The sequence below is a fragment of the Streptomyces sp. NPDC006655 genome, assembly GCF_040703965.1.
GTDB lineage: Bacteria > Actinomycetota > Actinomycetes > Streptomycetales > Streptomycetaceae > Streptomyces.
The window spans coordinates 1-57,671 of the sequence record NZ_JBEYJU010000046.1; the positions used below are offsets into that span (position 1 = coordinate 1).

Sequence of the window (57,671 nt, forward strand, 5' to 3'; positions counted from 1 at the left end):
CAACTTCGCCCGAGCACGGTTCACTTCATGTGCGTCCACACCCTCACCATGCCCCCAAACAGCACCGCGAGACAGACCTAACGGAGCACTACTAGACCTCGTTACACCTCCCCACTCCGTTGAACTCCGGACCGAGTGGGGCGACGAGCAGCCCTGCCCGTTTTCAAGAATCGGGCCTGCCAGGATCGTGTGGCGGAGCGCGAAGTATGTGCTCTCGTGTTCCCAGCGCTCGTGGTAGAGGTTGATCAGCGCCCTGGCTGAGTGTCGGCGGGCGTCGGTCAAGGTGGTGACCAGCCGGTAGGAGCCAGTGAAGACGGTGCCGTCGCTGCAGGTCATCGTGATCTCGGCGTCGATGATCCGGAGGTTGACGGTCCCACCGCTGACGAGGAAGGACAGCCGCGCCTCCATCAGCGCCCGGAGCACGCGGTCCCCGATCGGGGGCACCGTGCCCCCCGCGATCAGTTCCTCCAGCGTGAACGCGCGCGGCCGTACGACCCGCAGCGACAGACAGGTGCAGCCGACCGCGACCGGGGGCAGTACCGAGTGCAGCCGGGTGCCGTCGGGGAACGTGACGCCCGCCTCCCCAGTAACACACTCAGAGAGCCTCTACCAGGACGTTCTTACCAGGGACCCCACTACCCAGTAGCCGCCCACAGGGCCGACGCGGCGGCCAGGGAAGGCGCCCGAAAAACACCCGCCCGAAGAGCGGTCCTCCCCGTTCATTCAGTGTCCTGCGGATGCTCCTCACTTCACCTCCACCCGCACCTTCCACGGCGTGACGCGCGACGCCGTGCGCGCACGCGTCAGCCACGACGGGAGGCACAGCAGCGACATCAAGAACCGCGTCGGGAATGTTCACGTCTCCGTTGGTGAATGTCATGTCCCAGCAGCCGATGGGGGCTCAGCGACCATGTGCGGAACGACGATGTGCCTTTCAGGAACTGGGTGAGGCGCCGGTGACGACGAGCCGTGGGCTTCAACCGGGCCAGTCGATGATGTGGACGTTCAGTTCGTTCTTCCAACTGGACGGCGAACCCGTCGGAGCGTTCGCGGCGCAGGCCGGCCCTGGTCGTCAGCATGTGCTGGGCAGCACGGACCGCGTCGGCGACGACCCGCGTCTGCTCGTCGACTTCAATGAGGGGCAGCCCCTGCTGTCGGCACATGGACAGCCGGTGGGAGAGCGTAATGGGAACACCGTGCTGCTGTGGGAAGCGGAGTACCGCATCCGCCGTGCTCGATTCCGCAGAAAGCTGCACTTCTCCGTAACATCCGAAGAACGAACCATCCTTGATGTCAGGGAGACGTCCCGGCCCGACCGCACCGTCCACACATACGTCACCCGCAGCGATCCCGCGCTCGACCCGGTTGCCGTGCTCGGCCTCATCCTGCTGGAGGCACGGCCCGACAAGATGTCGGTCCTCAACGAGCTGCTCGAGAGGCGACCGACGTAACGGCTTGTGCGGAGTCGGCCTCCAGGCCGGGGAAACCGGTGCGAGCCCGCGCGGCGCAGGGTGCGGGTCGTCGCGCAGCGCAGTCTCGACGCGATTGGAACTGCGCCGCCCTTGGGAGTCGCACCGCAAGTTCGACCACTTTCTGGCTTTCACCGCGCTGGCAGCTGCATCTGTTACCGCAGACTCCCCAAATGAAGTGGCCTGTTAACCGTTACAACACCCGACGCCGTCACTCCCGCCTCGGACAACGCAGCCCAATCACTTACGAGACAGCGTCCGAAACAACATTATGCAGCCGCTGCCCATCCCCTGCCCTGATCATCTGATCCCGGACGCCACCGACCGGTTCGATGCTGCCTAACGGGCGGCCAAGGGGCAGCATGCGGTGTTCGTGGGCATTTAACGCGAGGGCGAGCGGTGGACGGTGAAGGCGGATGCGCTGACCGCCGGCCCGGGTCACGTCGTCGAAGATTCCGTGAACGTGGCCATGCGGGCGGCAATCGTCCGCCTGGTCCGCGAGCGGGAGGCCGGCTCGGACGCCTTTGCGGGGCCGGTGTACTTCATGCTGCACGGGGTGCCGAGCGAGGGGCGGGCCCGCGAGCTGGCCGCAGCCTTCCATGCCGCTTTGTATGGGGGTCTGGGGCCGCTGCGCCGTGCGGTGCCCGATGCTGACGTTGATCACGACGGTGACGCCGCCGGTTGACGCCTCGGTGACCTGATCCGCCCCGAGAACGTTGAGCCGAGCAGGAGACGTGCACCGTCGTCCGAAGGCGTCCTGGGGGTGGTGCGAGGTCGTCACCTGGCCTGGGCGCTTGGCATACGGCGTGGTGTCCAGGGCGGCCTCAGACGAGTCCGCGCTCGGCGAGGCTGCGGCCGGTTTCCTCGATCGTGTCGGGGATCGAGTGGAGCGGGCGGCCCAGGAGCGCCTCGGCGGGACCGTGGTCGAAGCGCTGCGCCGAGCCGATGAGCCACCGGTTGTCGCGCAGCTGAGGTTCGAACACGCTCGCGGCCCAGGTGAGCCATGTCGGCATCGCCCGCGCGGGGATCTTCCCGCTCGCCTCGGGAAGCCTCTCGCGGAGCACCGCGGCGACGTCGATGAGCGAGGACGGGTCGGTCGCGACGATCGTGCGGTTCGCGCCCGCCGTTTCGGAGGTCATGGCCTCGATGTGCGCGTCGGCGACGTCTCGCACGTGGACCCACGGGAGTCGCAGGTCGGGGACCATCGGCAGCGCGCCGGCCATGATCTGCCGGATCGCCGAGACCGAGGTTCCCGGGTCGTCGCAGAGGAGGGGCCCGATGACCGCGCCCGGGTTGATGACGGCGAGCCGGTCGCGCACGCCGCGTCGGTCGGCGATGTCCCACGCCGCGCGCTCGGCCCGGACCTTCGAAACCACGTAGGCGCCGAGGCCGCGGCGGTCGAGTGGGGTCCAGTCGGCTGCCGTGAAGACGTGATCCCTGCGCGCCGGGGCGTACTGCACCGCCGCGAGGGACGAGGTGACGACCACGCGCTCCACGCCTGCGTCGAGCGCCGCGTCGATGGCCCGCGTCGTGCCCTGTACGGCGGGGCGGATCAAGTCCTGCGGGTCCTTCGGCTTCGTCGTGACGAAGGGGGAAGCGACGTGCAGGACGAAACGGCAGCCCGCGGTCGCGGCCGCCCATCCCTCGTCCGACAGCAGATCGAGCTGCCGGATCTCCAGCAACGTGTCGTCAGCGCCTGCCTCTGCCATCGCGGTGCGCACCTCGGCGGCGCGGGCCGGAGACCGTACCGACCCGCGGACCGCGTATCCGCGCCGCAGAAGCTCTGCCGCTGTGTGACCGCCGATGAACCCCGAGACACCCGTGACAAGGACCGTGTCCGTCATGTCTACCCCACTGATCGCCTTATCTTGACAGTGAGCAGTTTACGAGAGGTCTGCTCACTGTCAAGATGGGGACTCGATGAGCACCGAAGAACCGAAAGAACCGAGAGCCGGCGATCGCTACCACCACGGCAACCTGCGCGCGGCGCTGCTCGACAGTGCGCTCGAAGTGCTGTCCGAGAGCGGTGTCGCCGGGTTCAGCATGCGCGAGGCCGCGCGGCGGGCGGGAGTGTCTCAGTCCGCTCCAAAGCACCACTTCGGCGACGCGCGCGGGCTGCTCGGCGCGCTCGCCACGCGCGCCTATGGCCAGCTGTGCGACCGGCTGGAGGCGGTGGAGGTCGTCGGGCGCGATGTACGGGAGCGGGTCGCGGCGCTTTCGGCCGAATATGTTGCGTTCGCCCGGGACAACCGCGCGCTGTTCGACCTCATGTGGCGCATGACCCAGTTCGACTTCAACGATCCGGACCTGGTCGAGCGGAAGCGCCGGGCGCTCCGCGCCCTGGACCGTGGCCTGCGCGGCCAGGACGCGCAGCTGCCGGACAGCGCGGACCCCGCGCTGGTGCCGAGCTACGCGGTGTGGTCACTCGTGCACGGCTATACCAGCCTCGCACTGGAGGGCGCGATCGACGAAGACACCCCAGACCCGTTGGCGAGCGATTTGCTCCCCGCGATGCTGCGGCTCCTCGATGTGTCCCCGACCGACCGGGACCAGTAGACCGTCGCAGCTAAGCCTTGATCCACCGGACAACTACCGGTCGGATACCTGGAAATGAAGGCGCGGCTGCCCTCCGAACTGGGATCATGGGACTTCCGGCGGTTCCAGATTCACAGAGTGAGAGAAACCCGTGGGATGCGACTCGCCATGCCGCTTCGGCGGTGTCACCCGTGTTCGATGACCGGAACCTGGACGCGTGTGCCCGGCTGGTGCCCTGCGCAGCCAGTTGGAAAGGGCTCCTTCTGTGAAGGCGCACGGCACCACCCGCGACGACAAGGCGTTCGCTACCTGGGCCGCACAGCAGGTCCCTGCACCGCCGTCGGCCGCGCAGCGCACCGCCGAACTCCGTGCGGACCAGCAGCTCGCGAAGACCCGCACGGCAGCGGGGAAGAAGGCCGCGACCTGGCTGGAGCTCTACGGCAAGAAGGACATCTGGAAGCTCTATCTGCACGATCAGCGTGAACTGGTCCCCGCCTCACAGGGCACGGCCGAGAAGGCCGAGCTCAAGGCGGCGCTGAAGATGGCCAAGACGATCAGCGACCAGCTGGCCACCAAGGACAAACAGCCGGCCCCGTTCTTCCTCGACCCGAGCCTGCGCCCCGACAAGCACATCAAGCCCGGCGCCAAGGGCCCCTACTCCTACCCCTCCCGGCACGCCGCCCGTTCCGCCGCAGCTGTCACCTTCCTCAGCGTCCTCTCCCCGCACAGCGCCGGGGAGTACGAGTGGATGCAGGACGAAGTCCTCTACTCCCGTCTCTACATGGCCGGCCACGTCACCAGCGACCTCACCGCCGGCACCCTGCTCGGCGACCTGATCGGCGACTACGAACTCGCCGTCAGCGGACACTGACCTCCCTGAAGCCCTGGCGATCTGCCCGTCCCGCGACTCACGTGGGGCGGGCAGAGCCTGTGAGGATGGCACCTGCCCGACGCCTGCGCACGCGCCACCGCCTGGGTGCGCGGGGGGATGTACGGGGATGTCATGGGGCACACCTCGGGCCCAACTCGCGCAGTCGATACCCGGCCGGGGTATGGCCGTGGCGGTGTCCGCGGTGCTGTTCGGGCTCTTCTTCATGCACCGTGGCTGCAAGCCGGATAGACGCGGAACGGTAGGTGGGTGCTGTCCTGCGGCGGGGTCTGACTCCTGAGATTTCCGCTGGTCCCCGACACCGGCCTACCAGCTGCTGCAGACCACCACCGGCGGTGCCTCCGACCAGCTCTGCCAGACCAAGGGAGTGACCGACCTCGGCTTCGTCTGCACTGCGACGGTATGACCCCGTGGTTCCTCCCGGCGCTGGCCTCGCCGGCGGTGCTCGCCCGACGGGACCCTCGCTCATCACGCTTAGTTACAGCAACTACTCAACGCTACTGTTCCTTTGTCGTAGCTACCCGACCGCAGGGTCGGTAAGCCGGCCCAAGGACTCTCCGCCAATGCCGGTCACGGGTGGCCGAGAACTCGACTCGCTGTCAGCCCGTCCAAGCCAGGTTGAGTGCCAGCTCCGACAAAGTCGTCCGGCGGCGATCGAGTCATGCCGTTGTACCGACATCAGTGGGACGGTTGGACACTGCCGTTCCGGGCGGGGGTCTGACTCATGAGATCTATGACCGAAGTGTCCAGTTACGGACCTGTCGACTGCCGTTGCGGGATGCTGCCTGCCACCGAGCCACAGGGCGTGTCCCCATAGGGGCCTTGCCGAGTCAGGCGCCATCACGGTTCAGACCGCCCGAGCAGGCCGGTGCCATCCATCCAGCAGTACGTCACCACGTGAGAGGCGAACCATCATGACGAGCCGACAGCACAGCACCTCCTCGAGTACGGATCCTCCCGTTCGGCGCGAGGTCGTCCTGGGCGTGGACACGCACGGTGAGGTGCATGTCGCCGCTGTGGTCTCCCCGCTCGGGAAGATCTTGGGGACCGAGTCCTTTCCGGCGACGGCGGCCGGCTACCGGCAGCTGCTCGTGTGGGCCCGCAAGCGGGGGACGGTATGTCGGGCTGGCGTGGAGGGCACCGGCACCTTCGGCGCGGGGCTGTCCCGCTACCTGCTGGCGCAGCAGGTGCAGGTCTTCGAAGTGAACCGGCCGGACCGCTCGGCCCGCCGGCTGCTCGGGAAGTCGGACCCGCTCGACGCTCAGGCCGCCGCTCGAGTTGTACTCAGCGGTCGCGCCCGGGCCCGGGCCAAGTCCGGCGACGGTCCGGTGCACAGTGCCCGGTTGTTCAAGCTGGCCAAGGACTCCGCGGTCAAGGCCCGTACCCAGGCGATCAACCAGCTCAAGGCTGTCCTGGTCATCGCCGATCCCGCCCTGCGGGAACGGTTGTCGAGCTTGGGCAATGCCGAGCTGTTCCGCATCTGCGCGCGTCTCGGCCCACTCGATGGTGGGGGAGACGAGGACGCGGCGGCCCAGGCCACCCATATGACGTTGCGCATGCTCGCCGAGCGCATCGAGCAGCTCACCGGACAGATCAATGAGCTGAACCAACGCCTGACCCGGCTCGTCGAACACCACGCCCCACAGCTGCTCGAACCGGTGGGCATCGGCCCGGACAGCGCCGTCACTCTCCTGATCACCATGGGAGACAACCCCGAGCGACTGAACACCGAGGCGTCCTTTGCTGCCCTTTGCGGAGTCAGTCCCGTCGAATACTCCTCGGGCCGGCGGAGCACGCGTCGGCTCAACCATGGCGGCGACCGCCAGGCGAACGCGGCTCTGCATCGCATCGTCTTCACCCGCCTGCGCCATGACCCGCGCACACAGGCGTACTACGAACGCCGCACCCAGGAAGGCAAGACCCGACGCGAGATCATCCGATGCCTCAAGCGGTCCCGCGTGGTCTTCAACCTGGTCAGACCGGTCTCCCTTGCCCCCGCGTCATAGGGGCGTCCGTGACAGAAGATGTGCAGCGGAGCCCGCGTACGGTGACGGTATGGGGGGAGCGTCTTGACATCGGTATCTGGGCGAATGACGGACCGGCTGGACGCTGCGCTTGGGCAACCTGACGGTGCGTAGGGTGATCAGAAGTCGCAGCCCAGCAGGGCGAGAGGGCGACGTTCGAGCTGCGCGAAACGAACCTTTTCGGGCAGCCAGGCCGCAACATCACCTTGCCGTTCGAGCAGGAGAACGAGTTCCCGGAGTTCCCCCAGGACGATCACTCGCTGGTTCAGTGCGCGTTCGCTTTCTTCGATGGCCGGCCCGGTGAAGCCAGATGCAGAGATGAACAGGGCGCGGACTTCCGAGCGCCCGTACACCCGCACCAGGTGGCGGCTCATCGCGTTGATCTCGACAGGCTCACCCCACCACTTGATCTCCACGAGGTATGCGGATCCGTCGACTTCGAGGGCGTCGTCGATCTGTTCAACGGGATGCCCCTCCTCGCTACGGAGCGTAAAGGATTTCTGATCAAGATGCCTTCGGTCTCGAACAGGTCGTTGAGCACGCCTTCCAGGGCGGTGCCTCGCTTTCTCAGGTCGTCCTCGTCGAACAGGTCGTTGAGTCGGTCTCGGAGTGCTTGAAAACCTTGCCTTCCGTCGAGCAAGCCGCTCAAGCTCGCTTGTGCGTGCTTTGATACGAGCGGCCCGCTCTTCATCATGTGCTTGGCTCATCCGCGTGAATGAGTCCTTGACGTTCACGAGTTGTCGCACGTTTGCCTGCAGGCCCTGGGCCGGGAGACGGTCGTCCGGCCACGGTGTGGAGAAGTCTCGAATTCGATCGTTCGTTTGATGATTTCCCTGCGAACACCCAAGCCTGCGTCGCCCTGTTCATTGATCTGGCTCAGGACGACACGAACGATCTTGCACTTGCCGACTGCTGACTTGTCCGGTCAGGACGGATTGGTGCTCGTGCTGACGGCTCCGTTGTACTCGGGCTCACCGCCTTCGAGTACGCGGATGAGCGAGGCGGTGACGACGCGGGCGGCGTGGCCGATCAGCAGCTGAATCTTCATCCACCCAGTTCATCGAGTAGGACAGGGAATTCCGATCTTGCGTAGTCCTCGGCTCCCGCGCCGATATCCGTGCGCCGGAAAAAGTCACAGGCTGTCCGGCGCACGGACTTGAGGGTCCGTCACGGCAAGATGGACTTCAGCCGCCACGCCTGCATGCGGTCGAGCGTGGCGGTGCCGCCTTCGGCGAAGGCGGCGACACCTGTGCTGGAGGGGTCGGGGAAGACCTGGTCGGTGAGGGTGACCTGTTCGCCGCGCGTGTTCTGGGCGTAGACCTCGACGGAGGAGGCGTCGACGAGGACGCGCAGGCTCAGCCGGCCGCCGTGGAGATCGAGGGGAGCGCGCTGGACGCCGGTGAAGGTCGGGTCGAAGTCGGTGGCGCCGGAGGCGGTGCGGTCGATGTAGACCTCGCCGGTGGCGGTGTCGTAGCCGATGCGGGTGCGCTGCCCGTTGCCGGTGCGGACGTCCAGGCCGGAGCGGTCGGCGGTGCCCGGGGTGAGATCGGCCTGAAGGTCCAGGGTGCTGCCGTGCACCGCGAGCGGGGTGGTGGTGTTCGTGACGCGCGTGCTGGGCACCTTGGTGCCGGTGCCGCGCAGCGTGGTCAGTGCACCGACCGGCTGCTGGATCAGCTGGACCTTGCCGTTCACGGTCTTCAGGGAGAGCTGGCGGGGGAAGGAGTCGGCGCTGCGCCACGGGGTGGTGGGGATGGCCTGCCCGTAGTTCCAGTTGTTCATCCAGGCGATCATGATGCGGCGGCCGCCGGGTGCGTCGTTCCACGTGTTGGCGGCGTAGAAGTCCGCGCCGTAGTCGAGCCAGTGAGCGCGCTGGGTGGTGTTCAGGGCCGGCTTGTCGGCGGTGGTGAACTGGTCGGCGAGGACGTGTCCCCAGCCGCCGGAGTTGGCGTCCACGATCTGGATCTGGACCTTTTTGCCCTTGTAGGCGGTGGTGTTGAAGGAGGCCCAGTCGAGGTTCTCGGAGTCGGCGCCGGTGGCGTTCTGCACGACCTTGCCGTCGACCAGCAGGTTGACGCCGGTCTCGATGGAGGGCGGCTTCGCCTGGGTGTCGGAGAGGACGACCTGGTCGAGGTTGAGGTGGCCCCAGCCGCCCGTGTTGTCGTCCACGACCTTGATCTGGGCCTGCTTGCCCTGCAGGTCGGACAGGTCCCAGGAAGACCAGTTCAGGGCCTCGCCGTTGGATCCGGTGGCGGAGCGCACGACCTTGCCGTCCACGATGAGCTCGACCGCGGTGGGGGCGTCGGAGCCGTCCGGGTGGTAGCCGCCTCCGACGAGGAAGTCCAGGTACTTCCTGTCGATGGTGAACGTCGGGGAGGTGAGGGTGCCGGTGGAGGCATCGCCGTTCAGGAAGGTGTTGACCAGGCCGTTGCCGAGGTAGCCGGATACCTGCTGCTGGCCCGGGAGGGCGCCCTGGGCCGGTCCGGTGCCGAAGGCGTCGCCGGTGGTGGTCCAGTCGCCGATGGGGCTGGTGTAGGTGCTGCCCTCGAAGTCGGCGAGGGTTTCGCCGGTGGGTGCCGGCTGGTCGCCCAGGACGGTGCCGGGTTGGTACGGGTGGTTGCCGCCGCCGACCTTGAAGTTGATGTAGTTGCCGGTCACCGTGAATTCGGGCGAGGTCAGAGTGCCGGTGGAGGCATCACCGCCGTGGAAGCTGTTGGCGAAAGCCTTGCCCTCGATGCCCGTGACCTGTGACTGCCAGTCCACCGCCCCGGTCGCCGGCGCGCTGCCGAAGGCGTCACCGGTGGCCCTCCAGTCGCCGAACGAGCCGGACTCGAAGTCCTGCGTGACGGTGCCGCTCGGCGGGGTGTAGCTGCCGTCGTCGTCGGAGGTGAACTTCTTGCCGTTGAAGTCGCCGACGAAGTACTGGGCGCCGGAACCGCCCGCGATGCCGCCGGGGTTGAGGTTGACGGCCAGTACCCACTTGGTCTTCTTCGCGTCGCCGTCGACCGGGAGCGGGAACAGGTCCGGGCACTCCCACACCCCGCCGGTGGCGCCGGCCGGGCCGAAGTCGCTCTGGTGGGTCCAGTGCTTGAGGTCGGCCGAGCTGTAGAAGGAGATCTTGTGCTGGTCGGCGAGGGAGACCGCCATCAGCCAGCGCTGCGTGGGGGCGTACCAGAAGACCTTGGGGTCGCGGAAGTTGTTCGAGCCGATGTCGAGCACCGGGTTGTCGTCGTACTTGGTCCAGGTGGTGCCGCCGTCGGTGCTGTAGGCGAGGGCCTGCTGCTGCTTGCCGGAGGCTTTCTGCGCGCTGGTGTAGACGGCGACGAGCGGAGGGTTCTTCTTCGTCCCGAAGCCGGTGGTGTTGTTCCTGTCCAGCACCACGCTGCCGGAGAAGATCATCTCCTGGTCGTCCTGGGGGATGGCCACCGGGAGCTGCTTCCAGTGCACGAGGTCGGTGCTGACCGCGTGGCCCCAGGACATGTTGCCCCAGGTGTTGCCGGACGGGTTGTACTGGAAGAACAGGTGGTACTTGCCCTTGTAGTAGATGAGGCCGTTGGGGTCGTTCATCCAGTTCTGGGCCGGGGTGAAGTGGAACTGGGGGCGGTACTGCTCGTGGTAGAGGCCGGTGTCGGCCATGGCGGGGGAGGTGGCGACCAGGCCGAGCCCGGACAGGACGGCCAGTGCGGCCAGGAGTCTGCGGCGCGGACGAACGGTTCTGGACATGGCGCTCCTTGCAGGCGTGCGGGCTTCGGCTCAGCCGTAGGGGACTCACGGGTGACGCTTGACGCGTGTCGGGTGCGGGCGGCGGCTTGGCCGTGGCCTCGTCCAAGGCCACGGGTGAGCCCGGTTGTGGGGGCAGCACGGCACCGGCGGCTCCAGCCAGGGGCTGGGGCTGGAAACGTTTCGCCGAACGTACGGGCAACGTGTCGCCGAAGTCCAGACCCTGTGCGGGAAAACTCCCGAATGCGAGGATGAGGGCGGCTGCACGGTGCCATTGATCCCCGGGAGAAATCGTTGTCCAGCGAGCAGAGCGACACAGGTCGGCGAGCGGCGACCATGCGTGACGTCGCGACCATGGCCGGGGTCGGCATCGCCACCGTCTCGCGGGTCGTCAACGGCAAGCCCGTCACCCCTGACCTGGCGCAACGGGTGACGCGCGCCGCCGAGCAGCTCGGCTACCGCCAGGATCTGACGGCCAGCAGCCTGCGCCGGGCCGACCGCCGCACACAGACCCTCGGCCTGGTCCTGGAGGACGCGGCCAACCCCTTCTCGGCCGCGTTGCACCGCGCGGTGGAGGACGCTGCCGCCGAGCGCGGCATGCTGCTCCTGGCCGGGTCCACCGACGAGGACCCGGTCCGGGAACGCGGCCTGCTGAAGACCTTCACCGCCCGCCGGGTCGACGGCCTCATCGTGGTGCCCACCGGGCAGGACGGCGCCGACCTCGACACGGCCCGCCGCGCCGGCACACCCGTCGTCTGCGTGGACCGCCGCACCACAGCGCTGCAGGTGGACACCGTGACGGTGGACAACCGCGAGGGTGTGCGGGCGGCGGTGAAGAGGCTGCACGAGGCAGGGCACCAGCGCGTCGCCTTCCTCGGGGACCTCCGCTCGATCTGGACCGCCGAAGAGCGTTACGCCGGGTTCGTACAGGGGCTCGCCGCGGTGGGATGCGTCCTGCATCCCTCTCTCGTGAGGCGCGACCTGCACGGCGCGGACGCCGCCCAGGAGGCCACCCGCGAACTCCTGGCGCTCGCCCATGCGCCCACGGCACTGGTCTCCGGCCAGAACCTCCTGACCATCGGGGCCCGCATGGCCCTGCAGGAGCGTCAGCTGCAGCGCCGCGTCGCGCTGGTCGGCTTCGACGACCTCCCCCTCGCCGACCTGCTCGAACCGGGCATCTCGGTGATTGCCCAGGATCACTCCGCCATCGGCCGGGAGGCCGCGAACCTGCTGTTCGACCGGCTCGACGGCGCGGGCGGGGCCGCCCGTCACCGGGTGCTGCCCACCCGCTACCTCGCTCGCGGCTCCGGTGAACTCCCCGCTCCCGGGCGCTGACGACTTCCCCGTGAACGAGTCGTTTCCAATGTGTTGACGGGGCGAGCCCCTCGGTGCTTCACTGCCGGAACCGGTACCGAAACCGGTTCCGGAACCGCTGCCGGTACCGGTTCCGTCGATCTCTGTACGATCGGCCCTTCGGTGCGGGAGAACGTCTTCCGCCTCTGCGTCGAGTGAGAGGAGGTGGCATGGGAGTCACCATCGCCGACGTGGCCTCACGGGCCGGCGTCAGCAAGACGACGGTCTCGCGAGTGCTGAACGGCAAAGGCGAGATCAACGAGAACACCGTCCTGAAGGTCCGCAAGGCGATATCGGAGCTGGGCTATGTGCCGAGCGCCGGAGCGGTCGGACTCGCACGCGGCACCACACAGATGATCGGCATGCTGGTCCCGGACATGGCCTGGGCCTGGGCCGGCATCGTGCAGGCGGTCGTCGAAACGCTGGAGACAGAGGGCTTCGGACTGCGCATGCTGACCTGGAACCGCGGTGAGGAGTCACTGCGCAGGCTCGGCCTGCAGGTCGCCGCCAAGTCGTTCGACGGTCTGCTGGTGATAGAGCCCGAGGGCGCCATGGGGTACATCACGGAACTGCACGAAGCGGGCCTGCCGGTCGTGCTGATCGACGATCGCTTCCAGCGGCCGGGATTCCCCTACGTGGCCACCACCAATCGGGAGGGGGGTGCGCAGGCGGCGCGGCACCTGCTGGAGATCGGGCGCCGTCGTCCCCTGGTGATCACCGGTCCCGAGGCGTTCGGCTGTACCCGTGAACGGCTGGACGGCTTCGTCGATGTCTACGCCGAAGCCGGGATCGAGATCGGCCAACGCAGTATCATCCCCGGTGACTTCGACTTCGAACGCTGCCGTAGCGCGGTGGCGCGCGCTCGCGCGGACGGCGTGGAGTTCGACTCGGTCTTCGCGCACAACGACCCCTCGGCGGCCGGAGTGCTGGCCGCACTGCACGAGGCCGGTCTGTGGGTTCCACAGGATGTCGCCGTGGTGGGCTTCGACGACCTCGAGATGGCGTCGTACACCTACCCGGCACTGACGACCATCCGCCAGCCGATGCGGGAGATGGGTGAGGCGGCCGCGCGGCTGCTGCTGGATCACGTGCGCGGATCGCCGAAGGCCGCCCCCTCGTGCATCGTCCCCACCAGCCTCGTGGTCCGTGGCTCGACGTCAAAGCCGGGCTTGAACTGACGCTGCGTCATCCAGATGTGTCCGGCGTCGGCGTCTCACCAACCGTCCGTCTCCGCCGCTCCTGCCCAGCCCCGCAGGCGGGGACGGACCCCATCCGCCCAATGAACCGTCCTACCGGCCCTCGGGCAGGGCGGTAGGTCGGCCAGCTCTACCTGAAGCCGCTCCACGCAGCGGCCCCGACCGGCCTGTTCGCCTGTCGGCCGACTTCATCACCCGCCACGCGGAACCGTGTTCACGCGTCACCACCGAGGTGCGGTTTCCCTCGGCGGGCTTCCTGATCCGGCACACGAACGGTACGCCGGGCACACCCCGCCCGGACGCTGCCCACTCCGGGTCGGACGTTACAGCCGCGACCCGCGGCTGACGGCCGATGCCGCTGCAGACGAACTCACCTCTCGGGCCGGCCCATCCGGGTGACTGCCCGCTTCCACCTCTTCGCCGCCCCCCTGCGCCCCGTAATCGCTCAACGGCAAGGAGCCGCCCCATGCGTACGTCTACTCGTCACACCGTCAGAACCGCCCAGGTCCTGTGCATCACCATCACCGCGGCCCTGGTGGCCACCGGCTGCGGCCGCAGTGCCGACTCCGGGCCCGGCAAGGACGCACCCGCGAAGATCGGCAGCGGCAAGGCCACGGGCAAGGTCGTCATGTGGTCCATGGGCGACACCGACCCGGCCCTGTTGAGCCTGGCCAAGAAGTTCGAGAAGCAGAACCCCGGCGTCAAGGTCCAGATCACCCCGATTCCCTGGGCCTCCGCCCATGACAAGCTGACCACCGCGATCGCCGGCGGCAACACACCGGACATGTCCGTGGTCGGCTCAACGTGGATGGCCGAGATGGCCTCCATGAACGCCTTCCAGGCCACCCCGACGACGTTCAAGTCGTCGAACTTCTACGCCGGCCAGTGGGACACCACCAAGTACAAGAACACCGCCTACGGTGTCCCGTTCGTCGCCGACACCTCGGCGGTCTACTACCGGACCGACATCACCGAGAAGGCCGGCATCAAGGGCCCCCTGGCAGGCGACCGTGAGGGATACATCAAGGACCTCAAGGCCATCCAGGCCACCGCCGGCAAGCAGAACCCCAAGCTGCGCTATGCCAGCGGGTGGTTGATCGGCTTCAACTCCTGGCTCTTCTGGGTGCCGATGGTCTGGCAGCAGGGCGGTGACATCTACGACGCCAAGACCAAGAAGTTCACCTTCGACACCCCGGAGGTCGCCAAGGCGCTGCAGTACTACGCGAGCGTCCCCCAGCAGCACCTGGCGCCGACCGACAAGGAGGACAACGTCCAGGGCTTCCAGGACGGGCTGCTCGCCGTCTACCAGGAGGCTGCCTGGGCCGGCGGCGCCTTCCACAAGGACTCCCCGAAGCTGGACGGCAAGTGGAAGACCATGCCGGTGCCGTACAGCAAGCAGCCCGCCGGGTTCGCCGGCGGCAGCGACCTGGCGGTGTTCAAGGAAGCCAAGAACCCCGAGGCGGCATGGAAGTTCGCCCAGTTCCTCACCGAGCCCGCCAACCTCGCCGCCTACAGCAAGGCCACCGGCGTACTGCCCCCGTCGCCCGCCGCCTGGTCGGAGGGGAAGCTGAACGAGGACGAGACGAAGAAGGCGTTCGAGGAGCAGCTGAAGGTCAGCAAGGCGCCGCCCGCCATCACGACCTGGCAGCAGATCGCCGACGCCATCGACTCCGAACTGGAGAAGCTGTCCCTCGGCAAGGCCACCGTCGCCCAGGTGCAGCAAGCGCTGCAGTCCAAGGCCACCAGCATCGGCACCGGCCGCTGAGCGCCGGCACGTCCGCGGCCCTCCAGCAGCCTTCTCAGCCTTCTTAGGGACGGATGACATCCATGTCCACGAAAACGCTCCCTGGGCGGGACGACGTCCATGAGCCGATCACCGGGCGGCCGGACGGGAGTACCGGCCGCCGGCACTCCGGGGTCCGCCGCACGGCGCGGGCGCAGACCCGGGCCGCCTGGATCCTCGGCGCGCCCTTCCTCGCTCTGTTCGCGGCCTTCATGGTGTTGCCCGTGGTCTGGTCGCTGCTGATGAGCATGACCGACACCGAGAGCGCAGACCTGCGTACTCCGCTGAACGTGTCGTTCATCGGCCTCGACAACTACGTACGGCTCTTCGAGGACGAGCAGTTCGTGCACGCGCTGCGCAACACCGGCGTGTTCGTCCTGGTCGGCCTGCCCCTGACCCTGGCCGCCGGGCTCGCCGCGGCGGTCGCCCTCGACCGCGGCATCCGCCGCTTCCGCGCCGTCTTCCGGGTCGGCTTCTACCTGCCGGTGATCACCAGCGTCGTGGCCGTCGCCGTGATCTGGAAGACGCTCCTGGACCCGCGCGCGGGGCTGGTGAACACCGTCCTGGCCTGGTTCGGGATCGACGGCCCGGCCTGGCTGGCGGACACCCGGTTCGCGCTTCCCGTCATGATCCTCATGGCCGTGTGGCGCAACCTCGGCACCGTCATGATCATCATGCTGGCCGGGCTGCAGTCCGTACCCCAGTCCCTGATGGAAGCGGCCGAACTGGACGGTGCCGGGGCCTGGCAGCGGTTCTGGCGGGTCACCTTCCCGCTCCTGCGCCCCGCCCTGCTGCTCACCGCGGTGACCACCGGCATCAACTATCTGCAGTTCTTCGACGAGCCGTTCGTGATGACCAACGGCGGACCGCTGGACTCGACCCTGTCGGCCACGTTGTACAGCTACAACCAGTTCGGCAACGGCAACTACGACATGGCGTCGGCCGCCGGCTACGTCGTCTTCGTCCTCATCGTCGCGCTGACCGTCCTGCAGTTCCGCGTGCTGCGAGACAAGGACTGATGACCATGAGCACCCTCTCCACCCTTCAGACGGCCGGGCCGGACACGGACCGGACCCTGCGGCGCCGCCGCGTCCGGCAGAACTGGGGCAACCCCTGGCTGTATCTGCCGCTCACCGGCTGCCTCCTGCTGATGATCGCGCCGTTCCTGTGGATGCTGTCGGGCTCCTTCAAGCCCGAGGCCGACATCCGCAGACTGCCGCCCGTTCTGATCCCCACCACACCCACGACCGCCAACTACAGCCAGCTGTTCCGCAGCCTCGACTTCACGAGCATGTTCGCGAACTCCGTGATCGTCTCCCTGGCCATCACCGCGGGCAACCTGCTCTTCTGCTCGATGCTCGGCTACGCCCTGGCCAAACTGGACTTCCGCGGCCGGCGCCTCGTGTTCAGCCTGGTCATCGGCACCCTCATGGTCCCCGCCCTGGTCACCTTCGTACCGCTGTACGTGCTGGTGGCCAACATGAAGCTGACCGGTTCGCTGCTCGGTCTGATCCTGCCGTTCCTGGCCGGTCCGTTCGGGGTGTTCCTGATGCGGCAGTTCATCTCCACCCTGCCCGACGAACTCATCGACGCCGCCCGCGTCGACGGCTGCGGTGAGCTGGCCATCTTCTGGCGGATCATCCTTCCTCTGACCAAGCCGGCCCTGGCCACGCTCGGGATCATCGCCTTCCTCGGCTCGTGGAACAGCTTCCTGTGGCCCCTGGTCGTGGCCCAGAACCAGGACCAGTACACGCTGCCGGTCGGACTCGCCCTGGCCAGCAGCGGCCAGTCCTTCACGCGCTACGGCATCCTGCTCGCCGGCGCCGTGGTCGTCCTGCTGCCGGTGATGCTCGTCTTCCTCCGCTTCCAGCGCCAGTTCGTCGCCGGAATCGCCACCACCGGCCTGAAGTGACCTCCGTCGCTCGCCCTCATCAACTCACTGACCTGCAATGACTCATGACTTGGAGACCACCGTGGGACAGCCGGTCCGCGCCGCCGTGTACCTGGATCCGGACGCCTCCGTGGAAGCGAGAACCGAGGACCTGCTGTCCCGGATGACCCTTGCGGAGAAGGTCGGGCAGCTGCTGATGCTCGACGCCCAGCACGGGGACCTCGAGGACATCGTGTCGGCCAAGCTGGCCGGGTCGGTCCTGCATGTGATGCCCGCGCGCATGCCGGAGGCCATGGAACGGGCCCGGCGGACACGGCTCGGCATTCCGCTGCTGACCGCCGACGACTGCATCCACGGCCACTCCTTCTGGCCGGGCGCGACCATCTTCCCCACACAGCTCGGCATGGCCTGCACCTGGGATCCCGCTCTGATCCACCGGGTCGCCCGTGCATCCGCGATCGAGATCTCGACGACCGGGATCCACGGGACGTTCTCCCCGGTGCTGTGCATCACGCGGGACCTGCGCTGGGGCCGGATCAACGAGACGTTCGGCGAAGACCCCTACCTGATAGGCGAGTTGGGAGCCGCGATGGTGCGCGGCTACCAGGGCGAGGGCCTCGCTGACCCGACCGCCGTGCTGGCGTACGCCAAGCACTTCGCGGGCTACTCCGAGACCCTGGGCGGACGCGACGCCAGCGAGGCGGATCTCAGCCCGCGCAAGCTGCGCTCGTGGTTCCTCCCCCCGTTCGAGCGGGCGGCCCGGGCCGGCTGCCGGGCCTTCATGCTGGGCTACCAGTCGATCGACGGGGTGCCCATCACCGCCAACGAATGGCTGATCAACGACGTGCTCAAGGGCGAGTGGGGCTTCACCGGCACGCTGGTGACCGATTGGGACAACGTCGGCCGGATGGTCTACGACCAGCGGACCTGCGCCGACTACGCCGAGGCGGCGGCGGTCGCCGTCAACTCCGGGAACGACCTGATCATGGCAACGCCGGCGTTCTTCGAGGGCGCCCAGGAGGCGGTCGCCCACGGCCTGGTCGAGGAGAAGCGGATCGACGACGCGGTACGGCGGGTGCTGCGGCTGAAGTTCGAGCTCGGGCTCTTCGAGGACCCCCGTGCCCCCGACCCCGAGCGGCAGGCGCAGGTGATCGGCTGCCGCGAACACGCCGACCTCAACCTGGAGACCGCCCGACGTTCCCTCGTACTGCTGCGCAACGAGGGGATCCTGCCCCTCGAGGGCGGGCTGACCGCGGACGGAACCGGCCGCGCCACAGGCCGGGGCACGCCACGCACCATCGCGGTCATCGGCCCCAACGCCGACAGCCCGGAGGCCATGCTCGGCGACTGGGCGGGTGCCACCGGCCAGGTGCCGTGGATGCCCGAAGGACATCCACGCGAATTGGTGGAGACGGTGCTGGACGGCCTGCGCGCCGTCGTCCCCGCCGACTGGACCGTCACACACGCCCGCGGAGCCGACATCGAAAGCCCCGCCTTCGATCCCGACCAGTGGGTCGCCGGGCCCGACGGCCAGCCGCAGCCGCCCGTGTTCCTCCCCGCCCCGGTCGATGAGGCACAGCTTCGGGAGGCCACCGCCGCTGCGGAGGCCGCGGACTACGCCGTCGTGGTCGTGGGGGACACCATCGCCCTCACGGGCGAGGTGCGCTCCACGGCCACCCTCGACCTCCAGGGAGGCCAGATCGCGCTGCTGGACGCGGTCGCCGCCACCGGCACGCCCATGATCGTCGTACTGCTGCAGTCCAAGCCGAGCACCCTCCCCGACTCGGCACTGAACGCGGCAGCGCTCATCGAGGCGTTCAACCCGGGCATGCGTGGCGGCCGCGCCGTCGCCGAACTCCTTCTCGGGCTCACCGAACCCAGCGGCCGGCTCCCGGTCTCCTTCGCACGCCACGTCGGGCAGCAGCCGGTCTACTACAACCAGGTGCGGGGCCAGCACGGTGACCGCTACGCGGACCTCACCCAGGACCCCCTGTTCGCGTTCGGCGAGGGGCTGAGCTACACCACCGTCACCTACTCCGACCTCACCGTGCACGAGGACGAGGTCTCGGCCGACGGCACCGTCCACGCCACGGTGCGACTCACCAACAGCGGAAACCGTCCGGCCCTGGAGACGGTCCAGGCGTACGTCAGCGACCTGACCACCAGCGTCACTTGGGCCGAGCAGGAGCTGAAGGCGTTCATCCAGGCCGAAGTCCCCCCCGGTGAAACCCTCGCCGTCGATATCAGCGTCCCTGCCGGACACTGCTCACTCGTCACCGCCGACAACCGTCGCGTGGTCGAACCAGGCGCGTTCATGCTCCGCGTCGGCCCCAGCTCACGACGGGAGCAACAGCTCAGCGCGGGATTCCGCATCCGGGCCTGAGGGCCGGCGCCCGGCTGCCCCAGGGGCGGTCCGGCGGGCCCTGCCTGACATACCGAAAGGCACGCGTGTGTCCACTCCACCCCTCGATCCGCACTACCCCGTCGCGCATCTGCGCCCGCCCCGCAACTGGGTCAACGACCCCAACGGGCTGGTCTTCCACGACGGCTACTACCACGTCTCCTACCAGTACAACCCGTACGGCGCGACACACGCGAACCTGCACTGGGGCCACTTCCGCAGTCCCGACCTGCTGAGCTGGGAGCCGTTGCCGATCGCCCTGTCCCCCACGCCCGGCGGCGTGGACGGCGACGGCTGCTTCTCCGGCAACGCCGTCTCCGACGGCGACCGGCTCGTCGCCTTCTACTCCGCGCACCTCGTGGCGCGCTCCCCCCAGCACCAGCCGGTCACCTGCGCCGTCTCCCACGACGGCGGCACGACCTTCCGCCCGCGGGGCGAACTGCTCATACCCGAGCTGCCCGAGGACTGCACCATGTACCGCGACCCGTACGTCTGGCGGGACGTCGACGACTGGCGGATGCTGGTCGGCGCCGCTCTCGCCGACGGCCGCGCCGCCACCCTCCTGTACGACTCACCCGATCTGGAGACCTGGACCTACCGAGGGCCCTTCGTCGCCCGCCACCCGGAGCCCATCGGCGACACCCTTGAGCTCACCGGCGAGGGCTGGGAATGCCCCCAGTACCTCCCGGCAGCCGGCGGACAGGCCGCCCTCATCTTCAGCACCTGGACCGAACCCACTGGCCCGCAGCGCGTCGCGGCCCTGATCGGCGAAGAGCACGACGGCCGTTTCAAGGCCGGCGCACCGGTGTGGGCGGACCACGGCCCGGACTGCTACGCACCCGCCCTACTGCGTGCACCTGGGGGCAAATGGCTGTTGTGGGGCTGGTCCTGGGAAGCCCGCGACCAAGCCTGGGCCGTCGCCGGTGGATGGGCCGGCGTCCTCACGCTGCCCCGTGAGATCCACGTCGGCGCCGACGGCACCCTGCGCCAGCGGCCCGCCACCGAGCTGCTCGCGCTGCGCGGCGAGCGCACCGTGCAGGCCGAGGGAGCGACCCATGGCCCGCAACCGGTGGAACTGGGCAGCGTGGGAAGGGCCTTCGACCTGACAGCCCGTCTGGAGCCGACCGGGATCGCAGGCCTGCGACTGCTCACCACCCCGGACGGATCCGAGTACCTCGACATCCGCCTCGATCCGGACGCGGGCGAACTGGTCGTCGACCGCTACCACGCCTCCCTCGACTCCCGTGCCCACGGCGGCGCCTACCGGATGCCCTGCTCCACCGGACAGCCGGTCGACCTGCGCGTGGTCGTCGACCACTCCATCGCCGAGGTCTTCCTGACCTCTACCGGCCAGGTCCTCACGATGCGGTTCTACCCGACAGGGCAGGGCCCGTGGCGACTTCAGGTCCGCACCGCACCGGGCACGCGCCTCCGCTACGCGGTCGACGCGTGGGAGCTGCACCCGCTCGTGGTCAAGACGCTGACCGCCGGCGCCGCAGAGCAGTACTGAAGAACAGGTCTGAAGGAGGATCCTCAATGAGCTCGCATGGTTTTGGACGACGTCAGTTCCTCACCACCGCAATCGGCGTCGCCGCAGCCTGGACCCAGGTTTCCGGCAACGCTTCCGCCGCCACCTCGTCGCGTAGTTCGTCCGTGCAGGTCTGGCTGACCGACATATCAGCCAAGAAGTGGGTCGTCGCCCAGAGCGATGTGCTCTTCCGGACGAAGAGCACGGGCAACCCGCTGACGATCAAGGTCGACGACAGCGTCAAGTACCAGAGGATCCAGGGCTTCGGGGCGGCCATGACCGACTCTTCGGCCTGGCTCATCAACAAGCTGCCCACCGCTGACCGGGCGAAGCTGGTACAGAAGCTGTACGACCCCTCGAAGGGCATCAGCCTCAGCCTGATCCGCACGCCGATGGGCGCCACGGACTTCAACGCGTCCGGCGACTACTCCTACGACGACATGCCGGCGGGACAGACGGACCCGACGCTGTCCGGCTTCTCGGTCCGGCACGACGAGAAGTACATCATTCCGGTCCTGCGGCAGGCTCTCGCACAGAACCCGTCTGCCAAGATCCTGGCCAACCCATGGAGCCCGCCAGGCTGGATGAAGACCTCGGACTCCATGATCGGCGGCACCCTCAAGAGCGACTACGCTTCCACGCTGGCCGACTACTTCGTGAAGTTCATCAAGGCTTACGACAAGGCCGGTGTGCCCATCTCCTACATCACACCGCAGAACGAGCCCATGGGCACGCCCAGTTGGCCCGGCATGTTCCTGTCCGCCTACCAGGAATCCGCGGTGATCCAGGAGATCGGCCAGGCGTTCGCGGCCAACCGCATCTCCACGAAGATCCTGGCCTGGGACCACAACTGGGATGTGCCCTCGTATCCCGAGACGATCTTCAGCGACCCCGCAGCCTCCCAGTACACTGCCGGCACCGGATGGCACATCTACAGCGGCAACCCGACCTACCAGACTTTGGTCCACAACGACTTTCCGGGCAAGGAAACCTACATCACGGAGGCCAGCGGAGGCGTCTGGCAGAGTGACGACGAGACGGCGTTCAATGACGCCCTCGGCACGTGGATCATCAAGGGCATGCGCAACTGGGCCAACGGCGTGATGCTCTGGAACACCGCCCTCGACCCCAAATTGGGTCCGCTCAACAGCGACACCAACGGCATCCCCATGTGCCGGGGACTGGTCACGGTCGATCCGGACAGCGGGCAGGTGTCCTACAACGTGGACTACTACGCACTCGCTCACGCCAGCCGGTTCGTGAAGCCCGGAGCGCATCGCATCTACTCGAACACCTTCGGGGAAGGAAGCATCGAGAGCGTCGCGTTCCAAAACCCGGACGGCTCGAAGGTCCTCATCGCGTACAACTCCGGCAGCGCCGCGAAGAACTTCAGCGTGGCGGACGGGACGCAGTCCTTCGACTACACCCTGAACGCCGGCGACGCCGTCACGTTCACCTACACGGGCGTGCGCAGCGGCGGGACCCCCGCGGCGACCAATGTCTCCGACCCGACCCATGACTTCACGTTCAAGTCGTCGCCGGGGCCGATGACGGTCACGTACGACCCGGCACTCCTGCAGTACCAGAACGCCGTCCGCACCGGAAGCAAGCTGCTCACGTACTCCCTGCCGATGGGAGCGTCCATCAAGACGCCCGGAACGTCACTGAGCCGTGGCAAGTGGACCGCCACGGCCTCGTCGAGCCCGGACTGGGGCGCGGCCTCGAACGCGCTCGACGGCGACATCAACAGCCGGTGGAGTCTCGGCCAGGGGACGACCAGCGGCGCCTGGTTCCAGGTCGACCTGGGGAGCCCGACGAGCTTCAACAAGATCGTCTTCGCCACCGGGGAAAGCAACTCCTTCGACTACGTCACCAAGTACCAGATATATGTCTCGGACGACGGGGCCGACTGGGGCAGCGCGGTCGCGAACGGCAGCGGGAACATAGGGAAGATAGCCGTCACCTTGCCGGAGCAGACGGCACGGTACATTCGCATCGTCTGTGTCGCGGCATCCGGTTTCTGGTGGAGCATCGCCGAAATCAACGTATACGGATCCTCGGGTGGAACCGGCTCGATCGCAGCCCCGACAGCGGTGCCCAAGGGCCTCCGGCTGAAGACCTGGACCAGTCCGGAAGGGGAGCAGGTCACCGCGGTGTTCAACGGCACCGCTAGCAGCCGGAGCTTCCCGGTGTCCGCCGACGGCTCGTACGCCTACACCCTGCCGAGCGGAACGTCGGCGATGTTCACCACGCAGAAGCTGTCCAGCTTCCCCGCACCGGTCTTCGGAAGCCTGAAGCCGAAGCAAGGCATACCGCGTGCCAAGTTCACGATCAGCGGCTCTCACTTCGGTGACGCGCAGGGGCTGGGTACGGTGCGTTTCGGCAAGCTCTTCGCCGAAATCGACAGCTGGTCGGACACGAGCATCAGCGCGTACGTGCCGAGCGGTCTTGCAGTGGGGACGTACAAGGTCTCGGTGAACGGTGCCGGCGGAGCGAACGCGGGTTCAGCTTCGTTCGACGTCATAGACCTGGGGCCCGCGCTGTCGCGCACGGGCTGGACCGCCACGACCTCCGACACAAGCCCGTACAACGACGGTCCTGCGAACATGCTGGACGGCGACTCCGGCACCCGGTACAGCTCCGGAAGGGGTCAGTACGAGGGTCTCTGGATCCAGGTCGACATGCAGCAGACCCAAACGTTCGACAAGATCCTGCTGGATGTCGGCAGTAACACCGGCGACTATGCGCGAAGCGCGGACGTCTACGTCTCCACGAACGGAACCGACTGGACCAAGGTATCTTCCATAGAGGAAGGCCAGCGAGTCGAGCTGATCTCCTTCCCGACCCAGACGGCCCGCTACATCAAGATCGTCAACGCCGGCGATGTCGCGAGTAACTGGTGGTCGATCGCGGAATTCACCGTGTACAAATGATCTCGGGTTCTCATGGCCGGAGTGACAGGCCTGGCCGAGGGTGTCGCTCCGGCCGTAAGAGCACCTGACATGATCTTGTTGAAGTGCCCAGACGGCGTGACCGAGTGCCGATTTGGCCGTTCGGGACGGTGTGAGCACTCGGCCATGGATTGTGGACGAGTACTTGTGGGGCTGGTCGAGCCGCTGCTGCCGCCCTGGCCGGAGAAGTCGCCGGGGCCGCACGGTCCGCAGGTGATAGCCGTGCAGCACGTTCGACTCGTCTCCGCAGCCCGGGCATGCAGCCGGGCCCTCGGGCGTCCGCGCCGGCAACACCCGCGGCACCAAACCCACTGCATGGGTCTCCACCGACGAGAACCACGGCTACCTCGGCCAGCCCACCGACGCCACCACCGGCCTGGACCTCCTCGGAGCCCGTAACTACGACCCAGCCCAGGGCCGCTTCCTCACCCCCGACCCGATCTTCCAGGCCGGCGACCCAAACCAGATGGGCGGCTACACCTACGCCGCTGACAACCCCGCAAGCAGCAGCGACCCCACCGGTTACGACGACTGGTACAACGACCCGTCTTCGAAGTGAACCGGCCGGACCGCTCGGCCCGCCGGCTGATGGAGAAGTCGGACCCGCTCGACGCTCAGGCCGCCGCTCGAGCTGTACTCAGCGGTCGCGCCCGGGCCCGGGCCAAGTCCGGCGACGGTCCGGTGCACAGTGCCCGGTTGTTCAAGCCGGCCAAGGACTCCGCGGTCAAGGCCCGTACCCAGGCGATCAACCAGCTCAAGGCCGTCCTGGTCATCGCCGACCCCGCCCTGCGGGAACGGTTGTCGAGCTTGGGCAATGCCGAGCTGTTCCGCACCTGCGCGACCCTCAGCCCACCCGATGGTGGGGGAGACGAGGACGCGGTGACCCAGGCCACCCACCTGACGTTGCGCATGCTCGCCGAGCGCATCGAACAGCTCACCGGACAGATCCATGAGCTGAACCAACGCCTGACCCGGCTCGTCGAACACCACGCCCCACAGCTACTCGTACCGGTGGGCATCAGCCCGGACAGCGCAGTCACCTTGCTGATCACCATGGGAGACAACCCCGAGCGACTGAACACCGAGGCATCCTTTGCTGCCCTTTGCGGAGTCAGCCCCGTCGAATACTCCTCGGGCCGTCGGAGCACGCGCCGGCTCAACTACGGCGGCGACCGTCAGGCGAACGCCGCCCTGCACCGCATCGTCTTCACCCGGCTGCGCCACGACCCGCGCACCCAGGCGTACTTCAAACGCCGCACCCAGGAAGGCAAGACCCGGCGTGAGATCATCCGATGCCTCAAGCGGTATGCCGCCCGAGAGGGCTTCAACCTGGTCAGACCGATATCCGGCGTCCCCTCGTTATAGGGGCGTCTGTTCGACGAGAAGCCTCGCCGGTGCGGTCCGACGCGGCTTCTCAAACAGGTGCGTGCAACGTCCGTCGAGGGCACCGTTGCGCCCGGCTTCTCCCCTCCTGAGCACCCGAAGCAAGGAGGGGGCGCCGCCGCTGTGACGGCCGAGGCCCAGCCTGTCACCCTGGGACTCTCCGCACCCAAGCGGGAGGCGCCCTTCGCTCCTGCAAATCCAACCGCCTTGAGGAGTGTTCACGGTTCAGGACGGCATCCGCAGGGCGAGCAGGGCCACGTCGTCGGTGTTGCCGGGCGGCATGCGGCCGAGTAGCTGATCGCACAGAGTGTCGAGCGGTTCGTGGGCGAGGGCGAGGGCGTGGTGGCGCAGACGGGTGAGGCCGGTGTCGAGGTCGCTGCCGGGGATTTCGATCAGGCCGTCGGTGTAGAGCAGCAGGGTGGAACCCGGCGGCAGCGACTGCGCGGCGTTCGGTCGGCTGCCGACGGTGCTCGAACCGGCGCCGAGGAGGAGCCCCTGCCCGGCTTCGAGGTACTGCGCCTGTCCGTCCTGGGCCAGCAGGAGGGGCGGCGGATGCCCGGCGCTGGTCCACCGCAGCGTCCATGGGCCGGTGTGCGGGCTGCCTTCGAGCAGGGCGAGGACGAGGGTGGCCATGGGGACGGTGGTGATGGCGGGCAGGGCGTCGTCGAGGCGGTCCACGACAGCACCGGGTGGGCCGGGGCGGTCCCAGGCCAGTGACCGCAGGATGCCGTGCAGTTGTGCCATGCCGGCCGCGGCGATGAGATCGTGACCCACGACGTCGCCGATGACCAGCGCGAGCGTGCCGTCCTTCAGCTCGAAGGCGTCGTACCAGTCGCCACCGACCTGGGAGCCGGCCGGGGCGGGCTGGTAGCGGGCGGCCAGTTGCAGGCGGCCGAGCTGGGGCAGCGGGGCGAGCAGGTTGCGCTGCATGGCCTCGGCGACGGCACGCTGGCGGCCGAACCGGCGGGCGTTGTCGATGACCAGGCCGACCCGGCGGCCGATGTCGCCCACCACTTTCAGATCGTCGGTGTCGAAGGGGGACTCCGGGTCGGTGCGCACCAGCGTCAGGGCGCCGGCGACCTGACGGGCGGAGCCCAGCGGCACGGTGATGGCGGATGTCGCGCCCACCGCCCGCAGGAAGCCGCTGTGGACGGCGGCCAGGGCAGAGCCGGCCGGCTCGGTGACGTCTGCTTCGCGCTGCAGGACGGGATCACCGCCGTTCAATACCTGGACGAGCGGAGAGTGGGCTCTTCCCACCTCCGTCTGGGGCAGGCGCTCGCGCCAGTCCTCCTGCGCGGCGTGGCGGCCCCCCGGGCCCGTCACCGCCACACGGTGGACCTGTCCGGTACCGACCCGCAGGTCCACCGCCGCCCAGTCGGCCAGGCGGGGAACCAGCAGGCGGCCCAGCCGGGCGAGGGCCTCGTCGATCTCGAGTGTCTGACCCAGCACGTCGGTGATCTCCGCCACCAGCGTCAGCCGCTCGGTGCGGTCCTCCAGAGCCCGCGTGTAGGCCGCACGCTCCCGGCGCGTGCTGCGGTCGCCGGCGGCGTCGGTCAACAGCACGGCCATGCCCTGGAAGGCGCTGTCGTCCTTCAGCGGGGAAGCGGACCAGGAGATCGCGGTCAGACGGCCGTCACCGCGCAGCCAGATCTCACCCTCCCCCCGTGCCTCGGCTCTCTCGGCCAGGGACCGCAGTAGTGGGCACTGCTCCCGGGGCACCGGGCCGCCGGCCGCGTCCCGGTGCAGCAGGTCGTGTGCGTCCTCGCCCCGCATGGCGGCGGCGGCACGGCCCAGCAGGCGCTCGGCGGCCGGGTTGGCCGCGAGAATCCGTCCGGTGGGGTCCACCACGATGAGGGCTGTGCCCAGCCGTCGGACGACCTGCCCCCAGAAATCCGGCTCGGCCGCCGACCGGCACCGCCCCTCATCTCCCATGTCCTCCACCATGCCGCCTTTCCAGCCATGCAAACCCTCGCCGGAAACCGCGGACGCGTTGGCAGGCCGACACACCAGCGGATCGACGACTCGGAGTTGACAACGATCGGTACGACCTGCATCAACGCTATGCCCGAGCGGCAGGGAACGGGCTCGTCTCGGCCGGTCCAAGTCGTACGGCCCAGGAGTACGCCGGAGTTACCGAGGATCCTCCGAACACCGGTCGAACACTGTGTCGTTATCGGTGATCCCATACGCCGGGCCGGTTCCGGTCGGCCCGAGGCAGGGTTCGCGTCATGACTGCGACCATCTCCCGCCCGGCTTCACCCGAAGGCGGGCTCGCCCCCGTCCCTCGCCTCACGCTCGCTCCCACCGGTTCCGCAACGGCCCTGCTGGACGGCGCCTGGTGGCCGCGCTCGCGCGACCGCGTCAGCAGCCACCTCAAGGGGAGCCGTGAGGCGGCGCAGCCCCGCCGGCAAGCCGACGGGGCTGTTCCGGCAGTTGCGTTTCACCGGATCACTGCAGCCGGGCACCGGGACAGGGCTCTGGAGTACGCCGCCGGCGCCGGTGCGTCATGCTGGGGCGGTGCTGATAACTGCCAGGACCCGGGCGCGCCGCAGTGGCGCTCCTATGCCGTAGCCGGGTACCCGCATTCCTGCCTTCGGACCGGCACCCTGGTGCTCGTCGGCCGGAGCCTGCGGATGTCGCCGGGCTTTGACGTCGTGAGATCCTCCCCGGAGGGTGGCCGCTGTCGATGAACCTCCGCGCTGGCAATCGGGGCGAAACGGCATGGAAGGGATATAAGACACTAGCCTCGGGTCATGGTGACGCGTACCCGGCTGTATCACGACGGCACTCTGGTCCTGGAGGACTTTCCCGTCGGTGACGTCCCTGCGCATCTCGCTGATCCGGCGTCGGTCCTGTGGCTGGACCTGCACCGGCCCGGAGCCGCTGAACTCACCATGCTCGGTCAGGAGTTCGGCATCCACGAACTGGCTCTGGAAGATGCCGCCCAGCGTGGACAGCGGCCGAAACTCGACCGCTATCGCACCCACGAGTTCCTCAGCGCCTATGCCGTGACCGTCAGCCCGGACGGTGCGCAGCTGACGTACAGCGAGATCGCCGTGTTCCTCACCGGCCAGGCCATGATCACCGTCCGCAAGGACGACGGTCTCGACATCGAGGACGTCGTCGCCCGCTGGGACGAGAGCCCGGACCTGGCCGGCCACGGCGTCGGATTCCTGCTGCACGGTCTGCTCGACCATCTCGTGGACGGACACTTCGCCGCCGTCCAGCAACTGGACGACAGCATCGAGGAGCTGGAGGGCCTGCTCTTCGCGGCCGGGCGCCGTGAGATCGAAGCCGTGCAGCGCCGGGTCTTCGCACTGCGCAAATCACTCGTCCGGCTGCGCCGCGTCGTGCTTCCGATGCGCGAGGTGGTCAACGGGCTCATGCGCCCCGGCCTGCACCTGATCACCGACCCTCTCGTCCCGTACTACCAGGACGTCTACGACCACGTGCTGCGTGCGACCGAGTGGACGGAATCACTGCGGGACCTGGTGGCCTCGGTCATGGAGACGAACCTCTCGGTCCAGGCCAACAGCATGAATCTGATCATGAAGAAGGTGACGAGCTGGGCCGCGATCATCGCCGTTCCCACCGCGATCACCGGCTACTACGGCCAGAACCTCCCCTATCCCGGTTTCGGCCGCGAGTCGGGATTCATCACCTCCGCCGCCGTCATCGTGCTCCTGTCCGCATTGCTGTATCTGACGTTCAAGCGCAAGGACTGGCTCTGACCTGCACCGGCACCGGCGACCAGGTCCCGAAGGCGGGAAACTGCCTGGTCATCCCGGGCTTTTCGGGCCGGTGAGCGGAGTAGTGTGAAGGCACCGGGAGTTTTTCGCGCACCGGCTCCGCTGCGGGTGCCGTTTCCGGTGATCGACAGCGCCGGGCCGCACCCGCGAGCCCGGGGACAGGTCCGCGCCATGGCCGTGACCATTGACCGTACGACATCGAGCAGGCGCACGCCGCCGCCGGCGGCCCGGCTGTCCCTGAGCCCAGCGCCGGGCGGGCTGGACGGAATGTGGTGGCCTCGCTCCCGTGCCCTCACCCGTGAGCTGCCCACCCTGACGGCCGCGCTGGGCGATCTCTGGGGTCGTATCACGGGTGTCACCGTGCACCCGGCCTACTGGCCCGTCCTGCCGCACTGGGTGTCCGACGCCGGGCGCACCGTGCAGGTGGACTGGTCCACCGAGGAGCAGGATCCGCACAGACTCACTCTCCTCTCCGCTGACGGCCACCGGGACGTGCTGGTGATTCCGCCGGAAACCGGTGCTGACGCCGCCGCGCAGCTGATGGCAGGCGACGGCATCGATGTCCCGGCCCGGGAGCAAGCGGCAGACAGGATCGATGCACGAAACAGGGAGGAAGCCTGGGAGGCCGACGGCGGAGCAGGTCGACCGTCGTCCCTGCCCCGGCCCACCGGCTCGGCGGGGCCCTCGCCCGCCGGTCGGCGGAGGTGAGATCCCGTGCTCGTCGTCGCCGTGGCCGTGCTGGTCGTCCTGATCGCCGTCGGAGTCGTTCTGATCCACCAGCTCAACGGTCAGCACGACGAACGGATCGCTGCCTTCCACTACAGCGATGTTCTGCCGGGGGTCGGGCGTCGGCCCCGGAGGCGCCGTCGGTCGACGGTGGGCGCGAGCCTTCCGATGCGCCCCACCGCGACGGCTGCCGCAAATGACATCGACTTCGGCCCGACGGACGGCAGAGGAAGGCGCGTCATGGCGATTTTGCGAGACCGGAAGACGTACCGCGAGAGGATCATGCAGGCTCTGTACCAAGCCGCCGAGGGCGATCGCCTCCTGGGCGTCGACGGGGCGAAGCTCCGCACCGACCTCGGCATCCCTGAGCAGGACATGGCCGCTGCCTGCATGTACCTGGCGGGCGAAGGCTGGGTCGTCGTGGACTGGGGGAGGGGCAACACGCCCGCGATGATCACGCTGACGCACCAGGGGATCCGGCAGATGGAGACGGAAGAGGAAGGACGTGGCTGAGCCGCCGCGTCGCTTCTCGGACCGAAGCGAACCCTCGCAAGGATCTTCATGTCGGATGAGTCCCTTTGGCGTAACGTGGAAAGCGGGTCGGCGCACGCTCACGTGCAATGACCCGGAAGGGCGGCTCCGGCGGGTATGCGCCGGAGCCGTTGCCCGTTTCCGTGACCGCGCCGTGCGGTGAGGTGCTCGCGCGAGCGTCGTGCGGAGTACGGTGAGGGAGCAGGGTCGTACGCGGTCGCATGCTCCGCGGTGGCACTGACCTTTACGACGGGCGGACATCATGGCCGACTCGGACACCTCCGATCATCTCCCCCGGCTCCTGCCGGACGCCGTTCACCGGCCCGTGAGACCGGGGACGGCCCTGCTGAGGCTGGAGACGACGCACGCGCGCGAGGGAATCCTGGACGGCGCATGGTGGCCGCGGTCCCGGGACATAGGTGCCGAGCTCCCCTCGCTGATCTCCGCGTTGACCGAGCATCTCGGGCCCATCACCCGGGTCGGTCTGGACGGGAGCGCCTGGGACGGACTGCCGCCCCGGGTGATGGTCGACGGCCGAGTCGTCCACATCGACTCCTTCCCGGTCGGTGACGACACCGTCCTCGTCACCCGGGGCGACCGGGACCATTTCTCCCTGATGCTGGTCCCTCCGGGCACGTCGCCCGACGCGGCACGCGCCGCGATGACCAGGGCCGTACGGGCCGACAACGTCACCGAGGCCCATCAGATCCTCATCGATACGGGCGGTGACACGCCGTCTACGCCGGCCTGACACGTCCGTCGCGGATCGACTCCCCGTCGGCCTGGACCCTAGATGCGGGCGAACTTCTCGGTCTGCTGGGCGAATTCCTGAGCCATGGCGGCGCTGACCGTGGGCCTGGTGTCGCGGATCGTGTCCAGGTAGTCGTCGGTGGTGGGGGTGGTCCGGGTTCCGGTGTCGAAGGTGAGCTCGAACTGGGCCTGGGAGACGGTTCGCGCCGCATGGGCGATGTCAGCGGGGGTGAACCCCTCGCTGGCGGACGCGAGTACCGCGCTGTCGGCCTGCGCCCCCGCTCGGGCCAGGTAGCTCTCCCACAGTGCGGTCCTGGCGGTGTGGTCGGGAGGGCCGATCGGGAGGACGTAGTCGAAGCGGCCGTGGCGCAGGAACGCGGAGTCGAGCGTGGTGACGTTGTTCGTGGCGCAGACGAGCAGCCGCCCGTCCTGGCTACGGAACCGGACGATCGCTTTGAGCAGTTCGTTGACGACGCCGACAGCGGTCGCGTCCGCGCCGCCGCGTTCGCCGGCGATCTCCTCGACCTCGTCGATGAAGACGAGGACGCGGTCGAGCCGGGCGATCTCGTCGAAGCGCCGGTTGAGCCCGGTCGCCAGGCCGTACTCGGCGGCCAGACGGGCGGGGAACAGTTCGAGGAAGGGCCATCCCAGGCGGCTGGCGATCGCGTGCGTGAACGTGCTCTTGCCGGTCCCGGGCGGGCCGAACAGCATCACCGCCCGTGGCAGTTCCACTCCGTGCTGGGCGGCCAGTTCGGGATGGGCCAGCGGCAGGACCAGGCGCCGCTCGATGAGCCGCTTCTCCCGTTGCATGCCCGCGACCTTCTGCCACAGTCCCCCCGGTGGCAGCTCCGCTCCGAGCGAGGACAGCGTGCCGGCCGACTGCGGGGTCACCGGCCCGCGCTTTTCGAAGAAGACCAGCCCGGGGCGGGCGCCGAAGTCGCAGTTGCGCAGGGCGGTGGCACCGGTCTCGCCCTCGGGCAGGGCGGCGTGCACCGCGCGGACGCCGGCGGCGAAGAGCCGTTGCTCAAGGGCGGTGATCAGGGCACTGCCTAGCCCGCGCTGCCGCCAGGTGGGCGCCAGGCAGATGCGCAGGATCCATGCCCGTTCGCCCTCCACCCTGCTCACCGCGGCGCCGATCAGCACGTCGTCGGCCGTGGCCACCACAGCCGGGTGACGGGTCTGGAGGGCCGTCACGGCGTCCGAGAGAGGGAAGAGCGGCGGCTCCTCGGTGGTGCCGCTCTCCATGTCGACACGGATCAGCGCTTCGAGATCGTCCTGTGTGTAGTCCCTGACGCGCCAACCCGTCATGACCAGCTCCGCGTGTTCGGCCGTACTCCCATCATCAGCCGATGCCCGCAGGACGCGCGACAGGCGACGGTCACGAGTCCTCCCTGGTGGCACGGATCGCTCGGGCCGCAGTCGGGTCACGCCTCGTGTTCCGTTCGGCCCGTCGCTCCCCATCAGTCCGCCGGGCCTCGGCGAGGAGTATCCTTGTGATTACCGAGAGCATCTCGTACACCGGCTTCCACGCCGGGTCGTTCTCGGCGAGTGATGACAACCGGGCCGGCCGTGACCGGCCCGGGGTTGGGTCCGCGCCATGACCGCGACCATTCCGTTCACACCCGCAGTCGGAGGCCAGGCCCCTTCTTCGTCACCGCTCCGACTCACGCTGGCGCCGGTCGGCGCCCCTCCGGCCCTGATCGACGGTGCCTGGTGGCCCCGTTCGCGCAGCCTGACGGAGCAGCTCCCGGCGCTCGTCGAACGTCTCGACCCGCTGTGGGGGCGGATCACCCGGATAGCGGTGAGCCGCACGTTCTGGCCGGTGATTCCGGGAGAAGTGCCCGCGCACGGCCACATGGTGCGCGTCGGCTGGTCGCCCGCCGGGCAAGACCCGCACAAGCTGTTGCTGCTGTCCTACACGTTCGGCTGTTGGAACCTGCTGGTGATCCCACCGGAGACAGCGCCGGCCACCGCGGCCCGGCTCATGGCCACGGCCACCGACCCGTCGCGGAGCCTCACGGCGACCGGCCTGATGCGTGAGGCCGAACGTTTGCGGGCAGCGGCGGAGGCAGAGGCAGCGGCAGTGGCCGACTCGGACTCTCTCCGGGAGGCGGTCTGGGACGCCGAAGGCGGACACGACGCGCGGCGCCCCGCGTCGCGTACTCCTGACGGACCGGTCACCGGCCACATGCCAGCCCGGCAGTAGGAGTGTGAGACACATGGGCACCCTGGTGACGGTGAGTGTGCTCCTCGCGATGATCGTCTTTGGTGTGATCGTGATTCAGCTGTTCACCGCGAGTCACGATGACCGCATGGAGACCCTTGCCTCCGGCCGTACCCGGCGGTGGCGGTTCTCGCCATGGCACCGCACGGAGAAGTGAACCCGCTCCAAGGAGGATCGCGGAGCCGGCTCCGCCGGTAGGACGTTCGTAGACACCGGCGGGAGCGTAACGGTCAGCGTGTCGTCGGCCATGTCCCCGGTGGTGCGGCTGCCGGCTCACTCCAGGAGGGCGAGATGGTCGGTGGCGCCCCCGCGTCATTCGATCAGCAGGAGCGTCGCGTCGTCCGGCGTGATCCGGCCCCGCGCCCGTTGCAGCGTGTGGGAGAGGCTGCGCGCCACCGTCCGGATCTGCCGCGCCGGGGGTCCAAGGCGGTTCACCCAGTCGATGAGCTGTTCCTCACCGAATTCCTCACCGCCGACATCGCGCTCCTCGATCAGTCCGTCGGTGAAGCACATGATCCGCTCGCCGGGCTCAAGGGTCACTTCACTGATCCGGGGCTCGTGACCGCCGAAGCCGACGGGCAGCGTCGTCGGGCCCTGCAGCCGTCGTACGACACGGTGTCCACGGATCAGCAGAGGAGCGGGATGTCCGGCGTTGACCCACTGAAGCCTGCCCGTGACCGTGTCGAGCCGCATCATCTGTGCGGTCACGAAGTGGTCGGGGCCGAACTGCACGGCGACGGCCCGATCCATGAACGCATAGATCTCCGACAGGCCGACGCTGATGCGCCGGGCATGCCGGTAGGCTCCGATGACCACCATGGCCATCGTGGCGGCATCCAGCCCGTGGCCCACCGCGTCGACCATGGCCACATGCAGGACATCGCCGTTGAGGGCGTAGTCGAAGCTGTCGCCGGCCACGTCGTAGGCGGGTTCCAGCCTTCCGGCCGGCTCGACCCGGGGCGTGAACATCGCCAGCGGTGGCAGCAGCGACCACTGGATCTCCGCCGCCACACTCATCGGTTCTCTGCGGCGCAGCCGGAAGAACAGATCGGTGCAACCGTGCTTGGTCACCAGCATGTCGGCCACGAGCGAGGCGAGTCGGCGCAGCAGCCGCCGCTCGTCGTCGTGAATTCGGTCCAGGGTGACGGCCATGACGCCCACCTGGTCGCCACCGTCCAGCAGAGGCAGGTAGATCCGCACACCGTCGGCCTGCGGCACCTCCACGGGACGCGCTTCCCGGAAGGCACGGCCGACGTCGGAGCCGTCGATCGGCCGGGGTTCCCCAGACGCCGGCCCGTCACCCGGCAGGGGGACCAGCCACACCTGGCCGTAGTCCTGCAAGAAGAGCGAGGTCTCGCGGCCGTCGAGCCTGCCGACTGCCGTGCGGCGAGCGGACCGAGCCGGTGCGGTGGCAACTCGTGTCCCTGGTCGAGCAGGACTCCCGGAAACTCCTCCCCGAAGTGCTCCGACCGGGCGGAGCCTTCCCCGGGTTCCTGTCGCTCACGGTCCGTCATCGCCGTGGCCCGGGGGGACGTTCCGGCGGATCTTCACGAAGGCGCTGTATATACGACTCCCGACAGAGACTCACCGGCCGAGGCGGCGTGGGACTTCCGCCCGGATCGCGGGGGCCGACCCACCGACTCCCATCGAGTCGGCCGTGTGCTCGTACGCTCCGTGTCCGAGCCGCGGCGTCCGGTCGGCGCCGGCGGCGACCTCTGCCGGATCGACCTCTCCGGCGCCACGAACGTTTCGAGGGGTCCGCGCCGTCGGCCGCCCTGCCCGCGGCCCGGCTCACTGCCTGTGGGGCAGCATCCCGACTACCAGTAGTGGCGTCGACCGGCGACGGCGTGTCCCATCGCGCCGAGGATCCACAGGATGGCTCCGACGACCAGCAGGATGATCCCGATGGTCCACAGGATGGATATCCCGGTGAGGAAGCCGACGACGAGCAGAATGATGCCCAGGATGATCATGATCTCTCCTTCGGGAAACAGTGCTGAGTCCCTGCGAACTACGAGGGACTGAAAGCGCGTTGAGGTGGGACCGGTCGATCCCTTCCCTACTCCACCCGGTGTGGCTTGTGGCGGGCGACCTGCAGGCGGACCTCGGTGGGCATGTCAGCAACGCCGGTGGACCGCCGGGCGGTGCGGAGCGGGCCTTCACACAGGGCACCGAGAGTGGCGCCGGGGGTGCCCTCGGGGGTGAGGGTGAGCTTGACGAGGGTGCGGTGGCGGGCCGGTCGGCCGGTGATGTGTACGACCGCATGGCCGACTCCCGGCAGGGCACCGGCCTCGGTCGCGATCGCGTCACCGAGTGCGCGGTCGCGCAGTTCGACGCCCTCCTGCGGGGGTGTGCCGCCGACGGGCAGGGAGCCGGGGCGACGTCGGCTCAGCTGGGCGAGCAGCCAGCACAGGGCGAGCAGAGCCGCGACGACGAGGGCGGCGATGACCGCGGGCCACCACCACCAGCCCTGGCTGCTCCAGCGGACCCGGTCGGCGGAGCCGAGCAGGACGTCTGCCGGGCGGGTCAGGGGCCAGCCGGCGGGCGGGGCCAGATCGTGCCGCCGGTAGAGGTCGAGTCCGGCGAAGAGGATGAGCAGTCCACCGCCGAGGAGGACCAGTCCGACGAGGGCCAGCAGAGTGCGGTTGAGTGCGGATCGCGGCGTCATGGCGGGCTCCGGTGCGGCGGGTCTTGCGTCAGCGGGTGCGTCGCCGCACCCGTACGGCGATGCGGGGAGGACGGGCGAGGGCCAGCCGGTCGCGTTCCTCGCCGAGGACGGCGGTGAGGTCGTCCTTCACCCGCCGGGGGTCGCGGAAGCGGACGTCCGCGCGGGCTTTGATGCGGTGGCGGCGCACCAGGACGTGCGCCGCGCCGACGCCGGGGACCCGCATGGCGGCGTCGCGCAGCAGGACGGCGGCGCCGTCGCGGTCCAGAAAAGCCCGCATGCGCGGGCAGCCGGCGGGTGAGCGCAGGGGCAGCCAGCGGTGCTCCCCGGGGGTGAGGGCCAGGACGATCAGCCAGACGCCGACGGCGGCGGCCACGGCGGCTCCCGTCAACATCCAAACGTCGTCCACCGGGCGGGTGGCCAGTTCGTCGGCCAGGTGCCGTCGCCAGGCCGCCGCCGGGCGTCCCGCCCGTACGGCTATGACGTCGACGAGCGTCACGACCGCGGCCACGAGAATCACCGCGGCGACCGACGCCGCCGTGATGCGGCGCCCGGACCACTTGCGACGGGTCCGGTGGCCGCCGTCGCGCTCACCGGCCGTGAGGTCCGAGGTGGACACGTCGCGTTCGGGAGGGTCGGGCTCTTTCGTGAGCGGCACCGCGGCACGGTGCGTGGACGACGTGGAGCCGCTGCCCGGAGGATGTGGCTCGGACGTCATCGCGATCGCCTTTCCTCCACGGCGTGCCCGGTGACCCGGGCCGCGTGGCCGCTCACCGGACCCGCCCCCGGCTCGGGTCGGCGGCGGTCACCAGCCGCCGGACGGTGAGGAGTACCTCTCCCACCCGCAGCCCGGTCAGCTGGGCGACCCGCTCGGCGACGTCCTGCTGGATCCGCTCGCAGACACGGGGGATGTCGGTGGGGTAGGGCAGGTCCATGGTCAGATGCAGACGCACCGATCCGGTACGGACGGCGGCGGAGGCGTGGGGCGCCGCGGGTCCGCCCCGATCGGGCGGTACGGCGGCGCGCCGGGACTGGGCCGCGCGTGCGGCCTGGACGGCGATACGGGCGACCACCCTGTCCGGGATGACTGTGGCACCCCGCTCGGCCGGGGGCGGCAGGCCGGCGGCCGGCGCCGGTGGGCCCGACGACCCACCGGGGGCACCGGGCCGGGTCATCACCGCCGCCTCCCTGACCGGACGTCGAGGTCGCCCTGCACGACGAGGCCTACTACCAGCCCCGCCGTACCCAGGACCAGCACCAGCAGAAAGGCCCAGAAGCCGCCGAAGTAGCCGGCGAAGCCGAGGGCCATGCCGGCCGCGAGTCCGGTCGTTGCTGTGTTCATCGTGCACTCACCCGTCTCACGAGCGTCCCTCTCACCGTGATCCTCCGCTCATGCCCGAGGACACGGCGGTGGTCCCGGCAGCGGTCACCTCACGCGGCCCTCGTCCGGTTCGGTCTGCTCCCGTTCGTCGTCGGGCAGGTGAACGTCGTCGACGGCGATGTTCACCTCCACGACCTCCAGGCCCGTCATCCGCTCCACGGCGCTGATGACATTGATGCGTACGCCGCCCGCGACGTCGACGATGGAGACGCCGTACTCGACGACGACGTCCAGGTCGACCGCAGCCTGCCGTTCCCCGACCTCGACCTTGACGCCGCGGGTGACCACTCCGCCGCTGCCTGTGCCGGGGACGCGTTCCCGCATGGCGCCGAACGCGCGGGCCATCCCCGCGCCCAGGCTGTGGATGCCCGGTACCTCGCGGGCGGCCATGCCCGCGATCTTGGCCACCACCCCGTCCGCGATGGTGGTCCTGCCCCGTGTCTCGGCCGGAGCCCCCGACCCGGTGCGGCCCGTGAGCGGGCTCACGCCCGTTTCGGACCGGCCCCCGCCGACGCTGGTGATGTTGTCCGTCATGGCGGTCGCCTCGATCGGTCGCTCGGACACCGGTGCGGCGCCCTTCGAAGCGTTGGACATTACGGACGCCACATTCCTCACATCCAAAGGATGTGGCGTGCATCACATGTCACCCCGTCGGGTACACGGGTGGTCCGGTACCTTGTACGGGGGCGCCATGATCGAAAGCGATGTTCCCCCAACGCCGGAGCGCGACCTGTCGGTACGAGACCTGCCGGACCGACTGCTGGCCGTGCGGGCGGCCGAGGGGGACGAGGACTCCTTCGCCGTTCTCGTCCAGCGGCACAGCCGGTCCCTGCTGACCCTGGCCCGCTGCATGCTGGGCAACCCCCAGGACGCTGAAGAGGCCGTCCAGGACGCCTTCATCAGCGCCTGGCGCCACCTGCCGGAATACCGGCACGGCGCGGAGTTCCACACCTGGATGTACCGGATCACCGTCAACCGATGCCAGACCATGCGACACCGCCGACCGCCGCCCGTCCCTCTGGAAACCGTCGCCGAACCCGCGGCGGGCGACGCGTGGAGCCAGCCCGCCCGGACCGCCGAGCAGGATGCGGCCACGGCCGCCCTGCGCCGAGCACTCGCCGAACTGGACGCCGGACAGCGGGTCTGCTGGATCCTGAGGGAGGTGCAGGGCCTGCCCTACAAGGAGATAGCGCACGTGACGCGTACCGGCGAGCAGACGGTACGCGGCAGACTGTTCAGGGCGCGCCGATCCCTGCAGGAGGCGATGGGCCCATGGCGCTAGATGACCCGCACCTGCGGCCTCCCGAACCGCCCGGAGCCGGCGGGCCACGCAACGGCTCAGCCGCCGCCGACGTGCCCCCGTTCGCAGGCGATGAGGTACTGCCCTGCGGCCGCCTGCTCAGCCAGGTCTGGGAACAGGGGCGGGACGCACCGCCGGCCGCGGGCCCGCACCCGGTGGCCTGTCCGCACTGCCGGGAGGCAGCCGAGGGACTGGCCACGGTGAACGCGGCCGCCCGGGCGCTGCGCGACGAGGACCCTCCGGGCCTGCACGCACTCGCCCACCGGGTCATGGACGTCGTCAGGGCAGAGGTCCGGTTCGGGCGGATACTGCCCCTGGCCGACCCGCACCTGGACCTACGGATCGCCGAGAGCGCCGCGGCGAAGGTGCTGAGGCGGGCCGCGGACACGGTCCCCGGTGCCAGGGCCGCGACCTGCCGACTCGTACCCCGGGGCAACGGCACCGACGTACGGGTGACCATGACCCTGGCCGCCTCCCTCGACCGCCCGCTGCCCGACCGGGTCCACCAGGTACGCCGATCGGTCCTCCACGCTGCCGGACAGGACCTGGGGCTCACGGTGACAGCCGTCGACATCGCCGTGGTCGACGTACTGGAGCCGGGGCCGACCCTCGGCCCCCGCCTCCCGACGGGCGGTGGCACGTGATGACCGTCAGCGGCACCACCGCGCTCCTCGGCGTCGCGGCCGAGGCGGCCCTCGCGGTCCCTGGCGTGGCAGGCCTGCAACCCCGCCTTGCCCTGCGCCTCGCGGCAGCCGCCGCGCCCACCCGGGCGGACAGCACGTCGCCCGAGGCCGGCATTCGCGCCGACCGGGCGCCGGACGGTTCGGGATGGCACATCGAGGTGCGCTGCGTCCTTGTCGAGGGCCGGCGGGCGCTGGACATCGCCCGAGACGTCCATGACCGGGTGACCGCCGCCCTCATCACCCACCTCGCCACCCACGGTGTCGCGGAGCCGGTCACCGTCGCGGTCACGGTGACCGGTATTGCCGCCTGGCACGACGCGGCATGAGCGGCGGCGCGGGCCAAGCCCCGCGAACCGTCGCTCCTTCGTGCTCTCGTTCAACCCATCGCTCCGCATCGGTCCGCCGGGCCCCGACAAGGAGTACCCTGGTGATTACCGAGAGCTTTCCGTACACCGGCTTCCACGTCGGGTCGTTCTCGGCGATTCACGACAACCGGGTCGGCCACGACCGGCCCGGGGTTGGGTCCGCGTCATGACCGCGACCATTCTGTTGACGCCCGCGGTCGAAGACCGGACTCCTTCTTCGTCGCCCCTCCGGCTCGTCCTGGCACCTCTCGGAACCGCTCCGGCCCTGATCGACGGTGCCTGGTGGCCCCGCTCCCGCTCCCTGACGGCGGAGCTTCCGGCGCTCATCGAGGTCCTCGATCCGCTGTGGGGGCGGATCACCCGAGTAACGGTGAACCCCACGTTCTGGCCCGTCATCCCGCGAAAGGTGCCCGTCCAAGGGCACGTGGTGCACGTCGGCTGGTTCGAGGCCGAGCAGGACCCGCACAAATTGCTGCTGCTCTCCTATACCGTCGGCCGCTGGGACCTGCTGGTGATCCCACCGGAGACAGAGCCTGCCATCGCCGCCCGGCTGATGGCCGCGGCCATCGACCCGTCGCGGAGCCTCACGGCGACCGGCCTGATCCATGAGGCCGAAGCCTTCGTCGCGGCAGTGGCAGCGGCCGGTGGTTCGCCCTCGCTCGCGGGCCGCGGACGATGTTCTGCGCCTGCGGTCCCTTCTGTCCCTGCCCGATGTCGAAGCTGACGCGCTCGCCGCCCGCGAGTTCCCGGTAGCCGTTGCCGTTGATCTCGGAGTAACGGGCGAAGACGTCCGGGCCTTTGTTGTCCTGGGCGATGAACCCGTGTCCGACGCACACCCGGAACCGCTCGGCCTCGGGAGGCGGGCTGGTGCATCCTGACCCGCCTGTGCAACGTTGCAAGGACAACCAGCCTGGTCTGGTGAGAGGCCCCGCGCCGCCCTTGAAGGTCATTCCTCTCGGTCCGGGAGGTGGTGCGGATTGTCCCGCTCGGCTTTACGCGGCCCATGCCGCGTGCTTGATGCCTTCCGCACCGGAGGGCGTGATGGGCTCGACCCCGAAGATCGAGGGGCGAACCATGAACGACTTCACCGTGGCGACACAGCGGCACCCCGACCGCACCGTGATCACCGTGACCGGGGAGATAGACCTTCAGACACGATCAGCGGCGAGACGAGCAGGGAAGAGCCTGAGACCGACCAGCCCGACCGTGGTAGCCACCGCACCGGGCAACAAGGCGCGCGTGTGCCGGCCGCAGGGATGTGGGTATCCGGCTGCCGCCTCGCATCCGGCACACCCACGGACGCGGCCCATCGGCCGGGAAGGACACGCCGACAGCATGACCGCGCATACCCCGCCCCGTCCGCCGCCCCCCGCAGGCGGCAGTGATTTCGCCCGCCTGTCGAAGAAGATCGCCGAGGCCGGCCTGATGAACCGGCGCCCCTGCTCCTACATGGTCCGCTCCATCGCCGTGGCCGTCGCCTACGCCGGGGGCTGGGGGGGCGTTCGTCGTCATCGACGCCGGCTGGTGGACCCTGGCGGTCGCCGCGTTCCTCGCCGTGATGTTCGGGCAGGTCGCTCTGCTGGCCCACGACGTCGCCCATCGCCAGGTCTTCCGCCGGCGCCGGCCCAGCGAGACGTCCGGCCGCATCGCCGGGGCCGCGATCGGCATGGGCTACGGATGGTGGCAGGACAAACACACCCGCCACCACGCCAACCCCAACCACGAGGACCTCGACCCCGACATCGCCCCCGCCCTGCTCGTGTGGTCCCAGGACCAGGCCCGCGCCGCGACCGGACTGCCGAGGCTCCTCGGCCGCCGGCAGGCGTTCCTCTTCTTTCCCCTGCTCCTGCTCGAAGGGGTCAACCTTCATGTCTCCAGCGCACGAGCACTGGGCAACCGCGCCCTGAAGAACCGCGCCCGTGAACCTGAAACCACGTCAAACCGCCCTGACCGGCTAGTCAGCCGCCCCGCACAGCGGGGGAACCTCACCGCCCACGTATGACGCCCATCTGCCCCAGGGGGCCGTGTCACCCTGCTCTGCCCGATCCGCGGGGCCGAACCCGCAGCCGACCCGTCAGCGGGCGGGCGAGAACAGGCACCGCCGCCGCTATGAGCGGTGGCGCCGTCGCGTTTTACCGGCCGTTCACCGGCGGCGCTGGATAGCGCGCTGTCGCCCGGGCAGGCGTGAGGGCAGGTCTTCCACTGACCGGCACCCCCCAAGCGGGTCCCTTCCAGTGGGTCACTCGTCGGCTGGCCCGCTGAGGGAACACTGCCCGACGACATCCGCGAGGCTCTCGATGCCGCTGTCGCGGCCCACTGTCAGCAGGCGACACCATGGCTGCCCCTCTTGAAGACAGCGTCTGGCTGGGCGGGAGGCGCAGGGTGGGAAGACCGTCGGCCGGCGGGGCCAGGCCCTGCGCCCATGTGGAACGGTCGTCACCGCCGGCACTTGTCTTCGGGTACGTCGGTCTCGATCTTCTCCTTGCGGACCTCGCCGGTGACGGTTTCCTCGTCGGTGCGCTCGTCGGTGGTGAGGCGGACCCGCTCGACCGGCCCGGCCTCGGTCTCCACCCCGGGCCGCTCGGCGTGCAGCGTCACCTCGGGCCCGGCTTCGGTGATGTCCGGGCCTGCCGTGGCCTCACAGCTGGATTCGGTGACCGGTTCGCGTTCGACGCGTACCTCTTCGTGGCGGACGGAGACGCTCTGCTGCACCTCTTCGGTGACGACGTACATGCGCAGCCGGGCCCGGCCGAACTCCTGGCGTTCAGTGCCGATGTGCATCACCGGTGGCTTCCGTGCCGGTGCTGGTGCCGGCGGTTCCGGTTTCGGCGTCGGTGCGGGCCCAGCCGGGCGGTGCCGGGCTGTTTGGCCTGTTGCCAGGCGGCGTCCCAGCCGATGCCGTAGTGCTCGTACAGGCGATGTTCTTCGTCCTCGGACAGGTGGCCCCCGGCCCCTGCGTCAACGGTGGGGGCGTCCTTGACCTTGTCCTTGGCGTAGCGGGCGACCTCTAAGGCGGCCGGGGCCGGGCTCGGGCTCGGGCGATGAGTATGGCGACGTCGTCGTGGTCGTCTGGATCGCGCAGTGCGTCCAGGAGCCGGTCGCAGGTCTCTTCCGAGGTTCGGTCGGGGACGTGCAGCAGCTGGAGGAGGAGGTCCAGGCGCTCGTCGATGGCGTGGTGGCGGGTCTCGACCAAGCCGTCGGTGTAGAGGACCAGTCGGTCGCCGGGGGCCAGGCCGAAAGTGGTGACTTCGAAGGCGACCCCGCCGACCCCGAGGGGTGCGCCGGTGGGCAGATCGAGCAGTTCGGGGGGCTCGCCCGCGCGTATCAGCACCGGGGGCAGGTGCCCGGCGACAGCGAGGTGGCACAGGGCGCGGTGCGGGTCGTAGACGGCGTAGGCGCAGGTGGCGTACTGCTCCAGGTCAGCGGTGATCTTGTCGAGGTGGTGGAGCACCTCGGTCGGTGCGAGGTCGAGGTCGGCCAGGGTGGAGGTAGCGGTGCGCAGGCGTCCCATGGTGGTGGCGGCGCTTATGCCGCTGCCCATCACATCGCCCACGACCAGCGCGACCTTGTCCTCCACGAGAGGGATGACATCGAACCAGTCGCCACCGACTTCGATGGTCGTCCCGGCGGGCCGATATCGGGAGGCGACCTCCAGGCCCGCCTGCTGCGGTGGAAGGTCGGGCAGCAGGCTGCGCTGGAGAGTGACCGCGGTGTTGCGTGCGCCTTGGTACAGACGGGCATTGTCGATGCAGACCGCGGCTCGCTCTGCCAATTCACAGACCAGGAGGAGGTCGTCGTTGTCGAAGGGCAGCGGGCTGCGGGCGCGGGTGAGGCCCAGGGTGCCGAGCACCTCGCCACGGGCGATCAGGGGCGTCAAGAGATAGCTGTGGATGCCGGCGCGGGCCAGGATGGCTGCGGCCTCGGCGTCCCGGGCGATACGTGCCAGGTCCCGCTCGCCGACGTGGGGTATCAGAATGGGGCGGCCGGTCCGCACGCACTGAGTGGCCAGGCGCTCCGCGCCGTAGCTGACGAGCTGGCCGGGAGGGTCGGCTGCGCGTACGGCCTCGGTGGGGTACGCGGCTTTCACAGCAAGGGCCCGGAAGAGTGCTCTGCCTGTCGCGGGTGCCGTCGGGTGGCGGTCGTTCAGGATGGAATCCAGGATGTCCACCGCCGCCACGTCGGCGAGCTCGGGGACGGCGACGTCGGCCAGCTCGCGGGCGGTCTGTTCCACGTCCAAGGTGGTGCCGATACGGGCGGAGCCGTTGGCGATCAGGGCGAGACGCTGCCGGGCGCGGTGCCGATCGGTGACATCCACCAACATGATGGCTACCCCGAGTACCCGGCCGCCGGGACCGTCGAGCCGGTAGTAGGAGACGGACCAGGCATGATCGTTGTCGGGGTCGGCGGGAGTGCGTCCCACGCTGTGCTGGTCGATGATGGGCTTTCCGGACGTGAGGACTCGCCGCAGCGCGGCCTCGACCGCGTCGACCTCCAGGAACGGCAGGGCCTCGCGGACTCGTCGCCCGAGGTGGTCTTCGGCAGGGACGCCGTTGATCTGCGCCAGCGCCGGGTTGACGGCCACGTACCGCAGGTCGGTGTCCAAGACGGCCAGCCCGATCGGGGACTGCGAGACCAGCCGCGTGGACAGGGCCACGTCCCGTTCCACCTGACGCAGGATTGCCTCGTCGGTGGCGATGCCCAGGGCGTAGTAGTCACCCCCCGCGTCCAGGAGTCGCATGTTGCGGAACTCCACCAGCCGGCTACTGCCGTCCTTGTGCCGGACGGGGAAGGCGCCGGCCCATCCCTGTCCCGTCCTCATGACCTCGCTGAACAGCCTGATCATCACGTCCAGGTTCTGCTCGTGGACCAGCAGCCGCGCCGCGTACTGGCTCAGCGCCTCCGCCGCGGTGTAGCCGAACAGCTCCTCGGCCTGCGGGCTCCACAGCACGATCCGACCCTCGGCATCCAGCAGCACAGCCGCGACACTGAGCAGATCCAGCAACTCACGCGGCTGTCCCGGCCCGGAATCCGGCTGGTCACCCTCGGCACCGAAGGGATCGGCTTTCCTCATCCAAGCACTCCCTCTGCCTGCCAGCCCGACACGCCGCCCTGCGCCGGCTTCAGGCCGTGGCCAGTGTCCCCCGCACCTCGCAGTGCTTCCATGGTCCCCCGGATCCGGGCGGCCGCACGGTCGCCCGATACCGTTCGTCGCGCCCCAGGCCCCAGCAGCTGGGCAGCGCCGAAAAAGCTCCGACCTCCCGGAAACAGGCGTGGGCGGCACGGGCGACGGCGAACCGGCTGCCCCCGATCGGGATCTCGTTCTCAGCGGTCAGGTACCACCAGGCCACACGCAACGGAACGATCCGGCGGGGCGGCGGCTGCAGCAGCGCAACACCCCGACCCCCAGTCGGCCAAACGCCGCCACCGCACCGGCGTTCCCCGAACGCCACCAGCGCAGGCCCATCCCCCAGGCACCGAGCACGACGGCCTCACCTGGCAGCGGGCACCGTGCCTTCGCCGAAAAGCGCGACCTCGGCCACGGTGACGTCCAGGCACCGCCGGACATGGCGAGCGGGTGCCGCTGGAGCCGCGGTCGAATCTGACGAAGAGGAAGGCGTTGCCCGTAGCGACTGAGGGAGGGCACGCGCCCGGAGGGCCCCCTGCCGACACGGCCACGAGTACATGCCGGAGAACGTATACCTGGGCTCTCGTCGGCAGGGTCCGGCAGTGCCGGAGCGGAGTAAGGCCCGCCAGGTCCACCCCGGCGATGTGGCATCTCGTGACAGATGAGAGGGTCAGGCGGGTGAGTGAGACACCGATGAACACCATCGGCGTCCAGTCCTTTCCTCTCGGGCACGAAACCGCAGGTCAAAATCTTCAGATCCGGGAGAGCCCGCCCAGTTGGTGACAGCTGCGTGATAGCGGGTGATACGGCGGAGCCTCGTCGGGAACCATCCCGGCGGGACTTTTGGGGAGTTTGTTGCGGCCGCCGGTGACCTGTCGGCCTACGCGGACGCCGGTCACCCGGCCTCCGCGGCCGGAAGCGCATCTACTCGACGTCGGTCGGGCGTGGCAGCCGGTGGCGAGCAGCAGCCGTTCCTCCGGCTTCTCCGCAGCGGTTCGGGTCCCGTGCTGCTGGCGGTCGGCGATTCGGCGGCAGTGACGCGGCCGATCGGGGCCTTGGCGAGCGGTCCCTGGAGCGGTATAGGAAGGCCTGCCCGAGCAGCCGACCCGTCGTCCGAATGTACTCCCCGGTGCGAAATACTCTCCGGATGAGTTCACGCACTTCCCCGATCAGCCGGCCGATCACGATACGGAGGGCCGTCGCGCGGGATGCCAAACGGCTCACGCGGCTCGTGCGTGGCTCAGGCGCCTACGAGGGGAAGTACGCAGCCGCAGTCGCGGGCTACCGGGTCGGTCCTGATTACATCGAGACCCACCGCGCCTTTGTGGCCGTCGGCGCCGACGAGCATGGAGGCCGGGTCCTCGGGTTCTACTCGCTCGTCCTCGCTCCACCGGAGCTCGACCTGCTGTTCGTCGCCGACGAAGCGCAAGGACGGGGTATTGGACAGCTGCTCGTGGCGCACATGCAGTCCGAGGCGCGTGCCGCAGGGCTCGACCGTGTCAAGGTCGTGTCGCATCCTCCTGCCGAGGGCTTCTACCACCGCGTTGGTGCGGTGCGGACCGGGACCGTGTTTGCGAACCCGCCCGTCGTGCCGTGGGACCGTCCCGCATTCGAGTTTCGCATTCCTTCGGGGTAACGCCGTGTGCCGGTGGGTGGGGCACCGGCTTCGCCTGCATGGTGGCCGGCTTGCATCAGCCGCTGAACGCCCCGCGCTCCGTGTGTGCCGTCGCCTCTGCCCTGGCGTGGTGATCGCCTGCGCCAGCGGCCTCCCCGGCGAATTCCTCACCTCCGGCACCCCCCCGGAGCACGCCCCCGGGGCGCAGCGGCACGAATAGTCGGCATGTCGGTACAGGAAAGGAAAATGACAACGTCACAGTCCGTTTCACCGGTCCGTACGCACGACGGCATGGCACATGATCGACAAGTCGTGTCCCATGGCAGCCTTCGGATCTGACAACGACGTGGATCCGGAGGTAACCCGCCCATGGTGGTGATCATCAATCCCACAGTGAGGAGGCGCCGTCTGGGGGCCGAACTGCGCCGACTCCGCCAGGACAGCGGGCTGAAGAGCACGGAAGTGGCCGAGCGGCTCATGGTCTCCCAGCCCAAGATCAGCCACATGGAGAACGGCCGGCGCGCCATCAGTCCCCGCGATGTACGCGACCTTTGCGCCATCTACGGGGTGACGGACCAGCAGGTCGTCGACTCCCTGATGCACATGGCCCAGGAGTCGGGAAAGCAGGGATGGTGGAGCGCCTACGGCGAGCACCCCCAGAGCGTCCATATCGGCCTCGAGACGGACGCCGCCTCGATCCATGCCTACGAGCCCATGGTGATCCCCAGCCTGCTGCAAACCCCTGCCTACGCCAGTGCCGTCATCGAGGAAACGATTCCCCCGGTCACTGCCGAACAGGCCGCCCGGCGTCTCAAGCTGCTGCTGCGCCGTCAGCACCGGATCTACGACCCCACCTGCCCGCTGCGTCTGTGGGTCGTCCTGGAGGAATCGGCACTGCGCCGTGTCGTCGGCGGTCCCGACGTCATGCGTGAACAGCTGGAGCATCTGAACGCACTCGGTGCCGAGCCGCACATCACCGTGCGAGTCCTCCCCTACACGGTGGGCGCCCACCCGGGCCTCTCAGGACAGTTCTCCATCCTGCGGTTCGCCGACGACCCGCAGACAGGGGTGGTGTACCTGGAACGCTTCACCAGCGACTTTTACCTGGAAAGGCAGTCTGCCGTACAGCAGTACGCCATGATGTACGACCACCTCCAGGCCCGAGCCCTCAGCCCGGACAGCTCGCACGACTTCATCACCGAGGCCACCAAGTCACACATCGACGCGGCAGGCCGCCCGTGAGTACTCTGACGGCCTCATCGAGGGAGTTGCACCCAACACGCTCTCCAGGTCTTCGTCCGGGGTTCGGTGGGGGACGGGGATGTTCTGACCTGCGGCGGAGCGACGGGTACCGGCACTTTTGAACGGCGTCGGACAGGGGCGCGCGCTCCGACGCGTGCCGGGCCTCGGGGGGAAGCGGGGCGTTGCCATCGGTGCCAGCGGGTGGGGGCGGGCGGTGCGGCCGGGCGCGAAGGCTGCCCTGGTCGACCAAGGCTTCGAAAGCGCCGTCGTTGCACATGGGGAGAAGGTGGGCATCGACGTGGAGATCGCCGAGCGCAACCCGGCCCAGAGCGGGTTCGTGCCGACCCCCGAACAAGGGATTGTGGAGCGCGCCTACGGGATCTTGATGCTGCACTGCCGGCTGGTGCGGGACTACGAGCCGGCTGGTGCGGGACTACGAGCACCTGCCGCGCAGTTCGGAGTCGCGGGTGACAAGCCCTGCTCGGTCTCGACCAGGATTCCGCGCTCGGTAAGCCGCTTGAGCTTCACGCGGGTGTTGTTGATGTTCTTGGGCGCGATCTCCATGTCCATCGCCTCGCACACCTGCCACGCCCGCAGCGGCGCACACCGCCATGATCTGCGGGTAGGCCGGATGGCCGGCGGTTTCGGGGGCGGCGTCGCGGGCGGCTGCGGATCGGGCAGCTCCAGCAGCGTCTTGCGGGTGATCCGGACCTCCTCGGCGGGTCGGCCGAGTTCGTCAAGCCGTGCGGTCAGCCGCGTGATCCGCTCCCTTGTCGTCCCGGCCGGCGCGGCCGTCTCCCGTTCCCGCATCTCCGGTCGTGCCGGTGCCGCCGCGAGGGGCAGCTCCCCGCCGGTCAAGCGCTGTGCCAGGCCGTAGTGGTGGCCCTGGTCGGTCGGCGCAGTATCACCGCGGTCATCCCCAGTACCCCTCATCGGAGTGACCCCCAGGCGGCTGTCTTGTACCCGTGGGCGCGAAGCCCCTGAGGCGCCTGCTCGGGTGAGGTGGTGCGTCAAGGACGGTCCTGGTACTCCGGCTGCACGGCCCTCGCTCTGACGGCACACGGGCCCGCACAGGGCCAGTTCCAATCGTGTCGGCGTGACGTCACACGGAAGCCGTCAAGGCGCCACACCAGCGGCTACTTTATATAGATTTGCGTGACTTTGTATGGAGATCGGGTAGATCTGCCATGCCTCGGCCGACTACCGGCCCGGGGTCGCTGCAGAGGGTGTGGCCGGCGCCCGTCGGCGTGCCGCAGGCCGGCTGGAGGAGTCGAGTGTCCGAGCAGAACACAGTCGAAGTCGAGACCGCCCACGGAAGGGTTTCCGGGCTGGTGGGGGAGGGCAGCACCCGTTTCCTGGGTATCCCCTACGCTGCCGCCCCTGCCGGCGACCTGCTCTTCGCAGCCCCCGTGGCACCGAAGCGATGGCTGGGTGTACGCGCCGCGCACACCCTCGGCGCCACCGCACCCAAGCCACCGTTGGGCGGCCGGTTGGGAGAGATCACCTCCGACCCGGACGTGGCAGGTGAGGAGTGGCTGAACCTGAATGTCTGGACGCCCGATCCGGCCGCTTCCGGCCTGCCGGTCCTGGTGTGGATCCACGGCGGCGGGTTCACCACAGGCTCCTCGGCCGTGCCCAGCTACGACGGTGCCACCTTCGCCCGCGACGGCCTGGTGTGCGTCAGCTTCAACTACCGGCTCGGCGTGTACGGCTTCGGCTATCTGCCCGACGCGCCCGCACCGGCCAACCGTGGCCTGCTCGACCAGATCGCCGCCCTGACCTGGGTGCGCGAGAACATCGCCAAGTTCGGCGGTGACCCGGACAACGTCACCGTGGCCGGAGAGTCCGCGGGCGCGATGAGCATCCTCGCCCTCCTCTCCCGCGACGACGGCCTGTTCCACAAGGCGATCGTGCAGAGCGGCACCGCCCACCTCGGTCAGACCCCCGCCGACGCAGGCAAGGTCCTCAAGGCCGTCGCCGACGAGCTCGGGGTCGAGCCCACCGCCCAGGCCCTGGCCGGCGTCGACCCCGAAGAACTGCTCAAAGCACAGAACATCATCAGCGCCGACGTCAGCCAAAGCCCGGACCCCGGCAAGTACGGCCCCAGCACCATGGCCTCCTGCGGCCTGGCCTTCATGCCCGTCGTCGACGGCGACGTGCTGCCCCGGCGTCCCATCGACGCCATCGCCGACGGCGCGGGCAGCAACGTCCCGCTGCTGATGGGCACCACCACCGAGGAGTTCCGCCTCTTCATCGTCACCACCGTCCTGGTGGGCTGGAACCTTCCCGTCCTGTACGACAAGCACCTGAAGGCATACAGCGTCCCCGCCGGCTCCTGGGACGAATACAAGAAGGGTGGCACCAACGCCTACCCCCGCGACGCCGCCTCCGGAGTGGCATGCGCGCTGCTGAGCGACCGCATGTTCCGCATCCCCACCTACCGCATCGCCGAAGCCCGCGCCACCGACGCCGCCGCCCCCACCCACCTGTACGAATTCGGCTGGCGCTCCCCGGTCACCCCCAACAACCTGCAGGTCAAGATCGGCGCCTGCCACAGCGTCGACCTGCCCTTCGCCTGGGACACCCTCGCCCTGCCCGACAGCCAGAAGCTCACCGGCCCGAACCCGCCCCAGGCCCTGGCCACAGCCCTCCACCAAGCCTGGGCCGACTTCGCCAAGACAGGACAGGTCTCCTGGGACGCCTACGACACCACCAAACGCCCTGTCATGACCTACGCCCGCAACAACAACGCCACCACCAACCAGGTCGTTGAGGACCCACGCGAGAGCGAACGCGAATGGTGGGACGGCCACCCCGCCACCAGCTGACCCCAGGCGGCCCAGCCGCCGTTCGCCTCACCCATCTCATCGTGGCCCCCGCCGACAGCGGGGGCCACTTCTCCATGCCGCAGCGAGCTTCGAGCACCACCACCGCGATCACCAGGCCCAACACGTCAACGGCCAGGCCGCGCGTGCAGCCGGTATTTCTTGCCGCGTCACGCCCCGTCGACTCGGCCGGGGCCCCGGTCGCCGCGTGCACGCTCCGGGTGTCGAGCACCACCGGGCTCGGGTCCGCCCTCCGCCTCGCCTTCTCCCACACCTGCCGGCGCAGCAGGTCGTGAAGGGCGTGGCCGATGCCGCCGTCGCGTCGCTCGGTGGAGTAGTACCTCACCGCGCCGACCGACCACCCCCGAGCCATCGGAACTGACATGGATCTTGGGACGCACCCCGATACCCTGCACGTGGAAAGTGCCCTCCGCCTGGACCGACAGAACCCCTCAGCAAGGTTCACCGTCCCAGGTCAGGAAGGCACTTTCGCGTTTCCACCTCGACAGCCGCCAAACCCGAGCGAAGCTGCGAGGCCGGTCAACACCTCCCACACAACGGGGGAACCTGACTGGGGAGCAGCGTGGGTGGTTGCTGGTGCCGTGACCTTGGCCGGTGACAGGCGTTATTGGGGTTGGCACGCGTGCACCGGTGTCCTGTGGTGCCCCGGCTGCTTTCCTCGGCTCAAGCTGGGGGACCACAGTGCGTTTGGCCCCGGTGGCACCCAACCACGGTGCTCTACCCGGTCCGGCAGCCCAGAGGGCGACGCCGAAGGCATCTGCTGCCCTTGCGGGGGCTGAACGCCGTGATGCACCGAGCGGCCGGCGAGTTGGATTTCCGGTCGTGCAGCGGCACCAAGTGTCGGCCTCAGCCGGTATGTCCTGACTGCGGAGGTACCAGTGCAGCCTCTGCGGGAGTCGGAGTCTGTGCCTTCCTGACGTCGGCCCACGGGACAACTCGCCGCGACAGCTGCCCCAAGGACCGGTAGAAGCGGTCCGGAAGGAACACGGCGTCCGCGACGATCATCGCGCCGGAGAAGAGCGGCAGGCCCAGGAACACCGCGATACCCACGTGCATGCCCAACAGCACCCCCAGGACGGGGTACTTGAGCCTGCCGAACAGGACGAACGGGAAGGCCACCTGCAACAGCACCGTCAGGTAGCAGGCGATGGCGATCAGTACGTCGTGTTCGTCCGCCATGGCGGAGAGCGCGGGCCAGGGCTGGAACAGGTCGAGATTCAGGGCGTAATGGAGGGCGGTGCCGTTGCCCCAGGAGGCACCCTGCACCTTGTACAGGCCTGCGGATCCGTAGAGGAAGCAGACTTGGGCGGCGATGACGAGCATGCCGCAGTTGTGCAGCACAGTGATCACTGTCAGGCGCGCCTCGCGGAGGTGGCGTCGCAGCTCGCCGGATGCCTGGTCCAGCGGAAGCCGGACTGCCTTGCCGGCGGATGCCCGGAGCCGGACCCTGCGCGCGTCGAGAGACCAGCGTCGCCCGCTTGCGGTGACAACGAGGTAGAGGGCCATGAGGAGGATGAGGTTGTCCCCTCCGTCCGTCATGAAGATCGCCCTGGCGTGGAACGACGTCACTACGACCGCGAAGAGCACGGACACCGCCCTGGTCCGCCAGCCCAGCATGAAGAGTGCGGAGATGACGATGGCTGCCCCGTAGCAGACCTCGAAGTAGGCCCGGCTGTCGGACAGGGTGAGGATGCTGGCCCAGCCGGTCTGGTCGAAGAGCTGCTTGGCCAGTGCCGGCGTCCACGGTGAGCCGGGACCCCAGATCTCGTCGCGGTGGGGAAACTCGCGCAGCAGGAAGGCGAAGTAGAGGAACCCGTACCCGATGCGCAGAACCGCCGCAGCGTACAGGGAGATCGGCTGCTCCAGCAGGAGCGTGAGGAGCGCAGCGACACGGACCGGCATGTGCTGAGGCGCCTGTGCGCCCGCCCGCTCCGGGCCGTGTCCGGACTGCGACGACGTGGTTGCCGGGGCCGATGTCTGCTCAGCCTGTTGCATGGCGGGCCGCCTTCCACCAGGGCAGGTAACGGGTGTCGGTGGGCCGTGGTGCGGCCGTGCCGGAACCGGGGCCGCCCGCTGTGGGCGGCGCGGCGATGGGCAGGGTGATCACCCGCAGTTGGATGGACTCGAATGCGCCGTGGCGATGTGCGGCGACGCGATCCGCTGCGATGTTGCGCAGGTATTGCTGGATCATCAGAGCGCGTTGTGAGTGCGGATGGTCGTCGCCACCGTGTGTTTCGAGGTAGGAAGTCCAGGCCCGGCGCAGCATGTTCTGTGCTGTGTGGCTCGGGAAGGGGTCGTGTTTCACCGCGGCTGTGTCGACGGCGGTCAGGTCGAACCAGCCGCTGACTACGGCGGTGCCGTCCGGGGCGGTGTGCATGGTCCTTGCCGAGATCTGCCGGTTGGCCGACTCCGGGTCCGGGGCGAAGAGCCGCCAGTTCTGCTCGAACAACGGGAAGACCCAGGCGTTGATCTGTCGGCTGTACTGCCGGGAGATGGGATTCGGCGGTGCCACCTGCAGGAAGACCAGGAGCACGTGGACCAGGGCCGCCGCCAGGCACAGGACCACGGCGACTTGCACTCCGGCCTTCAGGACGACGGGCGGCTCTGAAGACGCTGGGAACGCAGTCGGTCTCCCGCTCTCTCTCTGTACGGTCGGCCTGACGCCCGCCCGGTTCAATTCGTCAGCATCTGCTGACGCAATGCCACCCCGCACGGCCCTATCCGGTCCTTCCGTCCCGACTTCTCTCACCTGGTTCTCCTGAGCTTCCGTCTGCGGCGTGCGGCGGAATCGATGACGATCCGCGCCGCACGCCACCCGTCCTACCCGCGCACGTGGGTGGCTGCCTACGAGCAGTCACCCCGTTGGAGTGGGTCGCGCATGCTAGGCAGGGTCACAGCCGTAGCTGTCGTCCTGGCCAGGCTTGTCGCCGTATTCGTTGTGTTCGGGTTTGCAGCCGTGGCCGTTCCCGCCCGTGGTGCCGGCGGTCGTGGTGCCGCCCGTGGTGCCGGCGGTCGTCGTACCGGTGGTGCCGGTGGTGCCGCCCGTGGTGCCGGCGGTCGTGGTGCCGCCCGTGGTGCCGGCGGTCGTCGTACCGGTGGTGCCGGTGGTGCCGCCCGTGGTGCCGCCCGTGGTGCCGGTGGTGCCGCCCGTGGTGCCGGCGGTCGTCGTACCGGTGGTGCCGGTGGTGCCGCCCGTGGTGCCGGCGGTCGTCGTACCGGTGGTGCCGGTGGTGCCGCCCGTGGTGCCGGCGGTCGTCGTACCGGTGGTGCCGGTGGTGCCGGCGGTCGTCGTACCGGTGGTGCCGGTGGTGCCGGCGGTCGTCGTACCGGTGGTGCCGGTGGTGCCGGCGGTCGTGGTGCCGGTGGTGCCGGCGGTCGTGGTGCCACCCGTGGTGCCGGTCGCGCACTGCGGCCGGGTGATCGTGTTGGTGTCCAGCGTCACGGCACCGTTACGGGCCAGCGCCCGTCCCTCGATGGTCGCGCTCGTGGTGGCAGTGATCGAGGTCATGGCCAGGATGTTGCCCACGAAGGCGGTGCTGGTGCCGAGAGTGGCCGAACTGCCGACCTTCCAGAACACATTGCACGGCGAGGCACCGTTGATGAGGGACACGCGACTGCTGGACGCCGTCGTCAGACCCGAACCGATCTGGAAGACCCAGACCGCGTTGGGGTCCCCCTGGGCATCCAGAGTGAGGGTGCCGGTGAGCCCGAGAGTGGAGGAGGCTGTGTAGACGCCTGGAACCAGCGTCAGGCCACCGGCGTCCGGGGGAAGTGCCCCGTCGGAGGGCTGCCCGGCAGCGTCGTTGTACGCCGTGATCAGGTCGGTCTGGGCGTCCTGAGCCACAGTGTCCGCAGAGTGCAGGGTCCCGTTCACCACGGCGGGCGGCCCGTATCCGCTGATGGACGTTCCCGGAGACACTCCGACATCCCCGGTGATCACCGAGGGGCCGGTGTTGGTGGTTGCCGAACCGGCCAGTACCGCGAAGCTGTCCGCCCGGCCCAGATCTACAAACGTGGCGAGAGCACTTGCCTGGGTCGGCGACACAGCGACTACGACAGCGGAGATCACCACGGCAAGTACCGCCGCGATCCATACCGACAAAGTGCGCCGCAGAGGCGCGACGGGGATATTGAGCGTCATCGAAGGGCCAGCTCCTGTGAGGGGGGATGGAGACGTATTTGGCGGTTCTCGGTCACACGGAATCGCCTGTCTCTGCCGCTGGAATATTACGCAGACGCATGCCTCAACTTGCAACTCATGCACCTGGTTTCGCCCAACCTGGCGAGCCGGTCACAAATGCTCAGAAAATTTTTAATAGGCCGAATGGTCGTGCCTGCTTAGCCGAGACGGCCGACATGGTGGCGCCACTTCCCAGGTCAGCCCAGGTAGCAAAGAAATTCATGCATCCGCAGCCCCTCGGCCGATACCGCCCTCGTCCGACCCTCGACACCTCACCGGCGTGTTGAGCAAATGAGCAGCTCCGCGATTCTCTCCGGAGGAGAGTCGTAACCGGCGGAGCGGAAGGAACGCCGCGAGAAGACCACGAAGGCTTTGCATGAGACCAGGGAAGGGAACCGGCCTCTGCGCGTCACCGGAGCGGTACTTCCCCGCAATCCAGGTACCGCGAAGGGGACTTCACCACAGCCGCACCCGTCTTTCGGTGACGACCTGATCCGTTGACTAGGCCACCGGCAAGGATCGCCCTGACGCACCAAGGCCCTCGGCGCACGGAAGCACCGAGGAACAAGAGCACGGCAGACATCAGTGATCATTTGGAAGGGCAGCCCATCCACCGCCAGACTGTGGCGTATGAGATCCACGACGCCGCCCTGCGTGCTCGAACAAGGCCACGTCACGGTGCGCGACATGGTGACCCGTCAGCCCGGGCCCACCGATGGCCCGGACTGTCCCGTGTGCGGCGCCGTGTCTCGTCATGCGCTGTGCTCGGCGCCCGGCGTTCCGCCCACGGCGTCGGCGTCATGACGACCGCGGTCGTCGTCGGTGGCGGGCCCAACGGGCTCGCCGCTGCGGCCCTCCTCGCGCGGGATGGCCTGGACGTCACGCTGCTGGAGGCCGCCGACGAGGTCGGCGGCGGCACGCGCAGCCACGAGGCGATCCTGCCCGGCCTGCTGCACGACCACTGTTCGGCCATCCACCCCATGGCCGTCACCTCGCCCGCGCTCCGGGCCCTCGGCCTCGAACGCCACGGGCTGCGCTGGCGGCTGCCGGAGATCGACTGTGTGCACCCGCTGGACGACGGGACTGCCGGGGTCCTGCTGCGCTCCGTCACGGAGACCGCCGCTGGGCTCGGCCAGGACGGCCGCCGCTACCGGGCCCTGGTGGAGCCCTTGGTGCGGCGCTGGGACGCCCTCGCGCACGACGTGATGGGTCCGCTGCTGCGGATCCCGGCGCACCCGCTGCTGCTCGCCCGGTTCGGCCTCCCGGCCGTGCTGCCTCCCGCGGTCCTCGCGCGCCTCTTCCGGACCCCGCAGGCCCAGGCCCTGTGGGCCGGGGTGGCGGCGCACGCGTTCCGGCCGTTCTGGGACCCGCTCGTCTCGGCGATCGGGCTCGGCATCCTCACCTCCGGCCACGCCGCCGGGTGGGCCGTCGCCGAGGGCGGCTCGCAGTCCATCGCCCGCAGCATGGCCGCGGCTCTCCTCGCGGCCGGCGGCACGATCGAGACCGGCGTGCGGATCACCGCCCGGCGGCAGATCCCGCCCGCTGACGTGACGCTGCTCGACCTCGACCCCGGCCAGGTCGCCGCCCTCTACGGCGACAGGCTGCCCGCCCGCGTGACGGGCGCGTACCGGCGCTTCCGCCGCGGCCCTGGCGCCTTCAAGGTGGACCTGGCCGTCGAGGGCGGCGTGCCCTGGAGGGACGAGCGGGCACGACGGGCCGGGACCGTGCACCTCGGCGGCCCGCTCGCCGAAGTGGCCCGGACGGAACGGGACGTGACGCAGGGCCGGATGCCCGAGCGGCCCTTCGTCCTGGTCGGCCAGCAGTACCTTGCCGACCCCTCCCGGTCGGTCGGCGACGTCCACCCCGTCTGGACGTACGCCCATGTCCCGCACGGCTACGACGGGGACGCCACGGAGGCGATCCTCCGGCAGCTCGAACGCTTCGCCCCCGGCGTACACGAACGAATCGTGGGCCGACACGTCACCCGCCCCGCCGACTTCGCCGCGGCCAACCCCAACTTCACCGGCGGCGACATCCTCACCGGAGCGAAGACAGTCTCCCAGCTCCTCCTGGGCGCCCGCCCGGCGCTGGACCCCTACGCCACTGGCCTGCCCGGAGTGTTCCTGTGCTCAGCGGCCACCCCACCCGGCCCTGGGGTGCACGGCATGTGCGGCGCCGGGGCGGCGGCATCAGCACTGCGCCACCTGGGGGGCCGCCCGACCTGGCAGGCTCAGGAGCGCTCCCAGGACTCGCGCACGTAGAGGCGCTCCTCGCTCGTGCAGCCCAGGCCATTGGAGCCCTGCTCGGACCCAAGGTTCCAGCCCACGGCGCCGTTGACCTTGCGGACGAGCTCGATCAGACGGTTGCTCTCCGTCCACGTGCGGTAGGTGACCCGGCCCGCGACGAGCTATGCCCCCGCCCTCCCAACGAACTGAACATCTGCCGCTCGACCTCACAAGGTGAGCCGTCATCTGATGCCGGCCCACCCGGACAGCCCGTGGCCGACCCGGTCCACTCCAGCCCGAGGCCGGCCAGTTACCCGAGCATGTCCACCGTGACCCTCCCACACCGCGCGTATTCGTCAGGAGCACTCCCAGTGATACCTCGGGGCCGCCGCAGGCTCCGTCGGGCTCTCACCGCAGACCTGCCAGGACGCCACGGACAGATCTCGGCCGGACCGCCCTGCAACCCGCCACCTCCGAGAGCCCTCGCAACGTGACCGGCAGGCGCCGAGGTTCGGGAGCCTCTTGCAGCCGCTTGTACCTTCGGAGTTGGGTTCACGGTCGGATCGCCGGCGGGGGGACCGTTGGTGACCTCCGCGAAGGTGTCCTGGGATTTCGCGCGAAGGTGTCCGGCCCCTCCCCAAAGACGGCTTCCACCACAGCCACAGGCCAGAGTGCGTTCTGGGCAGCCGCTTTCGCACAAGACGCCGAGTAGGACTCCGTCAGGTCTGTCTCGGCCCTGGTGCCGTATATGCCCAGCCGGGCAGGGGCTGTTGGCAGGTGGTGCAGATACCCGCGCCCGCCGATCTCACCGACCAGGGCGACCTGTTGTCATCCCGTCATCGGGCATCGGCCGGTGGTTTCGGCGGCCGCCACACCACGAAGATGCGCCGGAGCTGCTGTCCCGAGCGGCAGGAGTACGCTGACAACGTCGAGGGCACGTCGTA

General features: G+C 69.1%; 47 protein-coding genes and 5 pseudogenes. 31 read left to right on the plus strand and 21 right to left on the minus strand.

The window, feature by feature from the left end:
- Positions 1-369 precede the first annotated feature (369 nt).
- A pseudogene (locus AB0958_RS25270) lies at positions 370-564 on the minus strand (ATPase, T2SS/T4P/T4SS family); the annotation flags it as partial.
- Between the two features lie 314 nt (positions 565-878).
- On the opposite strand from AB0958_RS25270, the gene AB0958_RS25275 reads away from it, so the two are divergent.
- Together AB0958_RS25275 and AB0958_RS25280 are read left to right on the plus strand one after the other, a co-directional pair.
- Positions 879-1,451 carry a hypothetical protein gene (locus AB0958_RS25275; protein ID WP_366892753.1) on the plus strand — a complete coding sequence of 191 codons (573 nt, stop codon included), beginning with the start codon at positions 879-881 and terminating at the stop codon, positions 1,449-1,451.
- A gap of 424 nt (positions 1,452-1,875) precedes the next feature.
- On the plus strand, positions 1,876-2,154 hold the full coding sequence (locus AB0958_RS25280; protein WP_366892754.1) for a hypothetical protein: 279 nt from the start codon (positions 1,876-1,878) through the stop codon (positions 2,152-2,154).
- A gap of 139 nt (positions 2,155-2,293) precedes the next feature.
- Here the strand turns inward: AB0958_RS25280 and AB0958_RS25285 are convergent, their stop codons facing one another.
- Positions 2,294-3,313 (minus strand): NAD-dependent epimerase/dehydratase family protein, encoded by a 1,020-nt coding sequence (locus tag AB0958_RS25285; RefSeq protein WP_366892755.1) that lies wholly within the window; start codon positions 3,311-3,313, stop codon positions 2,294-2,296.
- A gap of 76 nt (positions 3,314-3,389) precedes the next feature.
- Here AB0958_RS25285 and AB0958_RS25290 point away from each other — a divergent pair, with 76 nt between their 5' ends.
- From AB0958_RS25290 to AB0958_RS25300, 3 genes are all read left to right on the plus strand, one after another.
- Positions 3,390-4,025 carry a TetR/AcrR family transcriptional regulator gene (locus AB0958_RS25290; protein ID WP_366892756.1) on the plus strand — a complete coding sequence of 212 codons (636 nt, stop codon included), beginning with the start codon at positions 3,390-3,392 and terminating at the stop codon, positions 4,023-4,025.
- A 244-nt stretch (positions 4,026-4,269) separates the two neighbouring features.
- The gene (locus tag AB0958_RS25295; RefSeq protein WP_366892757.1) at positions 4,270-4,875 is read left to right on the plus strand and encodes a hypothetical protein; all 606 of its coding nucleotides are present in this window, start codon (positions 4,270-4,272) and stop codon (positions 4,873-4,875) included.
- A gap of 1,001 nt (positions 4,876-5,876) precedes the next feature.
- Positions 5,877-6,899 carry an IS110 family transposase gene (locus AB0958_RS25300; RefSeq protein WP_366892758.1) on the plus strand — a complete coding sequence of 341 codons (1,023 nt, stop codon included), beginning with the start codon at positions 5,877-5,879 and terminating at the stop codon, positions 6,897-6,899.
- Positions 6,900-7,036: 137 nt separating this feature from the next.
- Here AB0958_RS25300 and AB0958_RS25305 read toward each other — a convergent pair whose 3' ends face one another.
- From AB0958_RS25305 to AB0958_RS25315, 3 genes are all read right to left on the minus strand, one after another.
- Positions 7,037-7,333 (minus strand): hypothetical protein, encoded by a 297-nt coding sequence (locus tag AB0958_RS25305; RefSeq protein WP_366892759.1) that lies wholly within the window; start codon positions 7,331-7,333, stop codon positions 7,037-7,039.
- 509 nt (positions 7,334-7,842) lie between these two features.
- Positions 7,843-7,965, minus strand: coding sequence for a hypothetical protein (locus tag AB0958_RS25310; protein ID WP_358980196.1), 123 nt, complete (start codon positions 7,963-7,965; stop codon positions 7,843-7,845).
- Between the two features lie 119 nt (positions 7,966-8,084).
- A complete protein-coding gene (locus AB0958_RS25315; RefSeq protein ID WP_366892760.1) occupies positions 8,085-10,637 on the minus strand; it encodes a GH32 C-terminal domain-containing protein in 2,553 nt (850 codons plus the stop codon).
- Between the two features lie 333 nt (positions 10,638-10,970).
- On the opposite strand from AB0958_RS25315, the gene AB0958_RS25320 reads away from it, so the two are divergent.
- The 10 genes and pseudogenes from AB0958_RS25320 to AB0958_RS25365 all read left to right on the plus strand — a co-directional run bounded on the left by AB0958_RS25320 (position 10,971) and on the right by AB0958_RS25365 (position 25,102).
- The gene (locus AB0958_RS25320) at positions 10,971-11,969 is read left to right on the plus strand and encodes a LacI family DNA-binding transcriptional regulator (protein WP_366892762.1); all 999 of its coding nucleotides are present in this window, start codon (positions 10,971-10,973) and stop codon (positions 11,967-11,969) included.
- Between the two features lie 173 nt (positions 11,970-12,142).
- Positions 12,143-13,165, plus strand: coding sequence for a LacI family DNA-binding transcriptional regulator (locus AB0958_RS25325; RefSeq protein ID WP_360521727.1), 1,023 nt, complete (start codon positions 12,143-12,145; stop codon positions 13,163-13,165).
- Between the two features lie 484 nt (positions 13,166-13,649).
- Positions 13,650-14,948, plus strand: coding sequence for an extracellular solute-binding protein (locus tag AB0958_RS25330; protein ID WP_358980189.1), 1,299 nt, complete (start codon positions 13,650-13,652; stop codon positions 14,946-14,948).
- A gap of 62 nt (positions 14,949-15,010) precedes the next feature.
- The gene (locus AB0958_RS25335; protein ID WP_358980186.1) at positions 15,011-15,985 is read left to right on the plus strand and encodes a sugar ABC transporter permease; all 975 of its coding nucleotides are present in this window, start codon (positions 15,011-15,013) and stop codon (positions 15,983-15,985) included.
- Between the two features lie 5 nt (positions 15,986-15,990).
- Positions 15,991-16,878: a carbohydrate ABC transporter permease gene (locus AB0958_RS25340; RefSeq protein ID WP_360521717.1), complete on the plus strand. Its 888-nt coding sequence runs from the start codon at positions 15,991-15,993 to the stop codon at positions 16,876-16,878.
- Positions 16,879-16,915: 37 nt separating this feature from the next.
- Positions 16,916-19,240, plus strand: a complete 2,325-nt coding sequence (locus AB0958_RS25345; RefSeq protein ID WP_366892765.1) for a glycoside hydrolase family 3 N-terminal domain-containing protein — start codon at positions 16,916-16,918, stop codon at positions 19,238-19,240.
- Between the two features lie 67 nt (positions 19,241-19,307).
- A complete protein-coding gene (locus AB0958_RS25350; protein ID WP_366892766.1) occupies positions 19,308-20,768 on the plus strand; it encodes a glycoside hydrolase family 32 protein in 1,461 nt (486 codons plus the stop codon).
- A complete protein-coding gene (locus AB0958_RS25355; RefSeq protein WP_366892767.1) occupies positions 20,708-23,719 on the plus strand; it encodes a discoidin domain-containing protein in 3,012 nt (1,003 codons plus the stop codon). The genes AB0958_RS25350 and AB0958_RS25355 overlap by 61 nt, the downstream gene beginning before the upstream one ends.
- 346 nt (positions 23,720-24,065) lie before the next feature.
- Positions 24,066-24,296: pseudogene (locus AB0958_RS25360) on the plus strand (RHS repeat-associated core domain-containing protein); the annotation flags it as partial.
- Positions 24,293-25,102, plus strand: a complete 810-nt coding sequence (locus AB0958_RS25365) for a transposase (protein WP_366892768.1) — start codon at positions 24,293-24,295, stop codon at positions 25,100-25,102. The pseudogene AB0958_RS25360 and the gene AB0958_RS25365, both read left to right, overlap by 4 nt.
- 243 nt (positions 25,103-25,345) lie before the next feature.
- Here AB0958_RS25365 and AB0958_RS25370 read toward each other — a convergent pair whose 3' ends face one another.
- Positions 25,346-27,052: a SpoIIE family protein phosphatase gene (locus tag AB0958_RS25370; protein ID WP_358980175.1), complete on the minus strand. Its 1,707-nt coding sequence runs from the start codon at positions 27,050-27,052 to the stop codon at positions 25,346-25,348.
- Between the two features lie 296 nt (positions 27,053-27,348).
- On the opposite strand from AB0958_RS25370, the gene AB0958_RS25375 reads away from it, so the two are divergent.
- The 5 genes from AB0958_RS25375 (at position 27,349) to AB0958_RS25395 (ending at position 30,877) form a co-directional block, all read left to right on the plus strand.
- Complete coding sequence (locus tag AB0958_RS25375) at positions 27,349-27,810, plus strand: DUF5994 family protein (RefSeq protein ID WP_366892769.1); 462 nt, start codon at positions 27,349-27,351, stop codon at positions 27,808-27,810.
- Between the two features lie 63 nt (positions 27,811-27,873).
- Positions 27,874-28,851 carry a magnesium transporter CorA family protein gene (locus AB0958_RS25380; protein WP_358980173.1) on the plus strand — a complete coding sequence of 326 codons (978 nt, stop codon included), beginning with the start codon at positions 27,874-27,876 and terminating at the stop codon, positions 28,849-28,851.
- 189 nt (positions 28,852-29,040) lie between these two features.
- Positions 29,041-29,577: a DUF5994 family protein gene (locus tag AB0958_RS25385; protein ID WP_366892770.1), complete on the plus strand. Its 537-nt coding sequence runs from the start codon at positions 29,041-29,043 to the stop codon at positions 29,575-29,577.
- 258 nt (positions 29,578-29,835) lie between these two features.
- Entirely contained in the window at positions 29,836-30,108 is a 273-nt protein-coding gene (locus AB0958_RS25390) for a hypothetical protein (RefSeq protein ID WP_143630835.1), read from the plus strand.
- Positions 30,109-30,388: 280 nt separating this feature from the next.
- Complete coding sequence (locus tag AB0958_RS25395; protein ID WP_366892771.1) at positions 30,389-30,877, plus strand: DUF5994 family protein; 489 nt, start codon at positions 30,389-30,391, stop codon at positions 30,875-30,877.
- Between the two features lie 38 nt (positions 30,878-30,915).
- Here the strand turns inward: AB0958_RS25395 and AB0958_RS25400 are convergent, their stop codons facing one another.
- A complete protein-coding gene (locus AB0958_RS25400; protein ID WP_358980170.1) occupies positions 30,916-32,184 on the minus strand; it encodes a bifunctional GNAT family N-acetyltransferase/ATP-binding protein in 1,269 nt (422 codons plus the stop codon).
- 289 nt (positions 32,185-32,473) lie between these two features.
- On the opposite strand from AB0958_RS25400, the gene AB0958_RS25405 reads away from it, so the two are divergent.
- Together AB0958_RS25405 and AB0958_RS25410 are read left to right on the plus strand one after the other, a co-directional pair.
- The gene (locus AB0958_RS25405; RefSeq protein ID WP_360514117.1) at positions 32,474-33,082 is read left to right on the plus strand and encodes a DUF5994 family protein; all 609 of its coding nucleotides are present in this window, start codon (positions 32,474-32,476) and stop codon (positions 33,080-33,082) included.
- A gap of 13 nt (positions 33,083-33,095) precedes the next feature.
- The gene (locus AB0958_RS25410) at positions 33,096-33,257 is read left to right on the plus strand and encodes a hypothetical protein (protein WP_366892773.1); all 162 of its coding nucleotides are present in this window, start codon (positions 33,096-33,098) and stop codon (positions 33,255-33,257) included.
- Between the two features lie 155 nt (positions 33,258-33,412).
- Here AB0958_RS25410 and AB0958_RS25415 read toward each other — a convergent pair.
- From AB0958_RS25415 to AB0958_RS25445, 7 genes and pseudogenes are all read right to left on the minus strand, one after another.
- Positions 33,413-34,614: pseudogene (locus AB0958_RS25415) on the minus strand (PP2C family protein-serine/threonine phosphatase).
- 303 nt (positions 34,615-34,917) lie between these two features.
- Positions 34,918-35,073 (minus strand): DUF6131 family protein, encoded by a 156-nt coding sequence (locus tag AB0958_RS25420; RefSeq protein ID WP_351495678.1) that lies wholly within the window; start codon positions 35,071-35,073, stop codon positions 34,918-34,920.
- Between the two features lie 86 nt (positions 35,074-35,159).
- On the minus strand, positions 35,160-35,768 hold the full coding sequence (locus AB0958_RS25425) for an alkaline shock response membrane anchor protein AmaP (RefSeq protein WP_358980164.1): 609 nt from the start codon (positions 35,766-35,768) through the stop codon (positions 35,160-35,162).
- A 28-nt stretch (positions 35,769-35,796) separates the two neighbouring features.
- A complete protein-coding gene (locus tag AB0958_RS25430) occupies positions 35,797-36,423 on the minus strand; it encodes a DUF6286 domain-containing protein (protein WP_358980162.1) in 627 nt (208 codons plus the stop codon).
- Positions 36,424-36,535: 112 nt separating this feature from the next.
- A complete protein-coding gene (locus tag AB0958_RS25435; protein ID WP_358980160.1) occupies positions 36,536-36,940 on the minus strand; it encodes an Asp23/Gls24 family envelope stress response protein in 405 nt (134 codons plus the stop codon).
- Positions 36,940-37,107: a hypothetical protein gene (locus AB0958_RS25440; protein ID WP_358980159.1), complete on the minus strand. Its 168-nt coding sequence runs from the start codon at positions 37,105-37,107 to the stop codon at positions 36,940-36,942. Before AB0958_RS25440 ends, AB0958_RS25435 begins: the two co-directional genes overlap by 1 nt.
- A gap of 84 nt (positions 37,108-37,191) precedes the next feature.
- Entirely contained in the window at positions 37,192-37,680 is a 489-nt protein-coding gene (locus tag AB0958_RS25445) for an Asp23/Gls24 family envelope stress response protein (RefSeq protein ID WP_358980230.1), read from the minus strand.
- A 157-nt stretch (positions 37,681-37,837) separates the two neighbouring features.
- Between AB0958_RS25445 and AB0958_RS25450 the strand changes: the two genes are divergently transcribed.
- The 4 genes from AB0958_RS25450 (at position 37,838) to AB0958_RS25465 (ending at position 40,218) form a co-directional block, all read left to right on the plus strand.
- Positions 37,838-38,428: a sigma-70 family RNA polymerase sigma factor gene (locus AB0958_RS25450; RefSeq protein ID WP_360514112.1), complete on the plus strand. Its 591-nt coding sequence runs from the start codon at positions 37,838-37,840 to the stop codon at positions 38,426-38,428.
- The gene (locus AB0958_RS25455) at positions 38,419-39,090 is read left to right on the plus strand and encodes a hypothetical protein (RefSeq protein ID WP_358980155.1); all 672 of its coding nucleotides are present in this window, start codon (positions 38,419-38,421) and stop codon (positions 39,088-39,090) included. The genes AB0958_RS25450 and AB0958_RS25455 overlap by 10 nt, the downstream gene beginning before the upstream one ends.
- A complete protein-coding gene (locus AB0958_RS25460) occupies positions 39,090-39,455 on the plus strand; it encodes a hypothetical protein (protein ID WP_366892774.1) in 366 nt (121 codons plus the stop codon). The genes AB0958_RS25455 and AB0958_RS25460 overlap by 1 nt, the downstream gene beginning before the upstream one ends.
- Positions 39,456-39,660: 205 nt before the next feature.
- Positions 39,661-40,218: a DUF5994 family protein gene (locus tag AB0958_RS25465; RefSeq protein WP_358980152.1), complete on the plus strand. Its 558-nt coding sequence runs from the start codon at positions 39,661-39,663 to the stop codon at positions 40,216-40,218.
- On the opposite strand, the pseudogene AB0958_RS25470 reads toward AB0958_RS25465, so the two are convergent.
- Positions 40,160-40,330: pseudogene (locus AB0958_RS25470) on the minus strand (cold shock domain-containing protein); the annotation flags it as partial. The gene AB0958_RS25465 and the pseudogene AB0958_RS25470 overlap by 59 nt on opposite strands.
- Positions 40,331-40,829: 499 nt before the next feature.
- Here AB0958_RS25470 and AB0958_RS25475 point away from each other — a divergent pair.
- Positions 40,830-41,409: pseudogene (locus AB0958_RS25475) on the plus strand (fatty acid desaturase); the annotation flags it as partial.
- Positions 41,410-41,930: 521 nt separating this feature from the next.
- On the opposite strand, the gene AB0958_RS25480 reads toward AB0958_RS25475, so the two are convergent.
- Both AB0958_RS25480 and AB0958_RS25485 read right to left on the minus strand, forming a co-directional pair.
- The gene (locus AB0958_RS25480; protein WP_366892775.1) at positions 41,931-42,275 is read right to left on the minus strand and encodes a YsnF/AvaK domain-containing protein; all 345 of its coding nucleotides are present in this window, start codon (positions 42,273-42,275) and stop codon (positions 41,931-41,933) included.
- 226 nt (positions 42,276-42,501) lie between these two features.
- Positions 42,502-44,565: a SpoIIE family protein phosphatase gene (locus AB0958_RS25485; RefSeq protein ID WP_366892776.1), complete on the minus strand. Its 2,064-nt coding sequence runs from the start codon at positions 44,563-44,565 to the stop codon at positions 42,502-42,504.
- 1,201 nt (positions 44,566-45,766) lie between these two features.
- Between AB0958_RS25485 and AB0958_RS25490 the strand changes: the two genes are divergently transcribed.
- Both AB0958_RS25490 and AB0958_RS25495 read left to right on the plus strand, forming a co-directional pair.
- Positions 45,767-46,255 carry a GNAT family N-acetyltransferase gene (locus AB0958_RS25490; protein WP_358980146.1) on the plus strand — a complete coding sequence of 163 codons (489 nt, stop codon included), beginning with the start codon at positions 45,767-45,769 and terminating at the stop codon, positions 46,253-46,255.
- Between the two features lie 348 nt (positions 46,256-46,603).
- Positions 46,604-47,476, plus strand: a complete 873-nt coding sequence (locus AB0958_RS25495; RefSeq protein WP_366892777.1) for a helix-turn-helix transcriptional regulator — start codon at positions 46,604-46,606, stop codon at positions 47,474-47,476.
- 411 nt (positions 47,477-47,887) lie between these two features.
- On the opposite strand, the gene AB0958_RS25500 is transcribed toward AB0958_RS25495, so the two are convergent.
- Positions 47,888-48,409: a hypothetical protein gene (locus AB0958_RS25500; RefSeq protein WP_366892778.1), complete on the minus strand. Its 522-nt coding sequence runs from the start codon at positions 48,407-48,409 to the stop codon at positions 47,888-47,890.
- Positions 48,410-48,750: 341 nt separating this feature from the next.
- On the opposite strand from AB0958_RS25500, the gene AB0958_RS25505 reads away from it, so the two are divergent.
- A complete protein-coding gene (locus tag AB0958_RS25505) occupies positions 48,751-50,304 on the plus strand; it encodes a carboxylesterase family protein (protein ID WP_366892779.1) in 1,554 nt (517 codons plus the stop codon).
- A gap of 864 nt (positions 50,305-51,168) precedes the next feature.
- Here AB0958_RS25505 and AB0958_RS25510 read toward each other — a convergent pair.
- From AB0958_RS25510 to AB0958_RS25520, 3 genes are all read right to left on the minus strand, one after another.
- A complete protein-coding gene (locus tag AB0958_RS25510) occupies positions 51,169-52,224 on the minus strand; it encodes an HTTM domain-containing protein (protein ID WP_358980142.1) in 1,056 nt (351 codons plus the stop codon).
- Between the two features lie 79 nt (positions 52,225-52,303).
- A complete protein-coding gene (locus AB0958_RS25515; RefSeq protein ID WP_366892780.1) occupies positions 52,304-52,900 on the minus strand; it encodes a DUF5819 family protein in 597 nt (198 codons plus the stop codon).
- Between the two features lie 303 nt (positions 52,901-53,203).
- Positions 53,204-54,367, minus strand: coding sequence for an ice-binding family protein (locus AB0958_RS25520; RefSeq protein ID WP_366892781.1), 1,164 nt, complete (start codon positions 54,365-54,367; stop codon positions 53,204-53,206).
- Positions 54,368-55,302: 935 nt separating this feature from the next.
- Between AB0958_RS25520 and AB0958_RS25525 the strand changes: the two genes are divergently transcribed.
- A complete protein-coding gene (locus AB0958_RS25525; protein WP_366892782.1) occupies positions 55,303-56,763 on the plus strand; it encodes an NAD(P)/FAD-dependent oxidoreductase in 1,461 nt (486 codons plus the stop codon).
- The last annotated feature ends 908 nt before the right edge of the window (positions 56,764-57,671 follow it).

Excerpts from the sequence above, each read along its gene's own strand:
- AB0958_RS25275 (WP_366892753.1), top strand. The coding sequence starts at position 879 with ATGTCCCAGCAGCCGATGGGGGCTCAGCGACCATGTGCGGAACGACGA.
- AB0958_RS25285 (WP_366892755.1), bottom strand. The coding sequence starts at position 3,313 with ATGACGGACACGGTCCTTGTCACGGGTGTCTCGGGGTTCATCGGCGGT.
- AB0958_RS25290 (WP_366892756.1), top strand. The coding sequence starts at position 3,390 with ATGAGCACCGAAGAACCGAAAGAACCGAGAGCCGGCGATCGCTACCAC.
- AB0958_RS25310 (WP_358980196.1), bottom strand. The coding sequence starts at position 7,965 with ATGAAGATTCAGCTGCTGATCGGCCACGCCGCCCGCGTCGTCACCGCC.
- AB0958_RS25315 (WP_366892760.1), bottom strand. The coding sequence starts at position 10,637 with ATGTCCAGAACCGTTCGTCCGCGCCGCAGACTCCTGGCCGCACTGGCC.
- AB0958_RS25320 (WP_366892762.1), top strand. The coding sequence starts at position 10,971 with ATGCGTGACGTCGCGACCATGGCCGGGGTCGGCATCGCCACCGTCTCG.
- AB0958_RS25330 (WP_358980189.1), top strand. The coding sequence starts at position 13,650 with ATGCGTACGTCTACTCGTCACACCGTCAGAACCGCCCAGGTCCTGTGC.
- AB0958_RS25335 (WP_358980186.1), top strand. The coding sequence starts at position 15,011 with ATGTCCACGAAAACGCTCCCTGGGCGGGACGACGTCCATGAGCCGATC.
- AB0958_RS25340 (WP_360521717.1), top strand. The coding sequence starts at position 15,991 with ATGAGCACCCTCTCCACCCTTCAGACGGCCGGGCCGGACACGGACCGG.
- AB0958_RS25345 (WP_366892765.1), top strand. The coding sequence starts at position 16,916 with ATGACTCATGACTTGGAGACCACCGTGGGACAGCCGGTCCGCGCCGCC.
- AB0958_RS25370 (WP_358980175.1), bottom strand. The coding sequence starts at position 27,052 with ATGGGAGATGAGGGGCGGTGCCGGTCGGCGGCCGAGCCGGATTTCTGG.
- AB0958_RS25375 (WP_366892769.1), top strand. The coding sequence starts at position 27,349 with ATGACTGCGACCATCTCCCGCCCGGCTTCACCCGAAGGCGGGCTCGCC.
- AB0958_RS25380 (WP_358980173.1), top strand. The coding sequence starts at position 27,874 with ATGGTGACGCGTACCCGGCTGTATCACGACGGCACTCTGGTCCTGGAG.
- AB0958_RS25385 (WP_366892770.1), top strand. The coding sequence starts at position 29,041 with ATGGCCGTGACCATTGACCGTACGACATCGAGCAGGCGCACGCCGCCG.
- AB0958_RS25390 (WP_143630835.1), top strand. The coding sequence starts at position 29,836 with ATGGCGATTTTGCGAGACCGGAAGACGTACCGCGAGAGGATCATGCAG.
- AB0958_RS25395 (WP_366892771.1), top strand. The coding sequence starts at position 30,389 with ATGGCCGACTCGGACACCTCCGATCATCTCCCCCGGCTCCTGCCGGAC.
- AB0958_RS25400 (WP_358980170.1), bottom strand. The coding sequence starts at position 32,184 with ATGACGGGTTGGCGCGTCAGGGACTACACACAGGACGATCTCGAAGCG.
- AB0958_RS25405 (WP_360514117.1), top strand. The coding sequence starts at position 32,474 with ATGACCGCGACCATTCCGTTCACACCCGCAGTCGGAGGCCAGGCCCCT.
- AB0958_RS25410 (WP_366892773.1), top strand. The coding sequence starts at position 33,096 with ATGGGCACCCTGGTGACGGTGAGTGTGCTCCTCGCGATGATCGTCTTT.
- AB0958_RS25420 (WP_351495678.1), bottom strand. The coding sequence starts at position 35,073 with ATGATCATCCTGGGCATCATTCTGCTCGTCGTCGGCTTCCTCACCGGG.
- AB0958_RS25425 (WP_358980164.1), bottom strand. The coding sequence starts at position 35,768 with ATGACGCCGCGATCCGCACTCAACCGCACTCTGCTGGCCCTCGTCGGA.
- AB0958_RS25435 (WP_358980160.1), bottom strand. The coding sequence starts at position 36,940 with ATGACCCGGCCCGGTGCCCCCGGTGGGTCGTCGGGCCCACCGGCGCCG.
- AB0958_RS25440 (WP_358980159.1), bottom strand. The coding sequence starts at position 37,107 with ATGAACACAGCAACGACCGGACTCGCGGCCGGCATGGCCCTCGGCTTC.
- AB0958_RS25445 (WP_358980230.1), bottom strand. The coding sequence starts at position 37,680 with ATGACGGACAACATCACCAGCGTCGGCGGGGGCCGGTCCGAAACGGGC.
- AB0958_RS25450 (WP_360514112.1), top strand. The coding sequence starts at position 37,838 with ATGATCGAAAGCGATGTTCCCCCAACGCCGGAGCGCGACCTGTCGGTA.
- AB0958_RS25455 (WP_358980155.1), top strand. The coding sequence starts at position 38,419 with ATGGCGCTAGATGACCCGCACCTGCGGCCTCCCGAACCGCCCGGAGCC.
- AB0958_RS25460 (WP_366892774.1), top strand. The coding sequence starts at position 39,090 with ATGACCGTCAGCGGCACCACCGCGCTCCTCGGCGTCGCGGCCGAGGCG.
- AB0958_RS25465 (WP_358980152.1), top strand. The coding sequence starts at position 39,661 with ATGACCGCGACCATTCTGTTGACGCCCGCGGTCGAAGACCGGACTCCT.
- AB0958_RS25480 (WP_366892775.1), bottom strand. The coding sequence starts at position 42,275 with ATGCACATCGGCACTGAACGCCAGGAGTTCGGCCGGGCCCGGCTGCGC.
- AB0958_RS25485 (WP_366892776.1), bottom strand. The coding sequence starts at position 44,565 with ATGAGGAAAGCCGATCCCTTCGGTGCCGAGGGTGACCAGCCGGATTCC.
- AB0958_RS25490 (WP_358980146.1), top strand. The coding sequence starts at position 45,767 with ATGAGTTCACGCACTTCCCCGATCAGCCGGCCGATCACGATACGGAGG.
- AB0958_RS25495 (WP_366892777.1), top strand. The coding sequence starts at position 46,604 with ATGGTGGTGATCATCAATCCCACAGTGAGGAGGCGCCGTCTGGGGGCC.
- AB0958_RS25500 (WP_366892778.1), bottom strand. The coding sequence starts at position 48,409 with ATGAGGGGTACTGGGGATGACCGCGGTGATACTGCGCCGACCGACCAG.
- AB0958_RS25510 (WP_358980142.1), bottom strand. The coding sequence starts at position 52,224 with ATGCCGGTCCGTGTCGCTGCGCTCCTCACGCTCCTGCTGGAGCAGCCG.
- AB0958_RS25525 (WP_366892782.1), top strand. The coding sequence starts at position 55,303 with ATGACGACCGCGGTCGTCGTCGGTGGCGGGCCCAACGGGCTCGCCGCT.